This is a genomic window from Reyranella sp. CPCC 100927 (genome assembly GCF_007859315.1).
Lineage (GTDB): Bacteria > Pseudomonadota > Alphaproteobacteria > Reyranellales > Reyranellaceae > Vineibacter.
Map to the genome: position 1 here is coordinate 1 of NZ_VOHA01000032.1, position 57,671 is coordinate 57,671.

At 66.8% G+C, this 57,671-nt stretch carries 50 protein-coding genes and 1 pseudogene (1 of these 51 running past the window's edge); 24 read left to right on the top strand and 27 right to left on the bottom strand.

What is annotated here, in order from left to right; all coding sequences use genetic code 11:
* Positions 1-197 precede the first annotated feature (197 nt).
* Complete coding sequence (locus FQU96_RS38680) at positions 198-995, top strand: aldolase (protein WP_146546771.1); 798 nt, start codon at positions 198-200, stop codon at positions 993-995.
* A 16-nt stretch (positions 996-1,011) separates the two neighbouring features.
* Complete coding sequence (locus tag FQU96_RS38685; RefSeq protein WP_218575049.1) at positions 1,012-2,106, top strand: TRAP transporter substrate-binding protein; 1,095 nt, start codon at positions 1,012-1,014, stop codon at positions 2,104-2,106.
* 1 nt (position 2,107) lies between these two features.
* On the opposite strand, the gene FQU96_RS38690 is transcribed toward FQU96_RS38685, so the two are convergent.
* Positions 2,108-3,202 carry a nucleotidyltransferase family protein gene (locus FQU96_RS38690; protein WP_146546772.1) on the bottom strand — a complete coding sequence of 365 codons (1,095 nt, stop codon included), beginning with the start codon at positions 3,200-3,202 and terminating at the stop codon, positions 2,108-2,110.
* Between the two features lie 169 nt (positions 3,203-3,371).
* On the opposite strand from FQU96_RS38690, the gene FQU96_RS38695 reads away from it, so the two are divergent.
* Positions 3,372-5,246: an O-antigen ligase gene (locus tag FQU96_RS38695; protein ID WP_146546773.1), complete on the top strand. Its 1,875-nt coding sequence runs from the start codon at positions 3,372-3,374 to the stop codon at positions 5,244-5,246.
* 72 nt (positions 5,247-5,318) lie between these two features.
* Positions 5,319-6,407 (top strand): mandelate racemase/muconate lactonizing enzyme family protein, encoded by a 1,089-nt coding sequence (locus FQU96_RS38700; RefSeq protein WP_146546774.1) that lies wholly within the window; start codon positions 5,319-5,321, stop codon positions 6,405-6,407.
* Positions 6,408-6,499: 92 nt separating this feature from the next.
* Here FQU96_RS38700 and pcaB read toward each other — a convergent pair whose 3' ends face one another.
* The 4 genes from pcaB to fabA form a co-directional block, all read right to left on the bottom strand.
* A complete protein-coding gene (pcaB, locus tag FQU96_RS38705; protein ID WP_146546775.1) occupies positions 6,500-7,843 on the bottom strand; it encodes a 3-carboxy-cis,cis-muconate cycloisomerase in 1,344 nt (447 codons plus the stop codon).
* 77 nt (positions 7,844-7,920) lie between these two features.
* The gene (locus FQU96_RS38710; protein WP_146546843.1) at positions 7,921-8,712 is read right to left on the bottom strand and encodes an enoyl-ACP reductase; all 792 of its coding nucleotides are present in this window, start codon (positions 8,710-8,712) and stop codon (positions 7,921-7,923) included.
* A 104-nt stretch (positions 8,713-8,816) separates the two neighbouring features.
* Positions 8,817-10,049 (bottom strand): beta-ketoacyl-ACP synthase I, encoded by a 1,233-nt coding sequence (gene fabB, locus FQU96_RS38715; RefSeq protein WP_146546776.1) that lies wholly within the window; start codon positions 10,047-10,049, stop codon positions 8,817-8,819.
* Between the two features lies 1 nt (position 10,050).
* The gene (gene fabA, locus FQU96_RS38720; RefSeq protein WP_146546777.1) at positions 10,051-10,563 is read right to left on the bottom strand and encodes a 3-hydroxyacyl-[acyl-carrier-protein] dehydratase FabA; all 513 of its coding nucleotides are present in this window, start codon (positions 10,561-10,563) and stop codon (positions 10,051-10,053) included.
* 188 nt (positions 10,564-10,751) lie between these two features.
* Here fabA and irrA point away from each other — a divergent pair, with 188 nt between their 5' ends.
* The 4 genes from irrA (at position 10,752) to FQU96_RS38740 (ending at position 13,869) form a co-directional block, all read left to right on the top strand.
* Positions 10,752-11,159, top strand: coding sequence for an iron response transcriptional regulator IrrA (irrA, locus tag FQU96_RS38725; protein ID WP_146546778.1), 408 nt, complete (start codon positions 10,752-10,754; stop codon positions 11,157-11,159).
* Between the two features lie 205 nt (positions 11,160-11,364).
* On the top strand, positions 11,365-11,784 hold the full coding sequence (locus FQU96_RS38730) for a rubrerythrin family protein (RefSeq protein ID WP_146546779.1): 420 nt from the start codon (positions 11,365-11,367) through the stop codon (positions 11,782-11,784).
* Between the two features lie 133 nt (positions 11,785-11,917).
* Entirely contained in the window at positions 11,918-13,270 is a 1,353-nt protein-coding gene (locus FQU96_RS38735) for a heterodisulfide reductase-related iron-sulfur binding cluster (protein ID WP_146546780.1), read from the top strand.
* A 5-nt stretch (positions 13,271-13,275) separates the two neighbouring features.
* Complete coding sequence (locus FQU96_RS38740; protein WP_146546781.1) at positions 13,276-13,869, top strand: DUF3501 family protein; 594 nt, start codon at positions 13,276-13,278, stop codon at positions 13,867-13,869.
* Positions 13,870-13,878: 9 nt separating this feature from the next.
* Here FQU96_RS38740 and FQU96_RS38745 read toward each other — a convergent pair whose 3' ends face one another.
* Positions 13,879-15,093, bottom strand: coding sequence for a Gfo/Idh/MocA family protein (locus tag FQU96_RS38745; protein ID WP_218575051.1), 1,215 nt, complete (start codon positions 15,091-15,093; stop codon positions 13,879-13,881).
* Between the two features lie 84 nt (positions 15,094-15,177).
* Between FQU96_RS38745 and FQU96_RS38750 the strand changes: the two genes are divergently transcribed.
* The 6 genes from FQU96_RS38750 (at position 15,178) to FQU96_RS38775 (ending at position 22,577) form a co-directional block, all read left to right on the top strand.
* Positions 15,178-16,506, top strand: coding sequence for a Rieske 2Fe-2S domain-containing protein (locus FQU96_RS38750; RefSeq protein ID WP_146546782.1), 1,329 nt, complete (start codon positions 15,178-15,180; stop codon positions 16,504-16,506).
* A gap of 101 nt (positions 16,507-16,607) precedes the next feature.
* Positions 16,608-17,555 (top strand): ABC transporter substrate-binding protein, encoded by a 948-nt coding sequence (locus FQU96_RS38755; RefSeq protein ID WP_255468835.1) that lies wholly within the window; start codon positions 16,608-16,610, stop codon positions 17,553-17,555.
* A gap of 39 nt (positions 17,556-17,594) precedes the next feature.
* Positions 17,595-18,569 carry a tripartite tricarboxylate transporter substrate binding protein gene (locus tag FQU96_RS38760; protein WP_146546784.1) on the top strand — a complete coding sequence of 325 codons (975 nt, stop codon included), beginning with the start codon at positions 17,595-17,597 and terminating at the stop codon, positions 18,567-18,569.
* A 54-nt stretch (positions 18,570-18,623) separates the two neighbouring features.
* Positions 18,624-20,015 (top strand): ActS/PrrB/RegB family redox-sensitive histidine kinase, encoded by a 1,392-nt coding sequence (locus FQU96_RS38765; protein WP_146546785.1) that lies wholly within the window; start codon positions 18,624-18,626, stop codon positions 20,013-20,015.
* Positions 20,016-20,062: 47 nt separating this feature from the next.
* Positions 20,063-20,620 (top strand): ActR/PrrA/RegA family redox response regulator transcription factor, encoded by a 558-nt coding sequence (locus FQU96_RS38770; RefSeq protein WP_146546786.1) that lies wholly within the window; start codon positions 20,063-20,065, stop codon positions 20,618-20,620.
* 256 nt (positions 20,621-20,876) lie between these two features.
* The gene (locus tag FQU96_RS38775; protein WP_146546787.1) at positions 20,877-22,577 is read left to right on the top strand and encodes a hypothetical protein; all 1,701 of its coding nucleotides are present in this window, start codon (positions 20,877-20,879) and stop codon (positions 22,575-22,577) included.
* Here the strand turns inward: FQU96_RS38775 and FQU96_RS38780 are convergent.
* Complete coding sequence (locus FQU96_RS38780) at positions 22,564-23,433, bottom strand: TIGR00730 family Rossman fold protein (RefSeq protein ID WP_146546788.1); 870 nt, start codon at positions 23,431-23,433, stop codon at positions 22,564-22,566. The two genes, FQU96_RS38775 and FQU96_RS38780, sit on opposite strands and share 14 nt — an antisense overlap.
* Before the next feature lie 122 nt (positions 23,434-23,555).
* On the opposite strand from FQU96_RS38780, the gene FQU96_RS38785 reads away from it, so the two are divergent.
* Both FQU96_RS38785 and FQU96_RS38790 read left to right on the top strand, forming a co-directional pair.
* Positions 23,556-24,518: a neutral zinc metallopeptidase gene (locus FQU96_RS38785; protein ID WP_146546789.1), complete on the top strand. Its 963-nt coding sequence runs from the start codon at positions 23,556-23,558 to the stop codon at positions 24,516-24,518.
* The gene (locus FQU96_RS38790) at positions 24,518-25,003 is read left to right on the top strand and encodes a nucleoside deaminase (protein ID WP_146546790.1); all 486 of its coding nucleotides are present in this window, start codon (positions 24,518-24,520) and stop codon (positions 25,001-25,003) included. The genes FQU96_RS38785 and FQU96_RS38790 overlap by 1 nt, the downstream gene beginning before the upstream one ends.
* A 233-nt stretch (positions 25,004-25,236) precedes the next feature.
* Here FQU96_RS38790 and FQU96_RS38795 read toward each other — a convergent pair whose 3' ends face one another.
* Together FQU96_RS38795 and FQU96_RS38800 are read right to left on the bottom strand one after the other, a co-directional pair.
* A complete protein-coding gene (locus tag FQU96_RS38795; RefSeq protein WP_146546791.1) occupies positions 25,237-26,481 on the bottom strand; it encodes an LLM class flavin-dependent oxidoreductase in 1,245 nt (414 codons plus the stop codon).
* A gap of 67 nt (positions 26,482-26,548) precedes the next feature.
* Positions 26,549-27,838, bottom strand: a complete 1,290-nt coding sequence (locus tag FQU96_RS38800; protein ID WP_146546792.1) for an acyl-CoA dehydrogenase family protein — start codon at positions 27,836-27,838, stop codon at positions 26,549-26,551.
* Between the two features lie 128 nt (positions 27,839-27,966).
* Here FQU96_RS38800 and FQU96_RS38805 point away from each other — a divergent pair, with 128 nt between their 5' ends.
* Entirely contained in the window at positions 27,967-28,899 is a 933-nt protein-coding gene (locus FQU96_RS38805; RefSeq protein ID WP_146546793.1) for a LysR family transcriptional regulator, read from the top strand.
* Here FQU96_RS38805 and FQU96_RS38810 read toward each other — a convergent pair whose 3' ends face one another.
* Positions 28,900-29,601, bottom strand: coding sequence for a fumarylacetoacetate hydrolase family protein (locus FQU96_RS38810; protein WP_146546794.1), 702 nt, complete (start codon positions 29,599-29,601; stop codon positions 28,900-28,902).
* Between the two features lie 185 nt (positions 29,602-29,786).
* Here FQU96_RS38810 and FQU96_RS38815 point away from each other — a divergent pair, with 185 nt between their 5' ends.
* Positions 29,787-31,031, top strand: coding sequence for an LLM class flavin-dependent oxidoreductase (locus FQU96_RS38815; RefSeq protein WP_146546795.1), 1,245 nt, complete (start codon positions 29,787-29,789; stop codon positions 31,029-31,031).
* A 195-nt stretch (positions 31,032-31,226) separates the two neighbouring features.
* On the opposite strand, the gene FQU96_RS38820 is transcribed toward FQU96_RS38815, so the two are convergent.
* The 3 genes and pseudogenes from FQU96_RS38820 to FQU96_RS38830 all read right to left on the bottom strand — a co-directional run bounded on the left by FQU96_RS38820 (position 31,227) and on the right by FQU96_RS38830 (position 36,534).
* Positions 31,227-33,626 carry an aldehyde dehydrogenase family protein gene (locus FQU96_RS38820; RefSeq protein WP_146546796.1) on the bottom strand — a complete coding sequence of 800 codons (2,400 nt, stop codon included), beginning with the start codon at positions 33,624-33,626 and terminating at the stop codon, positions 31,227-31,229.
* A 151-nt stretch (positions 33,627-33,777) separates the two neighbouring features.
* Positions 33,778-34,758: pseudogene (gene deoC, locus FQU96_RS38825) on the bottom strand (deoxyribose-phosphate aldolase); the annotation flags it as partial.
* Between the two features lie 111 nt (positions 34,759-34,869).
* Positions 34,870-36,534 (bottom strand): thiamine pyrophosphate-binding protein, encoded by a 1,665-nt coding sequence (locus FQU96_RS38830; RefSeq protein ID WP_146546798.1) that lies wholly within the window; start codon positions 36,532-36,534, stop codon positions 34,870-34,872.
* Between the two features lie 73 nt (positions 36,535-36,607).
* On the opposite strand from FQU96_RS38830, the gene FQU96_RS38835 reads away from it, so the two are divergent.
* A complete protein-coding gene (locus FQU96_RS38835) occupies positions 36,608-37,804 on the top strand; it encodes an FAD-dependent monooxygenase (protein WP_146546799.1) in 1,197 nt (398 codons plus the stop codon).
* A gap of 11 nt (positions 37,805-37,815) precedes the next feature.
* Positions 37,816-38,577, top strand: coding sequence for an SDR family NAD(P)-dependent oxidoreductase (locus FQU96_RS38840; protein WP_146546800.1), 762 nt, complete (start codon positions 37,816-37,818; stop codon positions 38,575-38,577).
* Here FQU96_RS38840 and FQU96_RS38845 read toward each other — a convergent pair.
* From FQU96_RS38845 to FQU96_RS38890, 10 genes are all read right to left on the bottom strand, one after another.
* The gene (locus FQU96_RS38845) at positions 38,550-39,140 is read right to left on the bottom strand and encodes a nucleotidyltransferase family protein (protein ID WP_146546801.1); all 591 of its coding nucleotides are present in this window, start codon (positions 39,138-39,140) and stop codon (positions 38,550-38,552) included. The genes FQU96_RS38840 and FQU96_RS38845 overlap by 28 nt on opposite strands.
* A complete protein-coding gene (locus FQU96_RS38850; protein WP_146546802.1) occupies positions 39,137-40,204 on the bottom strand; it encodes a TauD/TfdA family dioxygenase in 1,068 nt (355 codons plus the stop codon). Before FQU96_RS38850 ends, FQU96_RS38845 begins: the two co-directional genes overlap by 4 nt.
* A 218-nt stretch (positions 40,205-40,422) precedes the next feature.
* Positions 40,423-40,878 carry a helix-turn-helix domain-containing protein gene (locus FQU96_RS38855; protein ID WP_146546803.1) on the bottom strand — a complete coding sequence of 152 codons (456 nt, stop codon included), beginning with the start codon at positions 40,876-40,878 and terminating at the stop codon, positions 40,423-40,425.
* Positions 40,879-41,185: 307 nt separating this feature from the next.
* Positions 41,186-42,811, bottom strand: coding sequence for an apolipoprotein N-acyltransferase (gene lnt, locus FQU96_RS38860; protein WP_178131074.1), 1,626 nt, complete (start codon positions 42,809-42,811; stop codon positions 41,186-41,188).
* A gap of 46 nt (positions 42,812-42,857) precedes the next feature.
* A complete protein-coding gene (locus FQU96_RS38865; RefSeq protein WP_146546805.1) occupies positions 42,858-45,287 on the bottom strand; it encodes a bifunctional acetate--CoA ligase family protein/GNAT family N-acetyltransferase in 2,430 nt (809 codons plus the stop codon).
* Between the two features lie 105 nt (positions 45,288-45,392).
* Positions 45,393-46,826, bottom strand: a complete 1,434-nt coding sequence (locus FQU96_RS38870) for an MFS transporter (protein ID WP_218575052.1) — start codon at positions 46,824-46,826, stop codon at positions 45,393-45,395.
* Positions 46,827-46,960: 134 nt separating this feature from the next.
* The gene (locus tag FQU96_RS38875) at positions 46,961-47,935 is read right to left on the bottom strand and encodes an adenosine kinase (protein ID WP_146546806.1); all 975 of its coding nucleotides are present in this window, start codon (positions 47,933-47,935) and stop codon (positions 46,961-46,963) included.
* Positions 47,936-48,052: 117 nt separating this feature from the next.
* A complete protein-coding gene (locus FQU96_RS38880; RefSeq protein WP_255468836.1) occupies positions 48,053-48,577 on the bottom strand; it encodes a L,D-transpeptidase in 525 nt (174 codons plus the stop codon).
* The gene (locus tag FQU96_RS38885) at positions 48,574-50,070 is read right to left on the bottom strand and encodes a M48 family metalloprotease (RefSeq protein ID WP_178131077.1); all 1,497 of its coding nucleotides are present in this window, start codon (positions 50,068-50,070) and stop codon (positions 48,574-48,576) included. Before FQU96_RS38885 ends, FQU96_RS38880 begins: the two co-directional genes overlap by 4 nt.
* Positions 50,067-50,870 carry a thermonuclease family protein gene (locus FQU96_RS38890; RefSeq protein ID WP_178131079.1) on the bottom strand — a complete coding sequence of 268 codons (804 nt, stop codon included), beginning with the start codon at positions 50,868-50,870 and terminating at the stop codon, positions 50,067-50,069. The genes FQU96_RS38885 and FQU96_RS38890 overlap by 4 nt, the downstream gene beginning before the upstream one ends.
* A 123-nt stretch (positions 50,871-50,993) precedes the next feature.
* Between FQU96_RS38890 and pip the strand changes: the two genes are divergently transcribed.
* A complete protein-coding gene (gene pip / locus FQU96_RS38895; protein WP_146546809.1) occupies positions 50,994-52,004 on the top strand; it encodes a prolyl aminopeptidase in 1,011 nt (336 codons plus the stop codon).
* A 397-nt stretch (positions 52,005-52,401) separates the two neighbouring features.
* On the opposite strand, the gene FQU96_RS38900 is transcribed toward pip, so the two are convergent.
* The 4 genes from FQU96_RS38900 to FQU96_RS38915 form a co-directional block, all read right to left on the bottom strand.
* Positions 52,402-52,896, bottom strand: coding sequence for a hypothetical protein (locus tag FQU96_RS38900; RefSeq protein WP_146546810.1), 495 nt, complete (start codon positions 52,894-52,896; stop codon positions 52,402-52,404).
* 188 nt (positions 52,897-53,084) lie between these two features.
* A complete protein-coding gene (locus FQU96_RS38905; protein WP_146546811.1) occupies positions 53,085-53,900 on the bottom strand; it encodes an alpha/beta fold hydrolase in 816 nt (271 codons plus the stop codon).
* A 92-nt stretch (positions 53,901-53,992) separates the two neighbouring features.
* A complete protein-coding gene (locus FQU96_RS38910; protein WP_178131081.1) occupies positions 53,993-54,721 on the bottom strand; it encodes an aminoacyl--tRNA ligase-related protein in 729 nt (242 codons plus the stop codon).
* Positions 54,722-54,898: 177 nt separating this feature from the next.
* Positions 54,899-55,432 carry a hypothetical protein gene (locus tag FQU96_RS38915; protein WP_146546813.1) on the bottom strand — a complete coding sequence of 178 codons (534 nt, stop codon included), beginning with the start codon at positions 55,430-55,432 and terminating at the stop codon, positions 54,899-54,901.
* Positions 55,433-55,664: 232 nt separating this feature from the next.
* Here FQU96_RS38915 and FQU96_RS38920 point away from each other — a divergent pair, with 232 nt between their 5' ends.
* The 3 genes in view from FQU96_RS38920 to tssK are tightly spaced (each overlapping or abutting the next) and all read left to right on the top strand, a layout consistent with a single transcriptional unit that may run on beyond the window.
* Positions 55,665-56,786, top strand: coding sequence for an SUMF1/EgtB/PvdO family nonheme iron enzyme (locus FQU96_RS38920; protein WP_146546814.1), 1,122 nt, complete (start codon positions 55,665-55,667; stop codon positions 56,784-56,786).
* A complete protein-coding gene (locus tag FQU96_RS38925) occupies positions 56,779-56,997 on the top strand; it encodes a hypothetical protein (RefSeq protein ID WP_146546815.1) in 219 nt (72 codons plus the stop codon). Before FQU96_RS38920 ends, FQU96_RS38925 begins: the two co-directional genes overlap by 8 nt.
* Positions 56,972-57,671, top strand: the 5' portion of a protein-coding gene (gene tssK / locus FQU96_RS38930) for a type VI secretion system baseplate subunit TssK (RefSeq protein WP_146546816.1). Its footprint extends 272 nt past the window's final position; the window shows 700 of its 972 coding nt (coding positions 1-700); it begins with the start codon at positions 56,972-56,974; its stop codon lies beyond the right edge, outside the window. Before FQU96_RS38925 ends, tssK begins: the two co-directional genes overlap by 26 nt.

A 57,671-nucleotide genomic window follows, 5' to 3' on the forward strand; every position in this document is an offset into this window, starting at 1 on the left:
CTTCGTCGCCGATACTCGCTGCTCGATTCCCCTTGCGAAACGGGGGCCGTCCACACATGACAGTCCCGAGTCACGAGCGCCGGCAAGGTTTCGCGTTTCGCGATATCTTTTAGCGCGCAACGGTGTTTGATGCCGCAGCGGTTGCCTTTCAGAATGGTGCTGTCGTCTTCGCGGCGAAGACCAGGCTGGAGGAAGCCATGCTAGCGGCAGCGAAAGCGGAACAACATGACGAGATCGATCGCGAGATGGACGACCGCCTCGCCATCACGCGATGGAGCCCCGAAGAAACGCTGGCGCTGGGCAGCCGCATCCTCGCGGACGAGGGCCACTGGCGCGGCGGTCTTGCCGGCCAGATCACGGCCCGCGCCGGGGCCAACCGGTTCCTGACGCTGGGATTTGGCGTCGGCTTCGACGAGGCGAAACCCGACAGCCTGGTCCTGGTTGATGATCACCTGAAGCCCGTCGGCAATCGCGGCGACATGCCCAACCCGGGCGTGCGCTTCCATATCCGGGTCTACCGCGACCGCCCGGGGGTAGGCTGTATCGTGCACACGCATCCGCCGGCTGTCGCCGCCCTGTCCATGGTGGGCGAGGCGCTGGCCGTGGCGCATATGGACGCGACACCGTTCTTCGACGATTGCGCCTACCTCGCCGACTGGCCGGGATTGCCGATTGCCGATCGCGAGGGCGAGATCATCTCGGATGCCCTGGGCCCCAAGCATGCGATCGTGCTGGCCCATCATGGCCTGCTGACCATCGGCGCCACCATCGAGGACGCCGTCATGCGCGCGGTCTGGCTGGAGCATGCGGCCGACATGCAGCTGCGGGCACGCGCCATCGGCCCCATCAAACCGATCCGACCGGAGCTCGCCGCCGAATCCCGCGACTTCCTCACCAAACGCAAGGTGATCGACCTCACCTTCGCCTATTTCGCACGCCGCGCGTTGCGCCGGGATCCCGATTGCCTGGCACCGACGCACCGGCCGCGCCCCTAACGACGGACGACAGACCATGGGTTCTCCTATCAAGCGGCGGCGCCTCATCGGCGCCAGCGCAGGTGCCGTTGCCGGTTCGCTGGCCGCCGCGCCGGCAATCGCGGATTCCACGCCGGCGATCCGCTGGCGGATGGCCTCCAGCTACCCGAAGTCGCTGGATACCGTCTTCGGCGAGGCCACGTTGATCGCCGACCGCGTGCGGGCACTGACCGACGGCAAGTTCGATATCCGCGTCTTCGCCGCCGGCGAAATCGTGCCGCCGCTGCAGGTGCTCGACGCCGTGCAGAACGGCACCATCGAATGCGGCCACAGCGCGGGCTTCTTCTATATCGGCAAGCAGCCAGCCCTGGTCTTCGATACCGGCGTTCCTTTCGGCCTGACGCCGCGCCAGCACAATGCCTGGATGCAGCACGGCGGCGGCCTGGAGCTGATGCGCGAGGTGTACGCCGCGTTCAACGTCATCCAGTTCCCGACCGGCAATACCGGCGCCCAGATGGGCGGCTGGTTCCGCAAGGAGATCCAGACCCCGGACGACCTCAAGGGTCTGCGCATCCGCGCCCCCGGATTTGTCGGCAGGGTATACGCCAAGCTGGGCGCGGTGCCGCAGACGATCGCCGGCGGCGACATCTTCCCGGCACTGGAAAAGGGCACGCTCGATGCCGTCGAATGGGTCGGGCCCTACGACGACGAACGGCTGGGCCTGCACAAGGCAGCCAAGTTCTACTACGCGCCCGGGGTTCTCGAGCTTGGCGCGTCATTGTGCTGGATCGCCGGCTCGAATGCGTGGAATGCGCTGCCGCCGCTCTACCAACAGGCGCTGCGCTCGGCCTGTGCCGAGGCCGCCACCGCCACCATCGCGAAATACGACGCCAACAATCCGCCCGCGCTGCGGCGTCTGATCGCGGCCGGCGCCAAGCTCTCCTATTGGCCCGCCGGTGTCATGAAGGCCATGCAGAAGGTGACCTACGAACTGCTCGACGAATCGGCTGGCGCCGATCCGCTGTTTCGCAAGATCTATGAGTCATGGAAGGCGTTTCGCGACGAGCAGCACCTGTGGTTTGCCGTCAACGACGGTGCGGCCGAACGCTTCGTCTACGCCAACCGGGCCTGACTCAGGGCGTTACCCGCCCTCGGGCTTCCGGCGGGATGCCGTCGGAAGGCCAGACCAGCCCCTTGACCCGCCACCAGTTGAAGCGGGCGAAGGTCGCCGGTGCCTGCGCCAAGGTAAGATCGCGCCACAGCAGCGCCCGGCCCGACAGATCGGTCGCGAACACGGCGTGCCAGTCATCGATGATGCGGCGCCAGGTGTGGGCAGCGAGTCCGCGCGGCGGCCGGACCGCGCCGGGAATGGCGGCCGGCGGAAAACCCAGCGCCACGAGCAGCGCCAACAGCGCGTCCAGCGGCCGCGACAGCCGGGCCCGCGCGGCGCGCTGCTCGATCTCCCGCCAGTCCAGCGACGCGCCGTGGCGCGACAGGAGACGCGATACGTCGATCACCTTGGACACGGCCTGCCAGTTGAACCGGTCCTTGGTGATGTTCGCCAGGCAGATCAGCAACACATGCTCGTCGCGCGGCATCCGCACGATGCCGTCGGGCAGTGTCAGCGTCCGCGCGCCGGCCCGCACGTCGTCGGCCGCCAGCCCCAGCGGCAGGGGCCAGGCATCGGCCTCGACATGGAAGTCGATGTTGGTGATGCCGTCGGCCGAATAGAACGGCACGAAGCTGGCGTCGGAGATGAAGCCCCAGCGCGTGCGCCGGGTGCCGCCGAACCGGAAACCCAGCGGCACGAAAAGATCGATCGCGGGACCGATCTCGGATCGCGGCAGCAGTACGTCGAGATCACCCAGCACGCGCGGCGCTGCCGGATCGTGCAGGCGATGGGCATTGGCCAATCCCTTGAGGACGATCGGATGCAGGCCGGCCTCTTCCAAGCGGCGCAGCGCCACGAGGTGCGCTGCGCGCGTGAGCTTCGAGAGCAATGTCGATGACGTTGCCGCTGACGGATCCACGACAGGCGCGTCCAGCAGCGGCGCCAGTGGCGCCAGCAGCGTTGCCGTCCAACCGGCGGAGCAGCGCGCCGCCAGCCGTGCGGCCAGCACCCGGACCCCGTCCGCCGTCGCAGGATCGAGGGACGCAACGCCGGGTGCACCGGTCAGCACGGTGCGCCACAGCACCGCGGCGGCCTCCGATCGCGTCTCCACTGCCACGGCATCGCTCCCGGCCGACATTCCATTCCACCCGACGACGGCAGCTGGCGGCGACGGTTGCCGCCGACATTCACTCTATGCTCAATTCGATCGTGTTATCATAGCCTTATGCTACAGTAGAGAATCAGTAACCCGGCGCGGCGATACCGCGTGATACGCTTCGTTCCCGATGTCCTCGATCATCTTCTGGGCCCTGCTGGGCATTGTCTGCCTCGCGCCCTTGCCGCTGGCGTCCAATCGCCCCTTGCCGTGGAGCCTGCTGTCGCTTGCCGTCGGCGTCCTGCTGCTGCTCTGGGGCGCCAGCCGGTTGGTCGACGCGATGCGTTCGGGGCTCGCGCGCGACATGTCCGGCGATCCCGATGCCGCCAGCCGTCGGGTCCACGTACGACGGATGGACCGCTTCGCCGCCGTGCTGGTCAGCGGCTTTGTCATCCTGATCGCCTGGTACTGGGTTCAGGCCTCGCCGGCGCTCGGTGGTGCATGGGCCAATCCGGCCTGGGCCGAAGCGGCGGCGGCGCTGGGCGCGGCATTGCCGGCGGCGATCAGCCTCGACCCCACCGCCGGCGAAACCCTTCTCATGAAGATCGTGGCCTATGGCGGGGTTTTTCTGCTGGCGTTCGAGATCGGGCGCGACCGGGGCCGCGTACGGCAAGCGTTCTGGGCCGTCTTCCTGGCCGGTTTCGCCTATGCCCTCTATGGCCTGTTCGTGCAGTTCAGCGGCGAGCGCATGGTGTTGTGGTTTGCCAAGGATGCCTATCCCGACAGCGTCACCTCCACCTTCATCAATCGCAATACCTATGCCACCTATGCCGGCATGACCGTCCTTGCCGGCCTGGTGCCGCTGTTGTCGGAGGTCCGCCGGCTGACCCGCGACCGCACGACGGTGCAGCGCCTGCTGATATCCCTCTCCGAGCGCACGACACCCACGCTCTACCTGGCGGTCGCCGGCATCATCACGGGCCTGGTCGCCATCGCGCTGACCGGCTCGCGGGCCGGCGGCGCCTGCTTCGTGCTGGCTCTGGTGGTCTTCACCGTCGGCCTGCTGATCGCGCGCGAGATCAAGGTGCGCACGTTCCTCACCCTCTTCGGGTTGGGCGGTGTCGTGCTCGCCGTCACCCTGCTGATGAGCGGCGATCTGCTGTTCAAGCGGCTGACGTCGGAGACGGCACCGGAAGCCCGTGCCGCCGTGTTCGATGTCGCACGCCTGGCCGTCGTCGAAGAGCCCTGGATCGGCCATGGACTGGGCAGCTTCAGCGCCGCCTTCAACCGCGCCAATGACGGCCGCGCGGTCTTTACGACGTTCGTCGACCTGGCACACAACACCTACCTGGAGCTCGCCGTCGAAGGCGGCCTCCCGGCCCTGCTGCTCAGCCTGGTGCTGATCGGCAGCGCCGTCGGCGTCTGCTGCGCCAATCTGATGTCACGCAACCGCAATGCCGGCACGTCGGTCGCCGCCGTCGCGATCGCCACGCTGGTGGGCGTGCACGCCACGGTCGATTTCGGCATTCAAATGCCCGCCGTCGCCGCCACCTTCATGCTGCTGATCGGCACTGCCACGGCCCAGGCGCTGGCTGTCGAAAAAGCCGAGGTGCGCTTTGCGGGCCGGCGCGCCACGGGTCGACGGCGCTTCGGCCGCGAACGCCCGCACCGCGCCGACGAGGCGGTGACGCCGCCACCGGAGCTGGAAATCGCCTGGCCGGTGCGACCGACGGCGCCCATCCTGCCGACGATACCGGGCCGCAGCGCAGAACCCACGATGCTGCAGCCGCTGTCGCGGATGCGCGACGGCGACATGCGGCCGATCACGATCGCGACCGATGAATCGACAGCGTCATCCGACGCATATGAAACAGCCATGGCACGATGGCGTGCGCTGCGTCGGGGTGGTGTCGACACGACCGCGGTGTCGGTCGAAGCGGCCCCTCCCCCACGCTCGGACATCGAATCGTCCACGAACGACCCATCGCCCGCGGGCCCGTCACCCGACGACAGCACGCCGGAGGCAGCCGAGGTCGTCAGGCTGCCGCGGCCGACGCGCCCCTGACGCAACCGACATCGCAGCGCGCTGCCGGCCGACGCAACGATCGGACACGATCTCCGCCTCAAGAGGAATGCCATGAAGATCACGCGTGTCGAATCGATCCTGCTGGCCGTACCCTTCGAAGATCACGGCGGCATCTGGCGCGCCAGCGGCGATCGCAAGGTGTTCCAGACCCTGATGGTGCGCATCGACACCGACCAGGGCCCGAGCGGCTGGGGCGAGGTGTTCACCAAGAACGGCGAGCTGGCGCTGAAAGCCCTGTTCGACACGCATGTCGCACCGGCATTGATCGGCCGCGATGCGACCCACATCGGTGCCATCAAGCGCGACCTGGAAAAACAGCATCACAATTTCGGCCGCGTCGGCGTGATGGCGTTCTGCGTCTCGGCGGTCGATCTGGCCCTGTGGGACATCCTGGGACAGGCCGCCGGCCTGCCGCTCTATCGCCTGCTGGGCGGCGCCACCCGCACCGAGGTTCCGCTCTATGCCAGCCTGACGCGCTATGGCGAACCGCGCGCCGTCGCCAACACGGTCGAACGCGCCGTCAGGGACGGTTATGGCGCCGTCAAGCTGCACGAGGTGCTGGTCGACGCCGTCATCGCCTCGCGGGCCGCGGCCGGACGCGACACCGCGTTGATGCTCGACACCAACTGCCCATGGTCGCTGGCCGAGGCCAAGCGCAACGCCAAGCGGATGGAACCGTACGACCTGATGTGGCTCGAGGAGCCGACCTGGCCACCCGAGAACGTGCATGCGCTGGCTGCCCTGCGGCGCGCGACGTCGATCCCGATCGCCGCCGGCGAGAACGCCGGCAGCCTGGCCGACTATCGCGTGATGTTCGAGGCCGGCGCCGTCGATTTTGTCCAGCCCGACATCGCCAAGGCGCACGGACTGAGCGAAGCCCTGAAGATCGCGGCGCTGGCCGAAGCGCATGACGTGCAGTTCATGCCGCACTGTTTCATGATCGGCCCCGGCTACGTGCACACCCTGCACCTCGCCGCGGCGCTGGAGGTGCCGCTGCTGGAGCGCTACTACGTCGAGCTCGCCGCCGAGCCGCTGGGCGACAGCGTGAAGCCGAACGGTGGCCGCGTGGCGGTGCCGCAAGGCCCCGGGCTGGGCTGCGCACCAGACCCGGATGCGATCAGACTGTACCGCGTCGAGTAACCCTGGGGGCGCGAGCGTCTCGCGCCCGCATCAGGCGAAAGCCTTGCTGTCGCTTGACATGAGCGGGCCAGAGGCCCGCGCTCCCAGGGATATCACTCGCGCCCTGCCACCACGCGATCGACCATCTGCGGTGCCGCGCCGAGATAGTTGGCGGGATCGCAGAGCCGGGCCAGGGCCTCGCGGTCGAGGTGGCGGGTGACGTCGGCCGATTGCATCAAGGCGTCGAGCAGCGACGTGCCGTGCTCGGCGGCCTGGCGACAGGCGCCGTAGACGACATCATGCGCCACCTGGCGTCCCATGTGCGGTGCCAGTCCCATCATCACGGCCTCGGCGACGATGAGGCCCGACGTGATGTCGAGATTGCGCCGCATGCGCGCGGCATCGACGATCAGGCCGCCCAGCATGAACGTCGCCTGATGCAGGGCGCTGGACGTCGCCAGGAAGGCCTCGGGAATCGCGGCCCACTCGACGTGCCACGGCCCGGTCGCGCGCTCGAAATCGGTGATCAGCGCGTCGAGCACCAGGCCGGCCTGCTGGCGCACGATCTTGGATGCCGCGAGGATCAGCTCGGACGAGATCGGGTTGCGCTTCTGCGGCATGGTGCTGGAGGCGCCGCGGCCGTGCACGAACGGCTCGAAGACCTCGCCGAACTCCGTCGACATCATCACCATGACGTCGAAGGCGATCTTGCCCAAGGTGCCGGTGATGAGGGCCAGTGCGTTGACGGCCTCGGCGAAGCCGTCGCGCGCCACGTGCCAGGTCGACGCCGGCTCGCCAAGCCCGAGCTCCTGCGCCAGCGCGCGCTGGACAGCCAGGCCCTTGTCGCCGATCGACGCCAGGGTGCCGGCCGCACCCGCGAACTGCACGACCTCGACGCGCGGCCGCAACTGGCCCAGGCGCTCGGCATGACGATCCAGCGCCGCCAGCCAGATCGCCACCTTGTAGCCGAACGTCACCGGCAATGCCTGCTGCAGATGGGTCCGCCCCGCCATGGGCGTGTCGCGGTGCTTCTTGGCCAAGGCCGCCAGAATGCCGCGCAGCGCCTCGACGTCGGCCGCCACCAGGTCCAGCGCGGCACGCATCTGCAGCACCGTCGCGGTATCCATGATGTCCTGCGTCGTGGCGCCCCAATGCACATAGCGGCCGGCCTCGCCGCACAACGTCGAGAGCTGGGCCACCACCGGCAGGATGGGATAGCCGACATTGTCGGTCTCGCGCTTCAGGCGCTCGAAATCCAAAGTCACTGTCGCCGCCGCGCGCGCGATCGCCTCGCCGGCCTCAGCCGGAATGACTCCGACGCGCGCCTCGGCCCGGGCCAGCGCCACTTCGACCTCGATGTAGCGTCCGACCAGCGCGCGATCGTCGAAGATCGCACGCATCGCCGCCGTGCCGAACATGTCGCGAAACAGGGCCGAGTCGAAAACCGTGCTGCCCATGCGCATCTCCTTTGGAGCATGCACGATGGCGTGACGACGGGATGATGTCCACGCCGGCGGATCGGCGCGCGGCCGGCTTATTCCCGCTCGCCGTTGCTGGCCGGCGGCGGGGCCATGCCCATGATGTGGTAGCCGGAATCGACGTGGTGCAGTTCGCCGGTCACGCCGGCCGACAGGTCGGACAACAGGTAGAGCGCCGCGCCGCCGACATCGGCCTGGTCGATGTTGCGGCGCAGGGGCGCGGTTTCGCGCGTGACGCGATAGACGTAGCGGCCATCGCCGATGACCGCCGCCGCCAGGGTGCGCATCGGACCGGCCGAGATGGCGTTGACGCGGATGTTCTTGGGCCCGAGGTCGGCGGCGAGATAGCGCACGCTGGCCTCGAGTGCCGCCTTGGCCACGCCCATGACGTTGTAGCTCGGCATGACGTGGCGGGCACCGCTGTAGGTGAGGGTCAGCAGGCTGCCGCCGTTCTGCATCAACGGTTCGGCACGATGCGCGAGGTCGGTGAAGGAGTAGCAGGAGATCGTGAGGCTGCGCTGGAAGTTGGCGCGCGTGGTGTCGACGTAGCGCCCCTTGAGCTCGTCCTTGTCGGAATAGGCGACGGCGTGCACCACGAAGTCGAGCGTGCCCCACGTGCGGGCCAGGGTGTCGAACAGCGCGTCGAGGCTGGCTTCATCCTCGACGTCGGCCGGCATCACGATCTTGGCGCCGATCGACTCCACCAGCGGCTTCACGCGCTGGCCGAACACATCGCCCTGATAGGTGAACGCGAGTTCGGCGCCGGCGGCGTGACAGGCCTTGGCGATGCCCCAGGCAATCGAGCGGTCATTGGCAACGCCCATGATCAGGCCTTTGCGGCCGACCATCAGGCCGGCGGCGCGCGCCGCCGCGACCGCGGCGACCGAGGTACGGCCGTTGCTGCCATTGCCGGAGTCAGGGGCCCGCGGCACCGGGCGATCGGACGGTGAGGTCATCCCTCCACCCGCTGGAAGACGAGCACCGCATTGGTGCCGCCGAAGCCGAAGCTGTTGGACATCACGGTCTCCAGCCCGGCGTTATCGATGCGCTGGCGCGGGATGGGGAATCCCTCGGCGCCAGGATCGAGGTTTTCGATGTTGGCCGATGCCGCGACGAAGTCGTCGCGCAGCATCAGCAGCGAATAGATCACTTCGTGCACACCGGTCGCGCCCTGGCTGTGGCCGGTGAGCGACTTGGTCGAATTGATCGCCGGCAGATCCTCGCCGAAGACCTCGCGAATCGCCTGCAGCTCGGTGATATCGCCGACCGGCGTCGAGGTGCCATGCGCGTTGATGTAGTCGACACGGCGATTGCCGCGGGCGCCGCCGAAGCCGCCCAGGGCCAGCCGCATGGCGCGCACCGCGCCCTCGCCCGACGGGGCCACCATGTCCTCGCCGTCGCCGGTGGCGCCGTAGCCGACGATCTCGCCGTAGATCTTGGCGCCGCGCGCCTTGGCGAGTTCGTAGTCTTCGAGCACCACGATGCCGCCGCCGCCGGAGATCACGAAGCCGTCGCGGTCGCGGTCATAAGCGCGGCTGGCACGCGCCGGCGTGTCGTTGTACTTCGACGACATCGCGCCCATGGCGTCGAACAGCACCGACAGGGTCCAGTCGAGTTCCTCGCCGCCGCCGGCGAACATGCGATCGGCCTTGCCCAGCATGATCGTCTCGGCGGCGTTGCCGACACAGTGCGCCGAGGTGGAGCAGGCCGACGTGATCGAATAGGTCGGGCCCTTGACCTTGAAGGCGGTGCCGAGGTTGGCCGACACCGTGCTCGACATGGCGCGCGGCACCTGGAACGGGCCCACGCGCTTGGGGCCCTTTTCCTTGGTGGTCAGCGCCGCCTGCACGATGGCGCCCGTGGTCGGGCCGCCGGAGCCCGCGATCAGGCCGGTGCGATCGTTGGAGACGTCCTTGTCGGCGAGGCCGGCGTCGGCGATGGCCTCCTTCATGGCGACGTAGGCGTAGGCCGCACCATCACCCATGAAGCGGCGCAGGCGGCGATCAACCGTGGCGTCGAGATCGACCTTGAGCGTGCCGTGCACCTGGCAGCGAAAACCGAGCTCGCGGTATTGCGGCGCGAACTCGATGCCCGAACGCCCTTCCTTCAGCGCCGCGGTCACCTCGCCGGCGTTGTTGCCGATGCTGGAGACGATCCCAAGGCCGGTGACGACGACGCGCCGCACGTCAGGCTGCCTTGGGCTGGAAGAGTCCGACTCGCATGTCGGTCGCCTCATAGACCTGTTGACCGTCGGCCACCATCACGCCATCGGCGATGCCGACCACCAGCTTGCGCAGGATCACGCGCTTGAGATGGATGTGGTAGGTGACCTTGCGAATGGCCGGCGTCACCATGCCGCTGAGCTTGACCTCGCCGACGCCCAGCGCCCGGCCGCGGCCCGGCGCCTTCAGCCAGCCCAGGAAAAACCCAACCAGCTGCCACATGGCGTCGAGCCCCAGGCAGCCCGGCATCACCGGATCGCCCTGGAAGTGGACCGGGAAGAACCAGAGGTCCGGCTTGACGTCCAGTTCGGCGACGATCTCACCCTTGCCGTACTTCCCGCCCTTGCTGTCGATGTGCACGATCCGGTCGAACATCAGCATCGGCGGCAGCGGAAGCTGCGCATTGCCGGGACCGAACAACAGGCCCTTGGCGCATTGAATGAGGTCGTCGTAGCTGTAGCTGCTTTTGCTGGTCACGTGCCGTCCATGGGCAAGCGCCGGATTCCCGACCCGGCAAATGAACAAATCGAGGCCGTTCTAACAGATAGGATGCTGAGCGGAAACAAACAATTCCCCGGCGCTACAACCCACTAGAACCCGTTCACGGGGCCGCCGGCGCGATGGCGCTAGGCAACGCTGTCGCCTTGGCGTAATAGAAGCAGACCATGCTGAGCCCCGCTGCCATCGCCGAACGACTGCGCGCCGCCGGCCTGCGGCCGACCCGCCAGCGGCTGACGCTGGGTGCGCTGCTGTTCGGCAGCGGCACCGATCGCCACGTGACCGCCGAGGAACTGCACAGCGAGGTCGCGGCACAAGGCGCCCGGGTTTCGCTGGCGACGGTCTACAATGCGCTCAACCAGTTCACGGCTGCAGGCCTGCTGCGGGAAGTGATCGTGGGTCCCGGCCGGCTCTACTTCGACACCAATATCGGCGACCATCATCATTTCTACGTCGAGGATGACGGTACCCTGCTCGACATCCCGGCCGACGATGTGTCCATCAACCGCCTCCCCGCGGCGCCCGCCGGCATGAACGTGGAGCGGGTCGACGTCGTGGTGCGCGTGCGCCGCTGAGGCGGCCGCTCATCTTTTAGAATCACTCTAAACTGTTGACCGTCCAGGGCCGCCTTCCTATAAACGGAGATGGCGGTCGCCTGCGGACAATTGCGATCGCTTGAGGGCCGTGTGCCACTCCTGACTGAGGACTCCCCTCCCCAGGGAGCGTTGCGCGCGGCAAGCCGGCGGCTGCCCAGCCCGCCGTAGAGAGGGAGATTAGTCGATGAGCAAGCTCGGTGGTTCCAAGACGGAAGAAAACCTGAAGGCTGCGTTTGCCGGCGAGAGCCAGGCCAACCGCCGCTACCTCTATTTCGCTCAAAAGGCTGACGTCGAAGGCTACAACGACGTCGCCGTCGTGTTCCGCTCGACGGCGGAAGGCGAAACCGGCCATGCGCACGGCCACCTCGAGTTCCTCGAGGCGGTGGGCGATCCGGCCACCGGCCTGAAGATCGGCCCGACGTCGGACAACCTGAAGGCCGCCATCGCCGGCGAGACGCACGAGTACACCGACATGTACCCGGGCATGGCGCGCACTGCGCGCGATGAAGGCTTCGACGAAATCGCCGAGTGGTTCGAGACCCTGGCGAAGGCCGAGAAGAGCCACGCCGGCCGCTTCACCAAAGCCCTCGATGCGCTCGGCTGATCCGCTGACGGGTGGTGGAGATGCCGGTGCATCTCCGCCACCACGATGCGCAGACGATGCCCTTTCATCACGCCATCGCGGCGCGCGTCATCACGTGCGGCACGTGATGGCGGTCTGACTCTGCGGACCCCCCATGCGCGAAGGCAGTCTCGAGGCCCCGACCCGTCATCCGTTGGCATGGACCAGCGACGATTTCTACGACGAGGCCAAGCTCGACGAAGAGATGCGCCGGGTCTTCGACATCTGCCACGGCTGCCGCCGCTGCTTCAATCTGTGTGATTCCTTTCCGCGCCTGTTCGACCTGGTCGACGCCACCGACGTCGGCGAGGTCGAGGGTGTGAGGAGCGACGACTTCGGTGCCGTCGTTGAAGCCTGCACGCTGTGCGACATGTGCTTCATGACCAAATGCCCGTATGTGCCGCCGCATGCCTGGAATCTCGATTTCCCGCACCTGATGCTGCGCTACCGCGCCGTGGAGGCAAAAAAGCACGGCATCCCGTTCATGCAGCGGCAGATGGCGTCGACCGACCGCAACGGCCGGCTGGCCAACGTCGCCTCGGGCGTCGTGAACTGGGCCACCGACGAGCACAACAAGTCGACGCGCGGCCTGATGGAAAGCGTCACCGGCATCCATCACGGCGCCAATCTGCCGCGCTATGCCGACGAGACGCTGATCAATCGCGCCCGCCGCGAGACGCACGAGATCAACAGCGCGGCGCCGGCCTACGGCAAGCGCAAGGCGGTGCTGTACGCCACGTGCTACGGCAACTTCAACAACACCGAGATCGGCGCCGCCACGCGCGCCGTACTGGCGAAGAACGGCATCGAAACCGAAGTCGTGCATCCGGCCTGCTGCGGCATGCCCAAGCTGGAGCTGGGCGACATCGCGTCGGTGGCCGACGCGGCGCGCGATGTGTCGGCGGCCCTGGTGGCGTGGATCGACAAAGGCTACGACGTGATCGCATTGACGTCGTCCTGCGCCCTGATGCTGAAGTTCGAGTGGCCGCTGATCCTGCCCGGCGACGAGACGGTGAAGCGCCTGTCGCGCGCGACCTACGATGTCACGGAGTACATCGTCGACATCGCCAAGACCGAGGGCCTGGCGCCCGGGCTGGGGACGCTGGACGGCGGTGTCTCGGTGCATCTGGCCTGCCACGCGCGGGCCCAGAACATGGGGGCCAAGGCCGCCGACCTGCTGCGGCTGATCCCGGATGCATCGGTGTCCGTGATCGAGCGCTGCTCGGGTCATGGCGGCGTCTGGGGCGCCCGACGCGAGAACTTCGATATTGCCGTCAAGGTCGGCAAGCCGGCGGCCCGCCAGGCGCTGCGTGACGGCCATGCCCACGTCGTCTCCGAATGCCCGCTGGCGGCCGACCACCTGCTACAGGTCATGCAGATGACCGCGCCGGACGGCGAACCACCCAAGCCCGCCCGGGCCCACCATCCCATCGAGCTGTTCGCCAAGGCGTACGGCCTAGCCGTGTGATAGCCATGCGCAAGATCGCCGAATCCGACATCCTGCCGCTTGCCGACTACGCCAAGGTGCGCGCCGAGCGCCGGCGGGCCGTCACCCAGGTGAAGAAGACCCGGCGCCTGGAGGTCGGACCGTTCGCGACGTTCTATTTCGAGAACTTCGACACCATGCTGCACCAGGTGCAGGAGATGCTGTTCATCGAGAAGGGCGGCGCCGAGCAGATCCCCGATGAGCTGGCGGCGTACAATCCACTGATCCCCAATGGACAGGAACTGACGGCCACCATCATGTTCGAGATCGACGAGCCGGTGCGCCGCGCACGCGTGCTGTCGACCTTGGGCGGCATCGAGCACACGATCTACCTGCGCGTCGGCGGCGAGACCATCAAGGGCATCGCCGAGGATGACCAGGATCGCACCAATGCCGAGGGCAAGGCCTCGTCGGTGCATTTCGTGCATTTCCCGTTCACCGCCGCGCAGATTGCTGCCTTCCACCGGCCCGAGACCGACGTGATCGCCGGCTTCGGCCACGCCAACTACAGCCATATGACCGTGATCCCCGCCGCCGTGCGTGACGCCCTGCAGGCCGACTTCGACGGCGCGAGCCGGTAATCGGATCCGTCAGGGCGGTGAGGCGGCGCCGTCGCGCAGCGCGATCTCCCGGCCCTCTTGGGCCGATCTGATCATCGCCAGGCAAACCTCGACCGTCGCCATGCCCCACTCGCCGGAATGGATCGGCGAGCGGCCGTGCACGACGCCGTCGTACAGTTCGTCGACGACCTCCTGCCGCGGCACCGTCGGCGGTTCCAGGGCATCGAACCACCGCGCCTCGTTGCCGTAGACCATGACACCGTCGGGCACCGGGCGCAGCTCGCCACGCTCGCACGATACGACCAGGAAGCCGAAGTGATGATGGAACCGGTGCGGCGGCGCCGGCGACAGGCCCGCCTGGGCACCGTAGCTGCGCGCTTCCTTGAGCGCGGTCTCGTCCTGTGGCGTCGCCGCACCAGCCAGTCGCGCCCGCGCCACGCCGTAGTCGCCGGGCTCCTTGGGCTGACCCGACTCGCCGACCCAGCCGCAGAGTTCGTCCGTGTCGAAACGACCGTAGCCGCTATAGACCAGCGATGCGACCGCACCGCCAGTGAACTGCAGAAAAGCCGTATAGGCACCCTGGGCCGGGCGCCCGGGATCCCAGTCGCCGACCGCGGCGCGAACGCTGGCCACGGGCGTGCCCGCCAGCCGACGGACCACATCGACATGATGCGCAGCCTGATTCAGCACCACGCCGCCGCCGTGTTCGGAATCGAGCTCTTCCGGCCGGCGCGGCCGGTACAGGAAATCGGTGTAGTTGATGGCCGTGATCATGCGCACGGCGCCGAATTGGCCTGACACGATCAGGGCGCGCGCCCGCCGGTACGGCGCATCGAAGCTGTGGCTGTGGCCGACGACCAGTGTGACGCCTGCGGCGCGGGCCTGGTCGATCATCGATCGGCAGGCTCGCGTGTCGAGCGCCATCGGCTTCTCGACCAGGATGTGCTTGCCCGCGGCCGCCGCGATCATGGCGTGTCGCTCGTGCAGGGCATGCGGCGTTGCAATGTAGACGACCTCCACGTCGGGATCGGCGCACAGCGCTTCGACCGTATCGTAGGCCCTGCCACCGAATTCGTGGGCGAAGCGATCGCGCGCCTCGCGCCGCGGATCGGCCGCCGCGACCAGGGAGACGCGCCGATCGCCGGCCAATGTCGGCAGCATCAACATGAAAGCCCGCCCCAGGCCGGCCACTCCTAGTCGTAACACGCGCACAACCAGCTCCCTCGGCGGTTCGTTGGTGACCATATGTCCAGGGCCGACGCTTTTCCCATGGACGGTATCGTATTCCCTTCGTAATCTAATTGTTAGACTTGCAACTCTGGCCTCAACATGCTGAGCGCCGAAGATAACCAGCTCCTCTGTCGCGTCGAGGGCAACGCCCCGATGGGCCAGATGATGCGCGCATACTGGCTGCCGATCTGCCTGTCGGACGAAGTCGCTGAACCGGGCACCCCGCCGCTTCGTCTGCGCATCCTGGGCGAGGATCTCGTCTGCTTTCGCGACAGCGACGGCCGCCTCGGCGTGCTCGACAACCATTGTCCGCACCGCAAGGCACTACTGTCCTTCGGACGTAACGAAGCCGGCGGCCTGCGGTGCCTCTATCACGGCTGGAAACTGGACGTTGACGGCAACATCACCGAGATGCCCGCCGAGCCGGCGCAGGCCTGCGTCACCGCCAAGCTTAAGCATCGGGCCTATCCGGTGCGGGAGGCCGGCGGCTTCGTGTGGGCATACCTGGGGTCGCGCCAACCATTGCCCGTGTTCGAACCGCCGCCGTTTGCGCCCGTCCCGGACAGGCGGGTCGCGATCGCCAAGACACTGGTTGCCTGCAACTGGGCACAAATCGTCGAAGGCCAGATCGACAGCGCCCACTCGTCCTCCCTGCATTCGTCCGACATGGTCCCGGTCCGCGGCACCGACAGCGCCGGCGCTGCGGCCGATCGCTGGACCCGACCATCGACAGACCGCGCCCCGCGCATCCGCGTGCAGCCGACGAGCTACGGCTTCCGCTACGCCGCGGTCCGCCGCCCCATGGTCGACGAGGCGACGCATGACTACGTGCGCGTCACGGCGTTCGTGGCGCCGCTGACCTGCCTGATCCCGCCCAACACCTCCTATGCCGTGTCGCAGATCACAGTGCCGATCGACGATCACAACAGCTGGTTCTATTTCATCGCATCGGGAGACGGGCAGGACGTGCCCACCACCGAGGTCTGGCGGCAGTTCCTCCACCTGCAGCCGGGAATCGATGTCGATGACGGCTGGCACCGGCGACGGCACGCCGGGAACGACTACCTGCAAGACCGTCGTGCCATGGCGCACGGCAGCTTCACCGGCATCGACGGAATCCCGACGCAGGACATCGCGATGTGGGAAGGCATGGGCTCGATTGCCGATCGTACCAGCGAGCGTCTGGGTGCCTCAGACATCGCCGTCGTGCGCTGGCGGCGCCTGATGATCGACGCAGCCCGTGCCCACAGCGCCGGCAGCAGCCCCTTGGGCCTGGCGGAGCCCCGCGTTGCGCAATCCCGGATTGCCGCCTTCGAAGGCATCGTCCCCAAGACGGTGGATTGGCGAACATTGGGCACATCCGCGGAGGAGCGGGCAGCCTATCCGCAGGCGCAGGTAAAGCTTCGCCCCGGCCCAGCCGCCAAGTGAAAGGGCGTGCGTAAAATCGTGCAGATTTTCGCAATCCGTGCGATGCTCAACAAACTATGGGCCGTCTTTCGCTTTCCATAGCGATTGGTGACTATGACCGTATGCGCCCCCTGGTGGATGGTGCGGTACGGATCGATGCGGTTGAACCCCAGTTCCTGCTGCTGGAACCGGAAGAGATCTTCTTTCGTGCTTTCCGCCATGTTGCGTTCGACATCTGCGAGCTTTCGCTGTCGAGCTTCTGCGTCAAGACCGCGGCAAACGACTGTCCCTATGTCGGCGTACCGATCTTCCCGTCGCGCGCTTTCCGCCACACGTCGATCTACGTCCGGACCGATCGCGGCATCCGCTCACCCGCCGACCTGAAGGGCAAGCGCATCGGCGTGCCGGAGTACCAGTTGACGGCCAATGTCTGGGCGCGGGCGATCCTGGCGGACGAATACGATGTTCAACCCAGCACCGTGCGCTGGGTACGCGGCGGCTATGAGCACGCCGGCCGCATCGAAAAGATCGCGGTGGCCCTGCCGGCCGACATCCGCATCGAAGACGCACCCGCCGGCAAGACGATTTCCGGCATGCTTGCCGATGGCGAGCTCGACGCCGTCATCGGACCCCGCGCGCCCTCGTGCTTTGAACGCGGCCATCCGCATGTCGGCTGGCTGTGGCGCGATCCGATGGCGGCCGCCATCGAATGGTACCAGCGGTATCGGGTATTTCCGATCATGCACCTGATCGGTATCCGACGGGCCCTGGTGGAGCAGCATCCCTGGCTGCCGGTTGCCGTCGCCAAGGCGTTCGAGGTGTCGAAGGCCCTGGCGCTGACACGACTGCGCGATACGTCAGCGACGAAGGTCACCCTGCCTTTCGTCGAAGAGCAATTGAGCAACGCCCGGCGATTGATGGGCGACGATTTCTGGTCCTACGGACTGGCAGCCAACCGCCACGTGCTGCAGCTGTTCCTGCGCCACCACCACGCGCAGGGTTTGTCGACGCGGCTCCTGGAGCCGCAGGAACTGTTCCACGCCACGACATGGGAGGGACACAAAATTTAGCGCCGGCGATGACGAACAACATAGGGAGCAAAGCGACCCATGAGGAGCGGCCAGCAGATCACACGTCGTGCATTGCTGTTGGCAGGCGCGGCGACCGGCCTCGTACCAGGGATGGCGTCGGCGCAGAACGCGGCGCAGATCGTGGTTCCCTATCCGCCGGGGGGCACGACCGACGTCACGGCGCGACTCATCGCCGTTCGGGCGTCACAGGAACTCGGACAATCGTGGGTGATCGACAACCGGTCGGGGGCCAACGGCACGATCGGCGCCAAGATCGTCGCCCTGGGCAAACCGGATGGCCATACGCTTCTCTATTCGAACGAGGTCCTGATCGTCCTGCATTTCGTGCAACGGGATCTGCCGCTGGACGCACTGATCGACCTCACCCCCATCATCCGCGCCTGCAGCATCCCCTACGTGCTGGTGGGCGCAACGGAGCACGCGGCCCGATCGAACGTGAACGCGTTGCTGGTCGCTCTGGCCAGTACGCCCGATCGGTTCCGCTTCGCCAGCTCTACGCTGGGTTCTGTCGGGCAATTCGCGGCGGCCGCGCTGGGTCAGAAGCTGGGCACCATGCCGCTCATCGTCAGCTATCGCGGTACGGCGCCGGCGGTCCAGGACCTGCTGGCGGGATCCGTCGAGTTGATGTTTGCCCCGCTGGGCGCCGTAGCGCCGCTGATCCAAGATGGAAAACTGATTGTCTTCGCCACAACGTCCGAGCAGCGGTTGGGCTTGTTGCCCGACGTGCCGACCTTGGTCGAACTGGGGTTCAAGGACATGGTGTTCGAGGGCTGGGCCGGCCTGTGGGGGCCCAAGGACGTGCCGGATGACATCGTTGCCCGGATCCACACCGCCGTCTCCGCGGCCGCCGAAAGCACGGAGGTGCAACGGCGGTTCAAGGAACTGGGCTGCATCACCGTGCGCGAAAGTCCGGCGCAGTTCGCCGAGCTCATCGAACGCGAGCACACACGCGCCGCGGAACTGGTCTTGGCGATGGGACTGACGCCGCAGTAGCCCCTCCTGGTCGTGCGGCTGTCGTCTCCATGCTGGCGTGGCATAATCCCTGCCATGGCGACAACCGAGGACGTCCACCCGACCGGCCCCGACGGGCGATCTGCGCCGATCCCGGAAACACCGGGGCCGCGACGGCCGGCACCCCCGACGCTGGCGGAAATCACCGGCCGCCTGCAGCCGCGCGGCGGCGTGCGGTTGCGATCGCTGGTGCTGATCCGGTGGATCGCGGTGGCAGGCCAAGCCTTTACCGCCGGCGTGGTCACCTGGGGCCTGGATTTCAGCTTCCCCGTCGTGCCGGTGGCTGCGGCCATCGCGCTGTCGGCGGCGCTCAATCTCGGATTCGAGCTTAGCCAGCCCGGCGCGACGCGACTCAACGATCGCGAAACAGCCGTGTTCCTCGGCTTCGATACGCTGCAGCTGACGTTCCTGCTGTTCTTCACGGGCGGCATCTCCAATCCGTTTTCGCTATTGATGCTGGCACCGGTCGCCATCGCCGGCTCGACACTGGGCGTGCGCAGCGTGGTCGTGCTGTCGGCGCTCAGCACGCTGTGCGCCGGGTTCGTGGCCGTCTTCCACTTCCCCCTGCCATGGGACGGCCCACCACCGGAATTGCCGCCGATCTACATGGTGGCGATCTGGGCCAGCTTGACGCTGTCGATCATCCTGATTGCGGTCTACACGTGGCGGGTCGCCGAAGAGGCCCGCCAGATGGGTGATGCGCTGGCCGCGGCGTCGGCGGCGCTGGCGCATGAGCAGCGCATGGCGTCGCTGGGCGCGCTGGCCGCCGCCGCCGCGCATGAGCTGGGCAGTCCCTTGTCAACCATCGCGCTGGTGGCACGCGAGATGCAGCGCGAGGTCGAGCATGACGACCCGCTCAAGCCTGATGTCGAACTGCTGGTCGAGCAATCGGAACGTTGCCGCGAGATCCTCACCCGCCTGACGGTCGACCCGGCGATCGACGTGTCGGAAGCCTACAGCGTGATCTCGGTGCCGACGCTGGTCGAGGCCGCCGCCGCGCCCTGGCATGATGGTGACGTCGAGATTGCCTATGTGCAGGCGCGCGCCGCCAGCGACGCGCCCGTCAGCCCGCCGGTCATGGTCCGCGGGCCGGAGTTCCTGCAAGGCATCGGCAATCTGGTCCATAACGCCACGGGTTTCGCACGCCAGCAGGTGACGGTGGCCACGCGCTGGACCCGCGACTGGGTTGAAGTCGAGGTTTTGGACGACGGGCCGGGTTTCCCAGAAACGCTGCTGGACGACCTGGGGGCGCCGTTCGTGTCGACACGGGCGGGCAGCCGGGGCCACATGGGCCTCGGTACTTTCATCGCCAAAACACTCCTGGAACGCACCGGGGCGACCGTGCAGTTCGGCAATCGGCCGGCGGCCGATGGCAGCGGAGCCCGGGTGACCGTGCGCTGGCGCAACCCCGTGTTCCGGGATACATAATGTTGTCATCCGTGTGGATCGGATGGCCTGGTGCCAGGGAGGGATGATTGACGCAGGATGCCACGACGGACAAAGCTGCCGAGCGCACCATCCTGATCGCCGACGACGACGCACCTCTGCGTACGCGCCTGGCACGGGCGTTGGAGCAGCGCGGCTATACGGTGATTGCCGCCGGCAGCGTCGCCGAGGCCATGGCCTACGTCGACAAACCACCAGGGTTCGCCGTACTGGACATGCGGCTGGGCGACGGCAGCGGCTTGGAACTGGTCAGCGCCTTGCGCAAGGCACGTCCCGACATCCGCATCGTCATGCTGACCGGCTACGGCAACATCGCCACGGCCGTCGCGGCCGTCAAGGAAGGCGCCATCGACTACCTTGCCAAGCCGGCCGACGCGGACCAGATCGAAGCGGCGCTCATGGCGACCGGCACCCGCCTGCCGCCGCCACCTTCCAATCCCATGCCGGCCGATCGCGTGCGCTGGGAGCACATCCAGCGCGTGTTCGAACAATGCGACCGGAATGTCTCGGAGACGGCGCGCCGCCTCAACATGCACCGTCGTACCCTGCAGCGCATCCTGGGCAAGCACGCGCCCAAGGAGCAGTGATCTTTATGCGATCAATCGCTTCATCTGCGGTGCGCGAATCGGCCGTCCTGTCAGGAATGCGCTGAACGATCGGCGCCAACGACTTGAGAACACGGTGGACTTTGCGCCGCGCATAGAGGTGGCACGGCTTTCCTCGTCGCGCTGATGCGAACTTGCCGGGTCTGCCGTTAGGGCGCTCTATGTCGACGGGTACAAGTGGCGAGCACCTCAACGAACGACCATTCAGGACGGACCACCATCAAGAAAGAAGTTGGATATGGATTGGGACTCCGGCCAGGAAGTATGCGGTAAGACGGCCGGAAGGGCACGCGCGCACGCACGCATAGAGGCTGCGCTGGAGAAGCTGTTTCTGGCGAAGACTCCTGTTCTCACACTTGTGCTGCTGGCCGGATTGCCCACGCTGGCAGCGACGTGGCTTCTGCTGTCGCCAGCCCAGCTGCTGTCACGTGAAATGACGTGGGATCTGTTGTTCAACCTGGCCGGCGCATGGGCTGTTCACACCGGGCAAACGCCACATGTGGATTTCCACGACCCGCTGGGCGCGCTCAATTTCGCGCTCACCCACCTGGGCTTCTACGTCACCGGCGTCAACCCACTGGCCTTCCTGGTCGCGCAGTGCATCGTCCTTGTCTTCACCTTCCTGACCGCCCTGGCCGCAACGCACAGTCGCCTGCCACCGATCCCGGCTGCCGTGTTCGTCCTCTATGTCTCGGCGTTGGTTCTCATGCCGACGAATGTCGGCGACATGACCAACGTCTACTCCTTCGCGATGTCGTACAATCGATGGTGCTGGAGCACACTATCGACCTTATGCCTCATCGTGTTCGTGCCACCACGCACAGGCCAACCGGCCTCGGTACTCGACGCAGCGACAGTGGGCCTCCTGCTCGTTGCCATGTTCTATCTCAAGCTCACCTATGCCGCGGTCGGCCTGACCGCCCTGATTCTGGCTCTGGTGATTTCAAGTCATATTCATCGCCGGTGGCGGCTATGGACCGGCGTTGCCGCGCTGGTTCTCGTCAATGTCGTCGCACCCTACAACCACGCGTACCTGGCCGACTTCTGGCATGCCGTCAACTCGGGCTACGTGCGAAGCTTCGTGCTCGGCTACGTTCGGCTCTTCTTCAATGACGAGGCCGAGTTCGCCATCCACCTTGGCGCCATGGCGCTGCTGGTGTGGCTATGGCTGCGCGGATCGACATCACTGCGCCCCATGGTCGCGGCAGGTTTCATGCTGTGCACGGGCGCGTTCTTGCTGTCGCAAAACGCCCAAACGGCCGGCATACCGCTCGGCATTGTCATTGCCTGCCTGCTCTACAGTATCGTGAGTGACATGAAGCCGGCGGCGCGGCCGCTGATCAGAACCACGCTGGTGCTGGCGACGATCCTGCTGTTTCCCATTCTGTCGATTGGATCGAGCGCTGCGACGATCTTCGGATACCATATGGCCGCCCAGCGGGACGCGCGGTTGCTGGTCGTCGACCACACGAACCTGCGTGGTCTTGCCGTGCCGCAAGACGAAGACACATCGCCCGACACCATCACCGTGAGCGAGGTACCGCACGAGATTCTCAGCAGCCCCATCCTCAGCTCGGCGCGCGAAACACGTCCCCGCTACGAGCTTACGCAGGCCGAGTATGTCGAAAGCCTACTCGAAGCCGCGGCGTTCTTCGTTGATGGACAATACGGCCGCCCCAAAATCTACGTCCTCGATCAGGTCAATCCGTTGCCGTTCATCCTCGGGTACCCCGCACCGCGCGGCATCAATCTGTGGTCGGTACCCGACGACCGACCCGCCGAGGTCCTTTTCGGTGATGTCGACTATCTCCTGCTGCCCAAGTACCCCACGCACCGACGAGACCTTGTCGCGGCCTTGACCAAGCACAGCCGATACTTTGCAGCCAACTTTGCCGTTTTTCGCCAGACGCCGAAGTGGACCATTCTCAACCGCCGCTAGGGCGACCGTTCGCAACGGTCGGCTTGGCACGGCGGGGCCAGACAAATCCGTCAGGATCGAGCACACCGCGCGCCACCAGTGAGTCCCACGCTTGTTGGGGCGTGTCGACGACGTCGAACAGGCCGAGGTCCTCCCTGGCGATCACACCCGTCTCGACCAGCCAGTCAAAATTGACGGCCTTGCGCCAGAAATCCCTGCCGACGAGAACCACCGGGGCCCGTCTTCCCTTGCCGGTTTGCTGAAGAGTCAGGATTTCGAACAGCTCATCGAACGTGCCGAAGCCGCCGGGAAAGATCGCCAGCGCCCGCGCGCGCATGGCGAAGTGCATCTTGCGCATCGCGAAATAGTGGAACTGGAAGGTCAGTTCCGGCGTCGAGTACCGATTAGGCTCTTCCTCGTGCGCCAGCACGATATTGAAACCGATCGACGGTGCGCCGGCATCAGCCGCGCCACGGTTGGCCGCCTCCATGATGCCGGGTCCACCGCCGGTGGCAATGACGTTGAAATGCTCACCGTCCTTGGGTGCCAGCGCCCCGCCCTGCTCCGACGCCAGGCGCGCAAAGGTGCGGGCGCTGTCATAGTAAGGAGCCAGGGCCGTGAGACGATCGAGCTTCGCCACCGCCTCCTTGCCCTGTGCCGACGCGCGCAAGGCCGCGAGCCGCTCGGGAGAGGGTACGCGCGCACTGCCGAAAGCGATGATCGTCGAGCGGATCTTCCAGTCGCGCAGGATCAGCTCGGCTTTTTCGTACTCCAGGGCGAAACGCATGCCGCGCAGTTCGTCGCGCCGCAGGAAAGCGCCATCATCGACCGCCAGGGCGAAACTGCGCGAGGATTTCTGGGGGCTCTTGCTCGACATGGCGGGGACTCGGAAAAAAGGATATTGCGCAGTGTAACGCCAAAATCTGACCGTCGGCGAACGTCCTGCAATGACAGGAGGGCGGCGAGTCCGGCTATAATGCCTGCGCGACGGAGGTGGCCATGCGGCTCGACGACACGCCCGAAAGCCAGAACGTAGAGGATTTGCGCGACAGCGACGCCACCGGCGGTGGGCCGATGGGCGGCGGCTTCGGCGGCGGCAGCAGCGGGGGTGGTTTCCCGATCCCGATCGGCGGTGGCGGCATCGGGCTGGTCATCCTGGTCGTGGCGGCGCTGTTCTTCGGCTTCGACCCGATGGCGCTGCTGGGTGGTGGCGGTGGCGGCGGTGGCGGGCAATTCCAGCCGGCGCCGCCCCAGATGCGGCCGCCGCCGCAAGGCCAGCAACAGGGCACCCGCCCCGGCCAACCGGCGGGACGCGACGATGAAATGCGCCGGTTCGTGGCCCGCGTGCTGGGCAGCACCGAGGAAGTCTGGGACCAGCAGCTGCCGCGCCAGGCGAACCGGCAATACGCCAAGCCGACCCTGGTGCTGTTCTCCGGTGCCGTGCGTTCGGCGTGCGGCATGGCCGACGCTGCCGTCGGGCCGTTCTACTGCCCGGGCGATCAGCGCCTCTACATCGATCTTTCCTTCTACGATCAACTGGCGCGGCGTTTCGGCGCGCCCGGCGACTTCGCCCAGGCCTATGTGATCGGCCACGAAATCGGCCACCACATCCAGAACCTGCTCGGCATCCTGCGCAAGGTTCAGGAAGCCCAGGGACGCATGAGCAAGACGCAGGCGAACGCCGTGCAGGTGCGCGTCGAACTGCAGGCCGACTGCTTCGCCGGCGTATGGGCATTCCACGCCAACCAGCGCCGCAAGATCCTCGAGCCGGGCGACGTCGAGGAAGCCCTTACGGCCGCCGCCGCCATCGGCGATGACCGCCTGCAGCGCCAAGCCCGCGGCTACGTGCAACCCGAGAGCTTCACGCACGGCACGTCGGCGCAACGCCAGCGCTGGTTCACGCGCGGCCTGCAGTCGGGTGACCTGCGCGGCTGCGACACGTTCAACACGCAGGAGCTGTGATGCCTGCGGCGGACGCGCAAGACATCGCGTTTCTGCGCGAGGCGATCCGCCTGTCGCGGAAAAAGATGGACGCTGGCCAGGGCGGACCGTTCGGTGCGGTGGTGGTGCGCGATGGCGCGGTCATCGCCCGCGGCTGGAACCAGGTGACATCGGCGCACGATCCGACCGCCCATGCCGAGGTCACGGCCATCCGTGCCGCATGCCAGGCGCTGGGCCATTTCGAGCTGCGGGGCTGCACGCTTTATACCAGCTGCGAGCCCTGCCCGATGTGCCTGGGCGCCATCTACTGGGCCCGACCCGATCGCGTCGTCTACGCCAACACGCGCCAGGAGGCGGCCGCCATCGGCTTCGACGACGATTTCATCTACCGCGAGGTGCCGCTGCCGCCGGATGCCCGCACGCTCGCCTTCGTGCACCTGCCCTCGGACGAGGCGCGCGCCGTCTTCAAGGCGTGGGACGAAAAGCCCGACAAGATCCGGTATTGAACATGCTCCCGGGAGCGCGGACCTCCGGCCCGCTCATACCTGGCAAAAGCGAGGCCTCGGCAATCTTGCCGCCACCCACCTCATCCTGGCTGTCGTTCACACATTGTCACTGCGATTGAACCGCGAGAAACACGATTATTCCTGGGAGCGCGGGCGTCCCGCCCGCTCATGTCGGGCGAAAGCAAAGCTTTCGCCTTGATGCGGGCGGGACGCCCGCGCTCCCAGGTCAGTGACTACTTGGCGCGGGCCTTCTTCTCGTCACCGAGCGCCGTCGGTACCGCGGCCGATGCCGCGGCAAAACGCGGTGCGGCGGTGACCTTGAGCGCTTCTGCGGCCGCCTTGTTCTCCATGATCTTGGCCATGATGGCCTGGCCCGCCCGGTCGAACACGGCGCGATTGTCGATCAGGAATTTCTGCGACTCGCGCAGCTTCGTGACGTAGCCGTTGATCTGCGGAATGACGTAGCGCGCCACCAGATCCCAGCTGCGCATGGTGTTTTCCGGGTTCGCCCAGTCATGCACGAAGCCGATCACGCTGCCGAAACCACCGCTCTTTTCGTAAACCGACTTGATCATCGCCACGAGATCGTCGGGCGTGCCGATCACCGAGGCGGCGCCGTCGACGAACGCGGTCTTGTCAACACCGTCGTCGGGCGTGCTGAACGCTTCGGATCCGGGACGCTGCAGCGTTCCAACGATGTATTCGTTGTGCCAGCGGAACAGGCCGTGCTTGGCCTCTTCGCGCGCCTTCTCGCGTGTTTCGGCGATATGCCAGCTGAGCAGCACGCGCCACTGCTTGCGGTTGACTGTGGTGCCATGCTTCTGGGCCGCAGCTTCGGCGAAACCCCACTGCGTGGGCAGCGACAGCAGTCCCTGCTCCGACATCGAGCCCAGCGAGATGATTCCGATGCCGTACTTGCCGGCCAAGGTCATGCCCGAGGGGCTGATCTGCGAGGCGACGACGAACTCCATGTCCTCCTGCACCGGCAGCAGCTGAAGGGCGGCGTCCTGCAAGGTGTACCAGTCGGTCTTGTGCGTGACGCGCTCGCCCTTGAACAGGCGGCGAATGATGCCGATCGCCTCGTCCTGGCGGTCACGCTGGACCATGGGATCGATGCCCAGCGTATGCGCATCGGACGGCAGGGCACCCGGACCGGACCCGAAGATGGCACGGCCGCCGGTCATATGGTCGAGCTGCACCATGCGCTGCGCGACATTGTACGGGTGGTGATAGGGCAGCGAGATGACGCCGGTGCCGAGCTTGATCCGCTTGGTGCGTTCGCCCGCCACCGCCAGGAACATCTCGGGCGACGCGATCATCTCCCAGCCGGACGAGTGGTGTTCGCCGCACCAGAATTCGTCGAAGCCCAGTTCGTCGATGTGCTCGACGAACTTCAGGTCACGGCGGAACTGCAGGACGGGATTTTCCCCGATGGGATGATGGGGAGCGAGGAACGCACCAAAGCCGAGACGCGTCATGACAACCTCCTGACCTGATGGGAATGAGGCGGCCGCCATGGCTCGGCCGCACCTGTGCCCCATCTCTCTACGCTGCCGCGACCTCGCTCTCAATCAGATCGCCCAATTTCGCGATCGCCGCTTCGCGCAGATGAGGGCCGTACTGGGTCGGGAACAGCTGGTTGGTCCCGTGATAGTCGCGCAGTACCTGCCGCGCCACGGTGATCTTGTGCACTTCCGTCGGTCCGTCGGCGAGGCCCATGTGGAAGCTTTCGATCACCTGTTCGGCGAACGGCATGTCCGGCGTCACGCCCAGCGAGCCATGCAGATGCAGCGCCCGGGCTGCAACATCGTGAAAGACCTTCGGCATCAGTGCCTTCACCGCCGAGATGTCTTTGCGAACCTGGCGATAGTCCTTGTACTTGTCGATCTTCCATGCGGTCTGCAGTACCAGCAGGCGAAACTGCTCGATCTCCATCCAACTGTCGGCGATCTTTTCCTGGACCATCTGCTTGTCAGCCAGCAGAGAGCCCTGGGTTTCGCGTGACAACACCCGTTCGCACATCATGTCGAACGACTTCTTCACCTGGCCGATGGTGCGCATCGCGTGGTGGATGCGGCCGCCGCCGAGGCGGGTCTGGGCCACGACGAAACCGTCACCGCGCTCGCCCAGCATGTGGTCGCGGGGAATCCGCACGTTGTTGTAGCGCAGATAGGCGTGGCCGGGTTGTGCGTGATGGCCGACAGGCATGTTGCGGATCATCTCGATGCCGGGCGTCTCGGCCGGCACGATGAACTGCGACAGGCGGCGATAGGGTGGCGCCTGAGGATCAGTCACCGCCATGACGATCAGGAAGCTCGCGAGATGGGCATGGGACGAGAACCACTTCTCGCCGTTGATCACCCATTGATCGCCGTCCAGCTCCGCGCGGCAGGTGAAGACCTTGGGATCGGCGCCGCCCTGCGGCTCGGTCATCGAGAAGCACGAGACGATCTCGTTATCCAGCAGGGGCTTGAGGTACTTCCGCTTCTGCTCGGCCGTGCCGTAGTGGGCCAGGATCTCGGCATTGCCGCTGTCCGGCGCCTGGCAGCCGAAGACGATCGGCCCGAAGCGCGAGCGTCCGAGGATTTCATTGAGCAGACCAAGCTTCACCTGGCCGTAGCCCTGGCCGCCCAGCTCCGAGCCGAGATGGCAGGCCCACAGTCCCTGGCGCCGCACCTCGGCCTGCAACGGCTTGACCGCCTTGTTCCGCTTCTCGTTCCTGACGTCATAGGTCTGGACACCGAGATGATCGAGCGGCTCGACCTCCTCTTTCACAAAACGCGTCACCCAATCCAGCTTCTCCTGGTAGTCGGGATCGGTTTCGAAACTCCACATGGCGTCTCTCTCGCATGTCGTCCATCGCGGCGGCGGGCACATTGGCGCGCTTCATCGCAGCCGTTCCAATTGATTATTCTTTCGGGATCGATCCAGAATCTTTATGGATCGTATAGGGACTGCCCGCCATGGACCTCGACGCCAAGCCGTACCGTGCCTTCATCACCATTGCCGAGGAACGCTCGTTCGGCCGGGCCGCCGCGCGGCTCAACATGTCGCAGCCGGCACTGTCGACGCAGATCCGGGAATTCGAGCGCCGTCTCGGCTTTCCGCTGTTCAAGCGCACCAGCCGCAGTGTCGAGCTGTCGGCGCAAGGCCGCCTTTTCCTCGGCAACGCACGGCGCATACTGGCCGAGACCGATGCCGTGCGCACCGCCGCACGCGCCATCCAGACCAACGAACTGACCATCGGCGCCACCATCCAGACCGTGCTGGTTGCCGAACGGGTCGCACTGCTGGAACGTTTTCTCCTGCAGCAGCCCGACATCCCGCTGCGCATCACCAACGATACGGATGTGCGACTCCTGGCCGCCGTGGCGCGGCGCGAAATCGATCTGGCGCTGCTGATCGAACCGATGCTGGGCGGCGTTCCGACCTATTCGCCACTCGACGCCGCCAACACGGCTGCGGCCGACCTCGACCGCCTGCTTCTGCGCCATCGCCGGATCGAAATCCTGCTACCGCGTGAACATCCAGCCAGCCGGCGGGCTTCCGTGCCACTGTCGGCCCTGAAGAATGTGCCGGTCGCAACGTTCGATCGCACCCACGGCATTGCGCTGACCGACGCGATCGGGCGGCACCTGCGCGACGCCGGCGCCATCATCCTGCGGCCACCGGAACGCAATGCGCTGGCGGTCGAACGCTACGGCGCCGTCAAGCGCGTGCCGGCGATGAGCCTCGGGTGGTTTGGCCGGGCCCATCTCAAGGGCCTGGCCCCAATGGTCAGTCGTCCCCTCGAAGGCCTGGACGCCGCAAGCTGCCTGACGCTGCTGCGGGCAAAAGGCGACGAGCGCTCAGCCGCGACCGTCTTCTGGAAGATGGCCGCGGCGCGCGCCGCATGATCAGACGTAAGTGATCGCCACCGTGCCGCAGGTCTCGACGGTACCGATCAGCGTGTCGCCGGCCACGACCGGTCCGACCCCTTCAGGTGTGCCGGTGTAGATCAGGTCACCGGGTCCCAGCGTGACCAAACCGGACAGGTAGGCGATCGTCTCCGGCACGTTCCAGATCAGCTCCTTCAGGTCGGCGTGCTGCTTGGTCTTGCCCGAGACGTCGAGCTTAATCTCGCCCGCCGCGGGATGACCGATCTGCGTGGCGCGATAGAGGTGACCGATCGGCGCCGATTGATCGAAGCCCTTGCCCATGTCCCACGGCCGGCCCTTGTCGCGGGCGGCGTTCTGCAGGTCGCGGCGTGTCATGTCGAGCCCGGCGGCATAGCCATAGACATGGTCCAGCGCCTTCTCGACGCTGATATTGGCGCCACCCGTGCCGATCGCCACCACCAGCTCCATCTCGTGGTGCAGGTTCTTGGTCGCCGGCGGATAGGGGATGCGAACCGGGTTCTTGGGATCCGCGGCGACAACGACCGCATCGCTGGGCTTGGCGAAAAAGAACGGCGGCTCGCGGTCCGGATCGCCGCCCATCTCGCGGGCATGGGCCGCATAGTTGCGGCCGACGCAGTAGATGCGCCGCACCGGAAACAAATCCGAGGTTCCGATGACCGGTATGCCGGGAATTGACGGCGGCGGAACGACATAGGCCATGGAAATCTCTCCCGAAGTGTTCGCCGCAGGCTTAGCGCAGGCCCAGGGTGGCGGGCAAGCGATTGAGGCAAAAGCCCTGTCGAACGTTAGGGTCTGCTTTCCGCGGCGGTGCGTTGACACGCTCTCGGGCCCCGGCGTCCAATTCCGACGATGACCTGGCCGCACCGCTGGAAGGACCCCGCTCGATGAAGTTCGGCATCTTCTATGAACACCAACTCCCCAGACCCTGGACCGAACGCGGTGAATACCAGTTGCTGCAGGATTCGCTGACCCAGATCGAGCTGGCCGACCGCTTGGGCTATGATTACGCCTGGGAGGTGGAGCATCACTTCCTCGAGGAATATTCGCACTCCTCGGCACCGGAAGTGTTCCTGGGCGCGGCCAGCCAGCGCACCAAACGCATCCGGCTGGGACATGGTGTCGTGCAGCTCACCACCAACCAGCCCCACCGCGTCGCCGAGCGGGTGGCGACACTCGATCTGCTGTCCGACGGCCGGGTCGATCTCGGCATGGGCGAGGCGGCAGGTCCCGCGGAGTTGCATCCGTTCAACGTCCGGGTACGCGACAAGCGCGAGCGCTGGGAGGAAGCCGTCAAGGCTATCGTCCCGATGTTCACCAAGGAGAGCTGGGAATTCCACGGCCAGTACCATGATTTCCCGGCCCGCAACGTCATTCCCAAGCCCTACCAGAAGCCGCATCCGCCGCTGTGGGTGGCCTGCTCCAACATCCAGACCATCGGCAAAGCCGGGGAATGGGGCATGGGTGCGCTGGGCTTTACCTTCGTGACGCCGGAGGCCGCCCGTGCCTGGGTGCACAAATACTACAACAACCTGCTGAACAACCCCGGCAAGCTGACCGACTACCCGGCCAATCCCAACATCGCCATGGTGGCAGGCTTCATGTGCGCGCCGACCGACGAGGAAGCCCTCGCCAAGGCATCGGGCTGGACCTTTTTCATCTTCGCGCTCTCCTACTACGGCCGCAAAGGAGTCGATGCGCCCGGCACCAGCGACCTGTGGCGCGAATATCAGAGTTGGCGCGGCGGGCCGGAGGAGAAGAAGGCGCTGGACGCCGGCCTGATCGGCTCACCCGAGACCATCCGCAAGAAGCTGCGCCTGTTCCAGCAAAGCCGGGTCGACCAGGTGATCCTGCTGAACCAGGCCGGCAAGACCAGCCACCAGGATATCTGCGATTCGCTGGAGCTGTTCGCGCGCGAGGTGATGCCCGAGTTCCACGCCGCCGAGGCCGAGCACCAGCAATGGAAGCAGAAAGTGCTGGCGCGCGAGATCGTGCTCGAGGAACTCGACACCCAGCGCTACGACATCTTCGCCCACCAGAACGAGCACATCGTGCGACTGACGCCCGAGCAGCTGAAAGCACGGATGGCGGAAAAGGAAGCCGCCGCAAAGAAGGCGGCTTCCGGCGACTAGGCAACCCTCTCCGCCCACGCAGTGGGGGGAGAGGGAGGGGCCCATCGCGTGAGCGATGGGAGGGTGAGGTAGGCGCCGAACAAGGACGTGATCTCGCGAGCGAAACCGCGTGGGTTCAGACCACCCACCTCACCCTCCCACGCTGCGCGTGGGCCCCTCCCTCTCCCCCCGCTGCGCGGGCGGAGAGGGTGCAACCTACTCCCCGTACGGCACCCAGATGTTCTTGACCTGGGTGGCACGGCGCAGGAAGTCGCGACCCTGGGCCTGGATGTCGTCCAGCCAGTCCCGGGCACGGCCATGATCGACCCATGTCGCCTTGAGATTGCCGGCGGCCGCCGCCTCGACAGCGGCGCTGCCGCTCTTGGAGCCGGCATACCAGAGCGCCGACACCTCGTCGTGCTCGGCCAGCACCTTGGCGAGTGCGTCGGGCTCACCGGTGATGATGTTCACGACGCCGGCCGGCACGTCGCTGGTGTCGAGGACCTGGTAGAGATCGGTCGCCGCCAACGGATGGCGCGCCGACGGCACGACGATGACGCGATTGCCCATGGCGATGGCCGGCATCACCAGCGACATCACGGCCAGCAACGGCGCCTCGTCCGGGCAGACGATGCCCATGACGCCCCACGGCTCGTTCATCGCCAGCGTGACGTGACGCGCGCGCGTTGCATGCACGGCGCCGTCGAACTTGTCGGCCCACGCCGCATAGTGGAAGGTACGGCGAATCGCGGCCGCGACCTCCGCCGCAGCGGCTTTGGCGGTGATGCCCGTCATCGACATCAGCCGGGCTTCGAACTCGCCACCGCGCGCCGCGAGGTTCTCGGCGACGTAGTAAAGCACCTGGGCCCGGTTGTGGGCCGTCACGGTGCTCCAGCCGGTCGCCTTCGCCGCCGCCTCGACGGCATTGCGGATGTCCTTGCGATTGCCGAGCCCGGCCTGGCCCAAAGAGCGGCCAGCCCGATCGACCACCGAATAGCTGTGGCCGCCATCCGGGCGCGCCTGCTGGCCGCCGACATAGAGCTTGGCCGTGCGATCGATCGACGGCAGGCCGGCGACCGTGCCGGCGGCAGGAAGCGGCGAGAGTGCCGGGCGCGCGGCGTCCTTGCGTGCCTTGCCTGGCTTCTTCTCCCACACCGGCACGAGATATTCGTAAAGCCCCTCGCGGCCACCTTCGCGACCGAAACCCGACTCGCGGTAGCCGCCGAAACCCGACGCGGCATCAAACAGGTTCGTGGCGTTGATCCAGATGACACCGGCTTTCAGCCTGGCCGCGACGTCGAGGGCGCGGTCGATGTTCTCCGACCAGATCGAACCTGCAAGCCCGTAGCGCGTGTTGTTGGCCAGCGCCACCGCTTCGTCCGGCGTGCGGAAGGTCATGCCGGCGATCACGGGACCGAAGATCTCGACCTCGGCAATGGTCGATGCCGGCTCGACCCCGGTGAAGAGAGTCGGCGGATAGAAACAACCCCGGGCCGGCAGCGCGATGGATGGCTGAAAGAGCTGGGCGCCTTCCTGCGTGCCCTTGTCGACCAGCGCGCGGATGCGATCGAGCTGCACCGGTGCCACGACAGCGCCGATATCGGTCGACTTGTCGAGCGGATCGCCGACCCGCAGGGTTTCCATGCGGGCGCGCAGCTTGCGATAGAGCCGATCGGCAATGCCCTCCTGCACCAGCAACCGTGAGCCGGCACAGCAGACCTCGCCCTGGTTGAACCAGATCGCATCGACCACGCCTTCGACCGCGGCATCGAGATCGGCGTCTTCGAACACGATGAAGGGCGACTTGCCGCCCAGCTCCAGCGACAGCTTCTTGCCGGTACCGGCGGTCACCCGGCGGATCAGGCGACCGATCTCGGTCGAACCGGTGAAGGCGATCTTGTCGACACCGGCATGATCCACCAGCGCAGCGCCGGTCGATCCGTCACCGGTCACGATATTGACGACGCCGCGCGGCAGGCCGACCTCAAGACAGATCTCGGCAAAGGCCAGCGCCGTGAGCGGCGTGAACTCGGCCGGCTTCAGCACCACGGTATTGCCTGCCGCCAGCGCCGGCGCGATCTTCCACGCCAGCATCAGCAGCGGGAAGTTCCACGGGATGATCTGGCCGCAGACTCCCACCGGCACATGATCCGGGAACTCGCCGGCGCACAGCTCGGCCCAGCCGGCATGATGATAGAAATGGCGTGCTGCCAGCGGCACGTCGATATCGCGCGTCTCGCGGATCGGCTTGCCGTTGTCCATGCTCTCCAGCACGGACAGAAAGCGCTCGCGCTTCTGGATATGGCGCGCCAGCGCATAGAGATGCCGTGCCCGGACATGGCCGGGCAGCGCGGACCACGGCTTGAATGCCCGGCGCGCCGCGACGACGGCGCGGTCGATGTCCGCGACAGAGCCCTGGGCCACCCGGGCGATCTGCGTCTCCCGCGCCGGGTCGAAGACGTCGATCATGGCGCCGTCGGCCGGCGCGACGAAGGCGCCATCGATGAAATGCCCGAAGCCGCCGGCGTGCTGCTCCAGCCATGCCGACGCATGGTCATTCGCCTCCGGCGACGGGCCATAATCCATGCTGTCGAGGATGTCCTTCACGAGCACCATCACCCGCTCCTCTTCAGCCCACGGCGTGGTGATGGCCGGCGGCATAGCGGCCGGTCACGAAATGCTCGATCTGACGTTCGATGTCGGCCAGCAGGCTGCTGGCGCCGATGCGGAACAGGTCCGGCTCGAGCCATGGACGCCCGAGTTCCTCCTTCATCAGGATCAACCAGTTGAGCGCATCCTTGGCGGTGCGCAGCCCGCCGGCCGGCTTGAAGCCGACACGCACGCCCGTCTGGTGCTGGTAGTCGCGAATCGCCCGCAGCATGACGAGGCTGACCGGCAGGGTGGCGTTGACATCCTCCTTGCCCGTCGACGTCTTGATGAAATCCGCTCCCGCCATCATGGCCACCATGCCGGCCTTGTAGACGTTGCGCAGCGTTTTCAGATCGCCGGTCGCCAGAATCGCCTTGAGGTGCGCCGCGCCACAGGCCTCGCGCATCGCCTTCACCTCGTCGTAGAGCCCCTGCCAGTCACCGGTCAGGGCTTGCGCGCGGCTGATCACGATGTCGATCTCGGCGGCGCCTTCGCCGACGGCATAGCGGATCTCGCCCAGCCGCTGCGCCAGTGGCGTCTGGCCGGCGGGAAAGCCGGTGGCGACCGACGCCACGGGAATGCCGGAGCCGTCCAGCGCCTTGACGGCGGGTCCGACCATGGCGGGATAGACACAGATCGCACCGACCCGGGGCGGATCGTCGGCCAGGCCCAGCGCCGCGACCAGATCGTCGCGCAGGGGACGCCGTCCCTTGGCGCACAGGCGACGGACGCGGCCGGGCGTGTCGTCGCCGGCCAACGTGGTGAGATCGATGCAGGTGACGGCCTTCACCAGCCAGGCGGCCTGGTATTCCTTCTTCACCGATCGGCGCGCCGGCAACGTTGCCGTCCGTCGCTCCGCCGCCGAGAGATTGACCTGCATGGCATCGAACCACGCCATCTGCAGGGCCGTGCCCTCGTTGCGCTGACGATGGTTGGCCAGCGCCAGCTTGCGCGGCGCGTGGCCCAATCCGACATCAGAACGCATCACCCGCCTCCCTCGACCAGGCGGCCGCAAAACGTCGAATGATACGCCCGCGCAGCGCCGTTGCGAAAGCCGCCTAGTACCCGCTATCGCTCGAGTATGACTGGGGACTGTCATCCCGAGCGCAGCGAGGGATCTTTTGATGCAGGCGCATTCGTGCGTCTCTTGCAGAAGATCCCTCGCTGCGCTCGGGATGACAGCTGTATCAGTGACGCGTGATCCCAGATACTAGCGCTTGCCCTCGATCGCCACTTCGACCAGATGCGGTTCGCCCGACGCGACGGCTCGCGCGATGGCAGCCCGCAGGTCGTCAGGATTCGTGACGGCCGTGCCGGCCACGCCCATGCCGCGCGCCATGTCGACAAAGCCCAGCCCGGGCTGCGTCAGGTCCATGTGCGGATAGGGATGGTTCATGAGCTCGCCGAAGCGCTGGCGGTAGACGTCGAGATTGTGCTTCAGAACGCGATACTCGCGATTGGCCAGGATCACGAAGACGATGGCGAGCTTGTGGTGCGCGGCGGTCCACAGCGCCTGGATGCTGTACATCGCCGAGCCATCGCCGGAGACCGCCACGACGACGCGGTCCGGATGGGCCACCTTGGCGCCGATGGCACCGGCCAGGCCCTGGCCGATCCCGCCGCCGCGTCCGCTGTAGTAGTCACCCGCTTTCGAGAACTCGAATGCCCGCGCCAGATCGATGTTGGCCGTGATGGATTCGTCGACAACGACGGTATTGGCCGGCACGGCCGCCCGGATCTCCGACATCGCGCGCGCCATCGACATCGGCAGGCGGTTCCATGCCTTCTGGACACGGGCCTGATAGGACGCGGTCTCGTCGTCCTTGGCGGCCTTGAGTGCCGCGTTACGTCGCGCCGCTGCCGTGCGATAGCTGTCGTCGGCCGACGCCCCGACGCTGTCGTGCACGGCGCGCAACGTGTGCTGCAGCTGCCCCACCAATCCAGCCTGCGGTGCATAATTATACGCCAGGCGCTGCGGCGACTCCTCGAGCTGCACCACCACGGCGCCATCCGGAAACGGATCACCGGCGGCGTACCAGACGTCCTCGAAGAACGGTCCGCCGGCCAGCAGCACCAGATCGGCGCCGCCGAGCGCCTTGCGGATGGCCGCCGCATCGAACGGCACGGCGCCGCGGGCGCTGGGGTGCGTCGAGGGGAACGACAACTGGTGGCGCAGGCCCTCGACCCAGACCGGCGCGCCGATGCGTTCGGCCAGCGCCACCAGTGCGTCGTTGGCCCCGGCCCGCGCCACGTCGTCGCCGGCGACGATCACCGGTGCCCGGCTGGCCAGCAGCAGGCGCGCAACATCGGTCACACCATCAGGATCCGGCCGCCCCGCGCGGTAGAGCGTCCCGGGACCGATCGCATCGATGTCGGTTTCCTGCTCCATCACGTCGATGGGCAGCGCGACGAACACCGGGCCGGCCGGCGGATCGTTGGCGATCTTGAAGGCGCGGCGCAACAACGGCCCCAACTCGTCGGCGCGCTCGGCCTGCACGCTCCACTTGGTGACAGGCGCCGCCATCGCCACGAGATCATGTCCCAGCAACGGATCGCGCAAACGCATGCGGGTATCCTGCTGGCCGGCCGTCACCACCATCGGCGAGGATGCCTTGAGTGCGCTGTAGAGCATGCCGAGCGCATTACCCAGACCCGGTGCGACGTGCACGTTCACGACCCCGGTGCGACCGGTGGCCTGCGCGTAGAAGCTGGCGGCGCCCAGCGCGACGCCTTCGTGCAGCGCGACGACATAATCGATCTGCGGATACTCGGGCAGGCTGTCGATCAGCGGGCTTTCGGTCGTACCGGGATTGCCGAAGATGTGTCGCACGCCGTGCTTGACCAGACTTTGCATGAACACATGTCGCCCGCGCATACACGCCTCCCGTACGGCCTCGATTCCGGACGCGATCATAGGCGCTCGCAGCGATCCTTGGTAAAAAGCACGCATGACACAGGCGGGACTCACCGTTGCGGTGATCGGTGGTGGCATCGGCGGCCTGGCCGCGGCCGCGTTGCTGTTGGATGCCGGTTTCGATGTGCAGGTCTATGAGCAGGCCGGCGCGCTGAGCGAAATCGGCGCCGGCATCCAGATCAGCCCCAACGGGTCACGCATCCTGCATCGGCTCGGCCTCGCGGGCGTGCTGGCCCAACGTGGCGTGCGGCCGGTGGGCGTTCACCAGCGCCGCTGGGATGACGGCCGCACCTTGCAACGCGCGCCGCTGGGCGAAACGGTCGAGCGGACCTTCGGCGCGCCCTACTACCATTTCCACCGCGCCGACCTGCTGGCCGCGATCGCCGCGGTGCTGCCCGGTGAGCGCGTGCATGTCGGTCATCGGCTTGTCGATGCCATCGACCACGGCAGTCACGTCGAGGCGCGCTTCGAGAACGGCGCGCGGATCACCGCTGACATGTTGATCGGCGCCGACGGTATTCACTCCCGCGTGCGCCAGATCCTGTTCGGCGACGACAAGCCGCGTTTCACCGGCTGTGTTGCCTATCGCGGGCTGGTGCCGGCCGAGCGACTGGCCCCTCTGAACCTGGAGGTGACGTCCAACAGCTGGTGGGGACCGGGTGGCCACTTCGTGCACTACTATGTCGCCGGCGGCCGACTGATGAACTTCGTGGCTGTGCAGGAGGAAGAATCCTGGACCCGCGAGTCGTGGAACGAGCGCGGCGCGGTGGCCGACGCGCTGCGTCTGTTCGAGGGCTGGCACCCGCAGGTGCGGACCATCATCGGTGCCGTCGACGAGACCTTCAAATGGGCGCTGTTCGATCGCGAGCCGCTGCCGCGGTGGTCGGCCGGCCGCATCACGCTGCTGGGCGATTCCTGTCATGCCATGCTGCCGTTCATGGCCCAGGGCGCCGTCCAGTCGATCGAGGACGGCGCGACGCTGACCGCCTGTCTTGTGCAGGCCGATGGCAACGTGCCCGGTGCGCTCGCGCGCTATGAGTTGCTGCGCAAGCCGCGCACCACGCGGCTGCAGGAGATGTCGCGCCACAACAAGACGCGCTTCCACCTGCCTGACGGCATCGATCAACAGAAACGCGACGCCCAGACGGCCGCCACGGGCGACCGGTCCATCGCGGCGGTCGGCTGGCTTTACGCCCACGATGCCGGTGTCCTTCCCGGCGCAGCAGCTTGACGGAGCAAACCATGGCTGGAGCCATCTATCCCGATCTCGCCGGCCGCACCGTGCTGGTGACCGGCGGTGCCACCGGCATCGGTGAGGCCATCGTGCGCGCCTTCGCGCGCCAGAAAAGCCGCGTGGCGTTCATCGACATCCAGCAGGCGCCGGCCGAGGCGCTGGTGCGCGACCTGCACGAGCAGGGTGCCGACGTGCATTTTGAGCGCGCCGATCTGACCGACATCGCCGCGCTGCGGACTGCTGTCGATACCGTGCGTGGCCGCTTCGGGCCCATCACGGCGCTGGTCAACAACGCCGCGTTCGACGAGCGGCATGCCACGCAAGACGTCACGCCCGAGCAGTGGGACGCCCTGATGGCCGTCAACCTGCGCCATCAGTTCTTCGCCGCCCAGGCGGTGCTGCCGGACATGACGGCGGCCAGGGGTGGCGCGATCGTGAACTTCGCCTCGATCTCGTGGATGACCGGCATGGGCGGCATGGCGGTCTACACCGCCGCCAAATCGGCCGTGCTGGGCCTGACCCGCTCGCTGGCGCGCGACTATGGGCCCTTCAACGTGCGGGTGAACGCCGTCGCGCCGGGCTGGATCCGCACCGAACGCCAGCAGCGCAAGTGGATCACGCCGGAGGGCGAGAAGCGCATGCTGGACGCGCAGTGCCTCAAGCGCTGGCTGGTTCCCGACGATGTCGCCCGCTTCGTGGTGTTCCTGATCTCAGACGAGGCCGCGGCCTGCACCAGCCAGCACTACGTCGTCGACGGCGGCTGGGTCTGATCCCACGGCAGGTAGGTCAGCTCCGGCCAAAGCGTGCGCCACCGCGCGACCTTCTTGTCGTAGACGGCACGGGTGATCTGGCGCTTGTTGGGCCGCACGATGCCACCCATCAGATCATCGACGCCGAACGGCGCGCAGACGTTCAGCGCACCGGCCTCCAGCCGCACGCCGATGCTAGTCGCCGTGGTCGGGAAGGTGCCGATGGCATCCTCGGTCGAGCGATAGGCATCGATGCCATGGCCGAAGACGTCCCTGTACCAGAGATGCACACGGGCTTCGTTCTTCACGTCGAGCTTGACCGGCACATCGGCCAGCAGCACGCGCAGGCGCGCTTCGTGCGCCGCTTCGGTTTCGGCCGACAGGTCGGCGGCGTCGAAATAGACGATGTCGATATCCCGGATGCCGTGCAAGGGATCCCGGCCGGTGGCGGCATTCCACACGCTCTGCGTCACCGCACCGGCCACCAGCCAGGCGTCGGGCAGCGCCCAGGCCGCGCAATGGTCGAGCACCACGGCCAGCACAGGGTGGCCACGCACGACGGTTTCGAGGGATGGCGGGCTCACACGGCTTCCAGCGGCGCGTTGAGAACGATGGTGCCGGGCACGATGATGCCGCCGCGGTCGCCGATATCGACCTTGCCGTAGCGCTGGGCGAACACCGGCGGCAGCGGCCGCGCGCCAGGGCAGGCCAGCCACAGGCGCAGCAAGTGGCGGCGCCGATCGGGCTCGTCCCAATCCTCGAAGCCGGTGCGATCGTGCAGCAGGGTATGGTTGTGCACGAACTGCATGTCGCCCGGCCTGAATTCCATGTGCAGGTTCAGCGCCGGATCGTTGGCCAGTTCATCGAACAGGTCGAGCGCCTCGACCTGCTGGGCGCTCAGGACCGGCACGTCGGCCAGGCGCTGGGCACTGTCGATGTACTGGCGCTGGTACAGCGCCGTCAGGTGGCCTTCGTGCCAGCTGAAGACCGGGATCTCGAAGTACGGCTTCATGCCGGCGGGGACCTCGCCGCGGCGGTCCGTGGCGATGGGCTCGAACAGCAGGGCCAACAGATCGGGCCGGCGGCGCCGCATCTCGTTGAAGATCGTGGTCGAGCTGACCAGGGTCGACAGGCCGCCCCGCCGCGCCGTCTTCAGGCACAGCAAACCCACCACGTCGCAGGAATCGGTGTGATAGGTCTGCCGCTCGTTGGTCTGGTAGATGCGGACACTGGGATCCTTGCTCGACAGGCCCATGTCCTTGACATGGCCCAGCACATGGCCCTTCGCGTTCTGCGACCGGGCATTGCCGAGATGGGCACCGATGCCGAAGAATGCCGTCGCCGCCTGGCGCAGGCTGTAGCGTTCGACCGGCAGGCCGCGCAGCAGCACGAAGCCGCGGCCGTGCAGCAACGCCTCGAGCGCCTGCGCCAGCTTCGGTCCCAGTGTCGGCAGCGGAAAGTCCGCCGGCGTGACCTGCGCGATGTCGGCCGCACGCGCCGCCAAGCGCTGCGTCGCGGCGTCGATCTCGGCGAGGTCGGCCGCCGACAACGCCACGATCCAATCGGTGCGCTGCGCCATGTCAGGTCCATACCAGGCAGCCGGCCCAGCCTGATGGGACGGCAACGCGACAAGCGAACGGGCGGACATGGGCCTCCCCCGAAGTGGTGGAATACCCAGGTCTAACCGCACCGCACCGCGAAGGGAAGCCGCAGCCTCGAAGGGACGCAATGCACGATCACGCGCCGGCCAACACGACAAGCGGCGCCGCCGGTGTCCGCTCCGCCCCGGTCACGAACGGCGGAACACCTGCAGGCTGCGATCTGCCGACATCTGCCGCCCTGGCACCGGTTGGCGACAGACATCCCTCACTTGCGCTTGGCGGGACCCGACAGCTTATGCGCCCGCGAGGCGGCCCCGACCGCCTTGACCATCTCGAAGATACGCTTACGTACCTTCGCCTCGTCGATCTTGTAGTAGGCGCGCACCAGTTCGAGCGTCTCGCGCTTGGCGAGCGGATCCTTCTCGTCCTCGAAGGGCGTGCCCTCCTCGGCAAAACCGCTCTTGCGGCCCCGACCGCGCCGCGGGCCGACCAGAACGTTGACCGGCATGTCTTCGAAGAAATAGGACACCGGGACGTCCAGCACCTTGCTGAACTCGTACAGCCGGCTGGAGCCGATGCGGTTGGCGCCCCGTTCGTATTTTTGGATCTGCTGGAACGTCAGACCGACGGCCTCGCCCAGTTTCTCTTGACTCATGCCGAGCAATGTTCGGCGTTGCCGCACCCGTGTCCCCACGTGAACGTCGACCGGATGACCTGCCATTTTTGAAACTCCTTCACTTGCGACTACCGGGCCACCCGGTGCGATGGCTCGGCGCCGCCGGGATCGCCGTCCCGGGCTCGCCTCCTGCGTGCGGGGTAGGTGCGGTTTGTCCCGCGTCCTTCCACAGTACAACGCAGATGCGCGTTTCTAGCGTTAAGCTAACCTGCGCACGGTCGTTATTCTGACGTGAAATTGTCCTATTGTTAATACCTTTTTTGATATGTCCGGTTGCTTTCTTGTGACCGCTTTCGCGCCGTTTTAAGCCTGGGAAACAGGTGAGGCGCCGTGAACCGGACTGCAGGACAATCTAATTTCGATTAGCGAGATAAACACCGGGCAGAGCCAGGAGCAACAATAAGGCGAGAAATGACCAATCACCAAACCGCGCAAACGGCGTTGCCGGCCCAGGCGGCGGCAGGTTGTGGTCGATGATGCCGGTTTTCTCCATGCCCAGTTGTGCCTCGACCCGCCCGAACCGATCGATAATGGCAGAGATGCCGGTATTGGCGACACGCACCAGCGGTAGTCCTTCTTCCACGGCACGCAGACGGGCGCTCACCATGTGCTGGTAGGGCCCGCTGGACGCGCCGAACCAGGAGTCGTTGGTGACATTGAGGATCCAGTCCGGGCGGTCGAGCGGGTCGACCACCGCGGCCGGGAAAATGGCTTCGTAGCAGATGATGACGCCCACCGGCGGCAGCCCCGGCAGGCGCATGGTCCGCCGCTCCAGGCCGGCCTCGAAGGAGCCGCGGCCAATGGTATCGGCCAGAAACGCATAGTAATGGCGCAGCGGCAGATACTCGCCCAGCGGCACCAGGTGGATCTTGTCGTAGGTGGCGCGGATGAAGCCCTTGCCGTCGACCGCGTGCAGGCTGTTCCACTGCGGCCGCGCGCTGCCGGGCGATATGACGCGCGCCTCGTCCACCGTCATGGCACCGCGCGGCGCCCCGACGAGCAGGTAGCCGTCCGCGGGCGCCACTGTGGCGACGGTGCGCAGATAGTCGGGCGATTGCGCCAGCAGGAACGGCACGGCGGTCTCCGGCCAGATCACGTGGCGTAGGTCGGCCGGTCGGTCCGCCGTGCTCATGTCCAGCATCTTGGCCAGGTGCCGGTCACGCATTTCCCACAGCCATTTTTCGCTTTGCGGAATATTAGGCTGCACCAGCCGCAGCATCGGGCCGGTATTGGGGGACGGCGCGGCCAGCAGGACACGCGGCGCGGCGGCAACAAAGGGCAGCAGCAGCAGGACGCCGACGATCAGGACGGCGCGCCCGCGGCCATCGCTGAGCGCGGCGGGCAGGGTCAGAAGCGCAACCGTGAGTGCGCTCAGTCCATAGACACCGAACCACGCCGCCGGCTGCAGGGTGACGGCGGCAAACGCCCAGACATGACCGAACGGATTCCACGGATAACCGGTGAAGACATGCCCGCGCAGCCATTCGAACGCCGCGAGCAGGACGGCAAACAGCAGCACCCGCAGCCAGCCCTGGCCCAGGCGCGGCCGGCGGCGCACGAGCCAGGTCCAGGACAGACACGACAGGCCGACGAAGATGGCCAGCACGACGGCCAGCCCGCCGACGATCGGCGGCCCGAGCGCCACGAAATCGGCCGGCGGCACCGAAAACGCCTCGATGATCCACAGACTGCCGACCGCGAAGTAACCCAGCCCCCACAACAGCCCGTCGCCAAAACTGCGTCGGTACGGTCGCTGCCGCGGCGGCGCGGCATCAGCCTCCTCGACCTCGGGCACGCGGGTGCCATCGATCAGCCAGAGCAGGCCGACCAGGCCCACCACCATCAGGGGGAACACATACCACGGTGGCATGGCGAAGCCGGCACCGGCGCCCAGCAGGGCAGCCAGCAGCCAGCGCCGCCAGCCGCGCATCGCCGCGACCGCGCAGGCGATGCGCCGGAGGGGCGATTCGAGCGACATCGGTCCCTTGTAGCCTGCGCGCCTGACGGCTGCATCCCACACGTGATTACAGGCGCAACGAGACTTTTTGCACGGTGGGATCGTCCGGCACCCGCAGGGGCACGAAGCCCAGCCGGCGGCTGAGCGACAGCATCGGCTCATTCTCGGACAGCACGTAGCCCATCACCGTCTTGAGACCGCGCGTGCGCGCATAGGCAATGATGTGGTTCATCAGGAAGGATCCCATGCCGTGGCCTTTCATATCACTGCGCACGGCAACGGCGAACTCGGCCGAGTCGTTGTCAGGATCGGCGGCGATGCGCACGACGCCCCAGGCGTGCCGACGGCCGTCGGCGTCGCCACCCAGCGCGATCAGGGCCATCTGGCGATCGTAGTCGAGCTGGGTGAGGCGCGCGGCCATCTCGTGCGACAGCCGCGGCAGCGGCGCGAAGAAGCGCATGCGCACGTCCTCGCGATCCATGCGGTCGGTCATTTCGATGATGAGCGGCTCGTCCTCCGGCCGCATCGGACGCAGCAGGAAGGTGCGACCGTCCGGCAATGCGTGCGTGCTCTCCAGTTCCTTGGGATAGGGTCGGATCGCCAGGCGCGATGCCGCTTGCTCCGACGGCGCCAGCCAGATGCGCGCCGCCATCGCCACCGCGGCCCGCGCATCGACCCGCAGCGGATCGATGCGCAGCGACTCGATCTCGGGCAGGTCGACGGCGATCTGCGCCACCTTGATCAGGGTGAGCGCCAGCGCATCGAGCGCCGCCGCCGGCTGGCCGTCGCCGCCTTGCAGCAGCCGCCAGACCCGCGTGCGGGTCATGACGTCGCGCGCCAGGGCCATGTTCAGCGGCGGCAGCGCCAGCGCGCGGTCATCAAGGCGACGGCCGACCAGCCCGCCGCGGCCGAACACCAACAGCGGGCCGAACACCGGATCCTCGCGCAGCGCCGCCACCAGGTCATAGGCCGTGCCCTCGACCGGCCGGAAGGTCGGTGCCGTCGCGATCGCCGCCGCCTGCAGCACGGCCAGCGACTCCTCCGGTGTCAGCTCGACACGCCCGGCGCGGCGCGCCAACTGCAGCACGGTGCGCGCGCGCTTGACGTCGATGGTGAACGTCTCGGGTTGCGAGGCCGGCGTCTGCATCAGGATTTCGCGGTTGCGGCGGAAGTTCACCAGATGCATGAACCCGCGCACCGCCTGACGCGGCGTGTCGTAGTTCGGCATGCCGGCCTCGACGAACAGGTGCCGCGCCGCCTCCTGGGTGGCGCCGCCGACCCAGCTCGCCAGCACCGGCTTGCGGCTGGCGGCGGCGGCATCGATCAGCGCCTGCGCCGGTGCCGTGGCCGGCACGAACGGCGAGGGCGCATGCACGGCCAGCAACGCGTCCACCGTCGGCGCCGCCAGCAGCGCCTGGGCCGCCTCGGCATAGCGTTCGGCCGGCGCATCGCTGGTCACGTCGAGCGGGTTGCCGCGGGTCCAGGTCTGGCGTCCTTGCGTACCGGGCTCGATCGCCGCGAGCCGGCCGCCGAGATCCAGCAGGGTATCGGCGGCCAGCACGCCGAGCCCGCCGCCGTTGGCCAGGATGGCGAGCCGATCGCCCACCGGCTGACGCCGGCCGGCCAGCGTTGCCGTGGCCTCGAACAGCTCGTCCAGGTCGCCGACCCGCAGCATGCCGGCGCGGCGGAAGGCAGCATCGTAGGCTTCCTCGGTCACGGCACCGGAATACGCGTGCGCCGTACGCGCCGTCGCCGAGCGGCGGCCGGTCTTCAGCACGATGACCGGCTTGGCGCGCGCCGCCGCCCGCGCGGCCGACATGAAGAGGCGCGCGTCCTTCACCCGTTCGATGTGCAGCAGGATGGCGCGCGTTCCTTCATCGAGCGCCAGCCAGTCGAGCATCAGGCCGAAATCGATATCGGTCATCTCGCCCAGGGTGACGGCGTAGCTGAACCCGATGCGCCGCGACGCAGCCCAGTCGACGGCGGCACTGGCCACCGCGGCCGACTGGGTGACAAAGGCGAGATCGCCGGCGACGGCCGCGGTCGGCGACAGGCTGGCGTCCAGCCCCAGCCCTGGCGATTGCAGGCCGACCGACGCCGGACCGAGGATGCGCAGCCCATAGCGCCGCGCGATGCGCGCCACCAGGCGCCTGGCCTTGAGATGACGCTCGGCATCGCCGCCGCCCAGATCATCGGCAAAAATCACGGCAGCCTTGCCGCCGCGCCGGCCAAGATCGCGCAGGATGCCGGGGACATGCCGGCCGGGTGCCGCGATCAACGCCAGGTCCGGGGCCGCGGGCAGCGCGCGGATGTCGCGGAATACGGCGCGATCGGCGTCGAGTGCGCCCCTGGGATTGACCAGCCACACCTCGCCCGCAAACCGGCCGTCGGTCAGCTTGCCCAGCAGCAGCGCGCCGACCGAGCCGGCCCGCACGCTGGCACCGACCAGAGCGACCGAACGGGGTTTCAGCAGAGCGTCGAGGTGGCGCAGGCTCATGATGATCGCATGCTGACCCCGAAAAGCGTCACCGCCAAGACTCCGTCAGCGGTCCCGGTGTCGCGCTCGCCATCTTAGCGCAGTGGAATGGCAAAAGCCCTGGCTTCAGCTCTGAGTCACAGCCCGTCCCGCCCCTGTCGGGGCGGCGAGGTCTCGGCGGGTGAGCCAGACCGCCAGGGCCACGGTCGGCAGGCCGATGACGGTCGTGTACAGGAAGAACAGCACGTAGCCCTGCTGCGCCGGCGCCTGGGCCAGCACGGTCAGCAGATCGCCCAGCACCGGCAGCGCTGGGCCATGCGCCTGGGCCCAGTCGACGATGGCACCCGACCAACCGCCGAGGAACTTGCCGGGCAGCAGCATCAGGGAGCTGAAGAGTGCGTATTGCGTCGCGGTGTAGGCCGTGTTGGTCAGGCTCGACAGGTAGGCGATGAACACCGAGCCCGAGATGCCGGTAACGAAATTGTCGGCCGAGATGGTGGCGGCCAGCAGCCAGACGTCGGGCTGGCCGTGTGCCGCCAGCGCCGCGAACAGCAGGTTGGTCAGCGGCAGCAGCAGCGCCATCCAGATCAGCGGCGCGCGGATCCCGTAGCGCGTGACGATGGCGCCGCCAGCCAGTGCGCCGCCGATCGACATCCAGAAGCCGTAGACCTTGCTGACGTTGGCGATGTCGGTCTTGGAGAAACCCATATCGATATAGAACGGGTTGGCCATCACCCCCAAGGTGATATCGCTGATGCGGAACAGGCCGATGAAGGCCAGGATCGCCACCCCCAGCCATCCCATGCGCTGGAAGAAATCGAGGAACGGTCCGACCACGGCAGTCGTGAACCACGCCGCGAGGCGCGATGAGACCGACTCTGCCGGCCCGTCATGCAGTGTCGCCACAACGCCTGCCGCTGTCGGTGCCGGCTCGCGGATCAGCAGGGTGGCGAGCACGCCGACGCCGCCCAGCGCCGCCATCGCGAAGTAGGCCATCCGCCAGTTGTAGATTTCCGCGACGTAGAGTGCGCCGGCGCCGGCGGCGAGCACGGCGATACGGTAGCCCAGCTGATAGGCGCCCGCCGTAGGCCCCTGCAGCTCTGGACCTGTCGCCTCGATGCGCCAGGCGTCGACGGCGATATCCTGGGTCGCCGAGGCGAAGGCGACCAGCACGGCGGCGATCACCAGCGGCTGCAGGTCGCTGCGTGGATCGAAGCCCGCCATCAGCAGCAGGCCGAGCACGATCACCGACTGCGCCACCAGCATCCAGCTGCGCCGCCGCCCCAGCCACCGAGTCAACAGCGGCACCGGAAGGCGGTCCACCAGCGGCGCCCAGGCGAACTTCCAGGCGTAGGTCATCGCCACCCAGCTGATGAAGCCGATCGTGGTGCGATCGATGCCGGTCTCGCGCAGCCGCGCCGACAGCGTGCTGAACACCAGCAGCAGCGGCAGCCCGCAGGAGAACCCCAGGAACAATGCCGAGCGCACGCTGCCATGGCGGTACGCGAGGATGGCCTCGGTCCAGCCGGGTCTGGTCTCGGATGCAGTGGAGTGAGGCACTGCGGGTCCTTATGTCTTCCTTCGGACCGCGCGCGTCCACGCGCGCATCGGCGTGGCAGCGTGGACAGAACTCGCTCTACGCTTCGCTACGAGCGAATGCGCGCGTGGACGCGCGCGATCCAAAGCAACATGTTTCAAATCAACGTCTTCAGCGGCTTCTCGGGACGTGCGCCGACGTGGCTGATGATCTCGGCGGCGGCAATACCGCCGATGCGGGCGCACTCGGCCAGCGGCAGGCCGCGCGTGAAGCCGTAGAGAAAACCGGCGGCATAGAGATCGCCGGCACCGGTGGTGTCGACGACCTTTTTCACGGGTGCGGCATCGACGACATGCACTTCCTCGCCGCGCACCACCACCGAGCCCTTGGCGCTGCGCGTCAGCGCCAGGACCTGGCCGTCACGCCGGGCCGCCTGCAGCGCATCGTCGAAGCTCTTGGCCTGATAGAGCGACAGCAGTTCGCCTTCGTTGGCGAACAGGATGTCAACCTTGTTGCGCACCAGATCGAGGAACTCATCGCGCCAGCGATCGACACAGAAGGAGTCGCTCAAGGTCAGTGACACCTGCCGGCCGGCAGCGTGCGCCGCGTCCATCGCCTTGACCACGGCGGCCTTGGCGTCGGGCGCATCCCACAGATAGCCCTCGACGTAGGTGACCGCGGCCGATGCGACAAGCGCGGGATCGACATCGGCCGGGCTCAACGTCACGCAGGCGCCGAGATAGGTATTCATCGTGCGCTGCGCATCGGGCGTCACGAAGATCAGGCTGCGCGCCGTCGGCGGTCCCGACGTCGCGGCCGGCGTGTCGAACGCCACGCCGGCCGCCCGGATGTCGTGGCGGAACGTCCACCCCAGGCCGTCGTCGCGCACCTTGCCGATATAGGCGGCCTTGCCGCCCAGCGAGGCGATGCCGGCCATGGTGTTGCCGCAGGAGCCGCCCGAGCATTCCACGGCCCCGCGCATCGCCTGGTACAACGCCTCGGCGCGCTCGGCATCGATCAGCGACATGGCGCCCTTGGCCAGCTTGTTCAGGCGCAGGAATTCGTCATCCGTGCTCGCCAGCACATCGACGATGGCGTTGCCCATGCCGAGCACGTCGTAAGATACGGTCATGAGGGGGAGCCCGATCCTTCTCGTTGTTGCGCCCGCAGTATATCGGCGCCCATCGGCACAGGGCTATCGCATATGGGCGCAGCCATGAAATTGCCTTGCCTTCGCAGGGTGAAAGACTCAACCCGTCACGCACAGTGCATCGCCAGGACCGCACTCTCGCAAGAGAGACAGCAGATCCTCGCGGGCCAGGGCCACGCAGCCTTCAGTCGGTGCAAAATCGGTGTGCGCCACGTGCAGAAAAATGGCGCTGCCGTCGCCGGCCACGGGAGGATCGTCGTTGTAGCCCAGTTCGACGATGACATCGTAGAGCGCGTCATCGCGCCACAGGCGTTCGTGCCGGGCCGCATGCGGCAGGACGACGGCGCGATTGTAGTCCGGTGACGCCGGATCATCGCACCAGCCGTCGCTCGGCGCGATCGCGCGCAGCGCCAGCGCGGTCTGCGGCGGACCGGGCAGGCGATCGGCGCGATACCAGACACGCCGCAGCCGCCACGTGCCGGCGGGCGTCACGCCATCACCCTCGCGCTTGGCGGTATGCACGCCGCCGCGGCCCAACGCACAAGGGCGATCGCCGAGGTTGGGAATTTGGAACCGGCCGCGCGACGGAAGGGCCGGATCAGCGATGACCCGGAAATCCGTCACTCGCTCACCACGACCCGGACGCGCTGGCCCGGCACCAGCTTGTCGCCCGCTTGCAGACCATTGAGCACCAGGAACCGTTCCAGGCGATGGCTGTCATCGGCCGGGCTGCGGCCGGCCAGCCGCTCCGGCGTGTCGCCCGCCTTGACGGTGACGATGGCCAACCGCCGAGGCCGTGCCCGCGCTGCCTCGGCGGGGCTGATACGGCGGAATGTTTGGGTCGCGTTGAACATTTCCTGGGCCCGCGACGCCGATCCCAGTGCGCGCGATACCAGCAGGAACGTGCAGATGCCGGGCGGAAAGCTGATCGCCACGACCCGCCCGTCGACGTCGCTGCTGTCGACCGAGCGTTGCGTGACGCCGGTCGCCGCCTCGAAGCCATTGATGATCAGGGGACGCGGATCGGTCAGCGGTATCGAGGGAAACAGCCGACGCATCGCATCGATCATGTTGCCTTCCGGCCGCCGTCGGGTGCAGGCGAACATCATGAAGGCATTGTCCGGGCCACGGGCCTGCACCGACTGCGGGTTGTTGAGCAGCGTATAGCCCGGGGGTGCCTCGAAGGCGAAGCCGAGCTGCGGATGCAGGAACCGCCGGCCGCGCGCAAAACCCTCCTGCGGCGTGTCGCCGTACAGCATGCCGTCGAGGGCATCGAGATAGGCCTCGGGCTCGCGCCGGCCGCCGGCATTGCCGGCGACCTCGGCGCGCGCCGCCTCGACACGATCGATCGTGCGGGGATGCGTGGCGAATCGGGTCTGGCGCTCGAAGACATCCGGCGGCAGGCCCAGCACGCGCGCCAGCAGCGTGTTGTACTCCTGCAATCGCTCCAACGCGCGAACGGCGGCGTTCGAATCGTAGCCGGCCTTGGTCATCAACTGGATGGCGATGCGGTCGGCGTCGAACTCCTGGTCGCGCGAGTAGGCGCGCATCTGCGCCAGTTCCGTCTCGGCGAAGGCCAGGGCCAGTTGCGGATCGCGGGTGCTGCGCGCCACCTCGATGGCCGTCTGGTAGATGCGGGCCTCCTGGGCGCGGCGCTGCGCGGCATGCCGCGCCAGGATGTGCGCCATCTCATGGCCCATCACCGACGCCAGTTCGGCCTCGTCCTGCAGCACCGCCAGCAGGCCGCGCGTCACGAATACATCGCCCCGCTCGGTCGCGAAGGCATTGACGGTCGGCGCGTTCAACACCGTGAACCGCCAGTTGCCGGCGCCCAATGCGTTGGCGGCCACCAATTGCTGACCGACGCGCGTGACGTAGGCAGCGGCCGGACCCTCCGTGTAGGCGCCGCCATAGCGGCGCAACGCCGCCGCCTGCTGGTTGTCGGCGGCGGTGGCCCGAGTCTCGCGGGAAGCCGTCGGCGCAGGTGCCGCCGTCGTTGCCGGTGGCGGGCCGTCGGCTTGCGGCGCGCACGCGCTCGCCAGCGCCAGCCCGAGCAGCGCCAGCAGCGTGGAGATCACCCGGAACATCGGGCGCTGCTCCCGGTTGGGCACACTCATGGCTCGACGACCTCCAATTGCTCCGGCACCACCAGGTCGATGACAGGCATACCGCCGCGCTGGCGCAACCATCCGCGCACCCGCACCTGCCGTCCGACGAGAACGGCAGGCTCGTGGCCCGCCGTCGCCATGAGTTTGCGGACCTTCGCCGCGATCGTCACGCCGAAATCGCGGCGCTGATCCTGGCCGAAGACCAGGGTCGTGCTGCCGCGGGTGGTGGCGACCGCGATCGGTCGATCCTCGACCACGACGTAGGTGTCATACAACGAGCCGACGTCCGACGACCGCAGCGGGCGATACCGGCTGTCGGCCCACAAACCACGCACTGCGGCCCGTGCCGCAGCCTCGGCAGCATAAAGGGACGGCGCCAAGGTCCGTGTCACAACTGTGGGATAAACGCGGGCATGGCCTGCGGCGAGGAGTCGCTCGGCAACCGACCGGCAGTCCGCGTCGCGCACCGCGACGAGGCGACGGCCATAGCGATCCACGGTGTCGCCGACGGGCGTCAGCCACAACGGCTGGCGCGCGACGATCGCCTCCAGCGCCGCCGACGCAGCATCGGCTGGCGAACCGCGTGGCCCGGGATCGCCGCGATGAGCATCATCGCGCAGGCGGGCGGGTGTGCGCGCGCCATCGCCGCGCTTGGGGGCCAACACACCGGCCAGGCGCCATTCCTGACCATCGGCGGTTACGAACGTGTCGCCGTCGATGGCGCGGGCACCGGTGCCGGCGGCGGCACCGGCTTCGTCGCAGCTTTCCGCGGCCGCCGGCCCGGTCGGCAGACCCAGCGCGGCGAACATAAAGAGAGCGACCAGAGTTGGGCATTTGACCCACCGGATCGTTTGCATAAAATCAGCATCCACCATGACCGCGACGGATGCCAGGCTGGGCGCCCGCGCAATTTGCCGGAGAGCACGGGGCGCATGCCGAGGTCGGAGAACCCGCTACGGTCGGAACTGTTCGCGGACATCGTTCCTTACGCCAGCGGCATGCTGGCCGTCGATCGCCGGCATACGCTCTACTGGGAGCAAAGCGGCAATCCCGACGGCGTGCCGGTGGTGTTCCTGCATGGCGGGCCTGGCGCCGGTTCGGCGCCGGTCCACCGGCGCTTCTTCGATCCATCGTTCTACCGCATCATCATTTTCGATCAGCGCGGCGCCGGCCGCTCGCTGCCGCTGGGTGACATCACCGACAACACCACGGCCGCCCTGGTCGATGATCTCGAGCGATTGCGCCAGCACCTGGGCGTCCAGCGGTGGCTGGTATTCGGGGGGTCCTGGGGATCGACACTCGCCTTGGCGTATGGCCAACGCCACCCCGATCGCTGCCTGGGCTTCATCCTGCGCGGCATCTTCCTGGGGCGCGACAGCGAGGTGCAGTGGTTCCTGCACGGCATGAAGGTCGTTTTTCCCGAGGCGTGGCGCGATTTCGTCGGCCACCTGCCGCCGGCTGAGCGCAGCGACATCCTGGCCAACTACTACCGCCGGCTCACCGACCCCGATCCGACGCGGCACCAGCCGGCCGCCCGCGCCTGGAGCCGCTACGAGGCGGCGTGCTCCACGCTGTATCCGGGCGCCAAGGGACCGCTCGATGCCGAGGGCGGCGGCTTCGCGCTGGCGCTGTCGCGCATCGAAGCGCACTACTTCGTCAACCGCATCTTCCTGCCCGAGGGTTGGCCCTGGAAGGATCTCGACCGCATCCGCCACCTGCCCTGCACCATCGTGCAGGGCCGCTACGACGTGGTCTGTCCGCCGGTGACGGCCGACGAGCTGCGGCAGGCTTGGCCCGAGGCCAACTGCGTGATCGTGCCAGACGCCGGCCACTCCGCACTGGAGCCCGGCATCCGTGCCGCCCTGGTGAACGCGACGGAGTCGTTCCGCCTGTCGCACTACAGCGTCGATCTCTTCGCCCCGCGCTTCCCCTGGCAGGAGTGAAACCCCGCACGCGGGTGTTGCGCCGGGATGAGACCGTCTTACGCCTGAGACAGAGGTTCGACCCCTAGAGCCGTTCATCGTGTGATGCTATCGCCATATGTGATTTTTTGAGCCCACGCCTGTCATCCCGAGCGTAGCGAGGGATCTTTTCGGCCGCGAACGGCGCGAAAAACTGCTGAAAGATTCCTCGCTACGCTCGGAATGACAGCGCGCGGCAATAAGATCACAGCCTCTGAGCGCAGCGAAGGACCTTGCGGTGGATCGCTCAAAGAGCGTCGGCGCTGGTGATCAACAGCGCCGACAGCGGCTATACCAGCACCGCAGGATCCTTCGCTGCGCTCAGGATGACAGCGGCGGCTGACCAGGCCTCTCTGCTCCTATCAAAACGTGAAGCGCTCTAGCGATAGTGCCGGCGCAGGCAGCTCATCAGCGCACCCAGAGCGTCCGATGTACCCTTCAAGGTGATGGAGAAATTGTTGGCGCCCTGGGGCTCGAAGTACATCACGTTGCCTTCGCGGATCTCCCCCAGCAGTTCCTGCGAGTCGGCAAGCACCACCATCAACACATCTGCCCGCAGCGCCATGGCCCGTCCGTTGCGCCGTTCCTGACTGTCGATCCAGTACGTCGCCGTGCCCTCCGATTCGGGGCGCCAGTTCCATTTCGGATTCTTGATCAAGATGGACCACTGCAGTTTGCGGGTCAGCATGAAGTGGACTTCGGCGCCGCCGCCGTACTGGCTGGTCACCGTGCAATAGTCGAACGCACCGTCCTTCTTGTGCGCCTCCAGGCTCCAGATGCCAACGGCGTTGCGCTCCACCACGTCGGCGCGGGCCTCTACGTTGCCCAGCAGCAGGCCGGCCAGCATCACCATTGCTGTCCAATACCTCGACATTTTCAACTCCACATCCCAATAAATAAGCGACTACTCACTTTATAAGGCAAAATTGAGGCGCGCCGGCCATCCAAGATACGGAACGCTCATACGATTTCTAATGAATTTCGGATGTTGCGAGGCCATACCGGGCGCGAAACGAGCACCGTTGACCCAACCCGTTTGCAGGCGACGCGCCGTTCTGCCCCTCAGCCAACATCGGCGACAAAGGCTGCCAGCAGCGTGTTGAAGGCGACTGCGTCTTCCCATTGTGGCGCATGACCGGCGTCGGGCAGCACCTGCACGGATTGTCGCCATAGCGTCGGCATGCGCAGCGTCTCGAAGTAGGTGCCGTTGACGAGCTGTTCACGGGCCCCATGCAAAACGGCCAGCGGTCGATCCAGGTTGGCCACGACCTCGATTTCATCGCGATAACCGCCCGGCACGATACCGGCCGCCAATTCTGCCCGGGCGCGGCCGTCGGTACGCATCACATCGTCGACGAACGACGCGGGGATATCGGACCAGCCCGGCCGGAAGAACGACTCGACATACTGCTGGGCCTGGGAGCGCGTGATGTCGGCGGCGAACCCCAGTCCCATCGCCGGGTTGGGCAGGAAGGCCTTGTCCATCGCCGGCGGGAAACCCAGCGGTGGCGTGCCGAAGATCATGAATCCCCGCGCCTGCGGCAGCGCGGGGACCGCTTCCAGGATGATGTGGCCCCCCAGGCTCCAACCCACGAAGATCGCATCCTGAAGGCCGCGGTCCGACGCAAACGCCACCAGAACATCGGCGTATGCCGGCAGGCCGTAGCCGGACGCATCGTGGGCATCGGCCGAGCGGCCATGGCCGGGCAGATCAATCGCGATCAACCGCAATGCCTGTCCCAACGGTGCCGACATCTGCCGTTCGAACGCGCGCATCGACGCGGAGTTGCCGTGGACCAGGACGACCGGTCGCCCGCGGCCACCCGACTCCCGGTAGGCGATGGCACCACGCGGGCCCTCGAACATCATGGGTTCCATCACTCCCTCCCCTCCCGCAGCGCCGACACCACGGCCGCGCCATCCCCAGGCACGGCCACGGTACACCGTCGATCAATCCGTCCGGAAGGATATCAAAGGCCGCCGTTGGCCAGCGCCACCAGGCGATCCATCCCGAACGCGAGTTCCACGACCTTGCAGGGCTTGAAGCCGGGAACGGCCGGGAAGTCGGTGCGTCGGGACGTGCTGGCCACTTCGCGCCATTCGCCATCCGGCTGCAGGCACTCGATATCGATGGTCTCTGTCGCGTAAGGCGGCAGGCGATCGGATGCAATCAGGCGTGTTTCAAGACCCGACATGCGCTGGATCACCGGAACAAGCGCGTCCCGCAGCGGTCCGGCGATATCAGCCTTGGTGTCCTCCGCGTGAATGAGCTGCAACTCCAGCTGCGTGAAGGCATTGAGCCGGAGTTTGGCGGCAGTGGCGCCATCGCGCGTCTCGCGGCGATACGAATAGCCCATCTGCCACACGCACAGCGGCGGCCTCAGGCGGGTCGTGCGCAGGATGCGCGCGGCGATCGCATAGGAACCGTCGGTGGTTTCGGCGCGCAGCGCGTAGGGCCGGTCGCCACCCGGCGGGTCCTGCAGCACGAAGACATCGGCGCGATCGTATGCCGCCGACATGCGCGCCAGCGGCATCATGGGCGGCGTCTCGACCTCTTCGAACGCCCACATCTGGTTGATGTCGGCGAGCGTGTCGCGCACGGTGTCGAGAACGGCATCGCGGATACGGCGACGCAGGTGGAGTTCGGACTGGCGCCAGAAGCGCAGTCCAGCCAGATCATCATACAGCGCAAAAGACATGGTCGGCCCCACGTCAGGGGGTGAGACAAGGCGCCGGCAGGCGCGAGACATCGTGACCGCTCCTCAAAAGGAACGGCCTATCGACCTCGCCCGCACTGCAGCACCATCCATGTCATGACCGATCCCTACCCGATCGGACCGCGCATTTCCAGTCCCCGGCCGATGCAGTCCCCTAGTCTAGGCAACGTAGGGCGGATGGCCGACATAGCCAGGCTTGCCGTCGCGCAGGTCGTTGCGGATGTAGTGGAAGCGTGGATCCGTGCTCTTCAGTCCGTTCTTGAACCAATCCTCGACGATCTGCGCCTGCTCCTCCGTACCGAAGCTGTCCCACGGCTTGTTCAGATTGCCCTCGCCATAGAGATAGGCGTTGCCTTGCCGGCAGGCCTGGGACACCAGGGAACTGGTCCAGACGCCGAGAAAACCGAACCGGCTGCGATACATCTGCCAGACGTGCGTCATCTCGTGCACGAAAGTCGCCTTGTATTCGAGCGTCACGCGACTGGCGGCATCGAACGCGCGTGGACCGATGTAGATCCTGTAGGTGGCAATACCAACGTCGTATGATGCGAAAGGCCTGTCGCTGGCGCCGAGGCCATTGGCCAGCATCACCTTGGTTCTCAGAAGCGGGGTCGGCAAGGTCCCCGCGAAGACCCGCTCGCACATGGTGATCTCATCGCCGTTCAGGCTGCGCGAGATGACTTGGTATGACATCATTGCCCCCGTCGTCGCAGGTACCAGCCGCGCACCCTCGGCGAAGCCTGGCCTCGATGTGCACGACATTTTTCATCAACCCACCCGCCGCACATCGGCCGAACGGATGAGGGCAGAGCGCCGGCACACCGGCCGCCCCACGACCGCCACGGGTGCTCCGCCACCTCATCCGTTCGGATGAAGATCATCATCGGTCGCGAGCGCTACTGTGCGACACCAACGGGTGTCCCTGATGCGATCGACAATCGCGGCCTTGCTCCTGGTCCTGCTCCCTACAGCGGTGGACGCACAGGACACGCGCGACTGTACGCAGTGCCCCGAGATGGTGCCGCTGCCGGCCGGCTCTTTCGTCATGGGTGCCACCCCCGACGAGAACGCCGATGACTACGGCAGCAGCAAGCCGCAGGTGCGCGTCACGCTCAGCAGCGCCTTCGCCATCGGAAAGTACGAGGTAACGCGGCAGGAGTTCGCCGCCTTCGTGGCAGCGACAGGTCATCGACCATTACCGGGGTGCTTCGCCCGCCGAAGCGACGGCGAATGGGAACGACAGCCCAGCCTGTCGTGGCGCAATCCCGGTTTTGCGCAAACCGACCGCGATCCGGTCGTATGCGTGAGTTCAGCCGATGCGCGGGCCTATGCTGAATGGCTGCGGCGCATCACCGGCAGGAACTACCGGCTGCCGACCGAAGCGGAATGGGAGTATGCCGCGCGCGGCGGTTCGCCGGCGGCCCGGTACTGGGGCGCTGATCCCAGCGCGGCATGCCGCCATGCCAATGGCCCGGACCTGACACAGGCCGACGCGTTCAACCACAAGAGCGACCCGGACTATTTTTTCCAGTGCGCCGACGGCCATGTCTACACCGCGCCGGTGGGACTGTTTGCGCCCAATGCCTTCGGCCTCCACGACATGCTGGGCAACGTCTGGGAGTGGACCGACGATTGCTGGACCACCAGCCACGCCGGCGCACCGGCAACCGGCGATCGGCGCCGCGACGGCGATTGCCACATGCGTGTCGTGCGCGGCGGCGGCTGGAACTACGGCCATGTCGCGGTTCACGCTGCATTCCGGGAGGGTGAAGACCTCCAGCAACGCGGTGGTCATCTCGGCTTCCGCGTGGTCAGGGATCAGCGGGTCGTGTCATCAGGTCCCCTGCCGATGGCCGAGTTTCTGCCGTTGCTGATCTTCCATGTCCTGGCAATTCCACCTTTCTGGATGTTGTTTCGTCGCGTGGGCCTGGGTCGTTGGTGGGTGTTGATCGTGTTGGTACCGGTCGTCGGCTTCTGGCTGGGCCTCGTCGTACTGGCCTGGCGACGCTGGCCGACCTTTGACCGAAAGATGACGCCTCATGAGTAGCTGGCACTGGTTGATCCTGCTGATCCTGTACGGACTGCCCGCGGTCTGTGGCTGGCGGATCGCCAGGCGCGCCGGCTTTCCACCGGCACTGGGCCTCGTCATGGCGGTGCCGCTTGCCGGTCACATCCCGCTATGGATATGGGCATTCATCCGATGGCCGATCGAGACCAAAGGCAGGGCGCCGCATGAAACGCGGCCCGTCGTGCGGTAGGACGATGCGCGAACGTCACGTGTTCGAAGCCGAGATGATCGCCGCCCAGCAGCGCGAGCGACGGATCGGTGAAGACGTCGACTGGCGGGGGCTCGGTCCAAAGATCGTATCGATTGGCGAATATCCGTCCTTCGCCCGCAGCTTCGTCTGGGACGTCCGACGCGACGACGGTGAACTCAAGCTGTTCGTCAGCGCCAGTCGCACGGCAGGGTCCGGTTTCCTTGCACCGGGATACCGGCAGCACATCGTTGCGTCAGTCGACCTGGAGGAAATCCTGACGTCGATCGCGGCCGTACGGCTTGAGCACTGGCATCCCGACCCGTTGCCCGGTGGTACCGACGGCACGAACCGCGAGGTCAGCGTGTATCGCTATCCCAGTTTTATCTCCTTGCGCTGGCGACAGAGCCAGGAACCGCCACAATGGCGGGAGCTGACCGACCTGGCATCACGCCTGATCGAGCGGTTCAAGCAGACCGACCTGGTGCCGAACGCCTATGCGTTTGACTCCCATTGTGACGCGCGAACCTTCTTCGAGGAAAGTGCGCGCGACGTACCCTTCGCGAGCCAAGTGCCTTTCAGTGAACGGCGGTCGGGAGTCCACGTGGCGGCACGCCTGAGCCAGCTCGCGGCAAGGCAAAAGCCCAGGTTCGTGCTGGTGGTCTATTCGGCGGCGA

Bases quoted from the DNA above. Each gene is read 5' to 3' on its own strand.
- FQU96_RS38680 (WP_146546771.1), top strand. From the start codon at position 198: ATGCTAGCGGCAGCGAAAGCGGAACAACATGACGAGATCGATCGCGAG.
- FQU96_RS38685 (WP_218575049.1), top strand. From the start codon at position 1,012: ATGGGTTCTCCTATCAAGCGGCGGCGCCTCATCGGCGCCAGCGCAGGT.
- FQU96_RS38695 (WP_146546773.1), top strand. From the start codon at position 3,372: ATGTCCTCGATCATCTTCTGGGCCCTGCTGGGCATTGTCTGCCTCGCG.
- FQU96_RS38700 (WP_146546774.1), top strand. From the start codon at position 5,319: ATGAAGATCACGCGTGTCGAATCGATCCTGCTGGCCGTACCCTTCGAA.
- pcaB (WP_146546775.1), bottom strand. From the start codon at position 7,843: ATGGGCAGCACGGTTTTCGACTCGGCCCTGTTTCGCGACATGTTCGGC.
- FQU96_RS38710 (WP_146546843.1), bottom strand. From the start codon at position 8,712: ATGGTCGGCCGCAAAGGCCTGATCATGGGCGTTGCCAATGACCGCTCG.
- irrA (WP_146546778.1), top strand. From the start codon at position 10,752: ATGCTGAGCCCCGCTGCCATCGCCGAACGACTGCGCGCCGCCGGCCTG.
- FQU96_RS38730 (WP_146546779.1), top strand. From the start codon at position 11,365: ATGAGCAAGCTCGGTGGTTCCAAGACGGAAGAAAACCTGAAGGCTGCG.
- FQU96_RS38735 (WP_146546780.1), top strand. From the start codon at position 11,918: ATGCGCGAAGGCAGTCTCGAGGCCCCGACCCGTCATCCGTTGGCATGG.
- FQU96_RS38740 (WP_146546781.1), top strand. From the start codon at position 13,276: ATGCGCAAGATCGCCGAATCCGACATCCTGCCGCTTGCCGACTACGCC.
- FQU96_RS38745 (WP_218575051.1), bottom strand. From the start codon at position 15,093: ATGGTCACCAACGAACCGCCGAGGGAGCTGGTTGTGCGCGTGTTACGA.
- FQU96_RS38750 (WP_146546782.1), top strand. From the start codon at position 15,178: ATGCTGAGCGCCGAAGATAACCAGCTCCTCTGTCGCGTCGAGGGCAAC.
- FQU96_RS38755 (WP_255468835.1), top strand. From the start codon at position 16,608: ATGCGCCCCCTGGTGGATGGTGCGGTACGGATCGATGCGGTTGAACCC.
- FQU96_RS38760 (WP_146546784.1), top strand. From the start codon at position 17,595: ATGAGGAGCGGCCAGCAGATCACACGTCGTGCATTGCTGTTGGCAGGC.
- FQU96_RS38765 (WP_146546785.1), top strand. From the start codon at position 18,624: ATGGCGACAACCGAGGACGTCCACCCGACCGGCCCCGACGGGCGATCT.
- FQU96_RS38775 (WP_146546787.1), top strand. From the start codon at position 20,877: ATGGATTGGGACTCCGGCCAGGAAGTATGCGGTAAGACGGCCGGAAGG.
- FQU96_RS38780 (WP_146546788.1), bottom strand. From the start codon at position 23,433: ATGTCGAGCAAGAGCCCCCAGAAATCCTCGCGCAGTTTCGCCCTGGCG.
- FQU96_RS38785 (WP_146546789.1), top strand. From the start codon at position 23,556: ATGCGGCTCGACGACACGCCCGAAAGCCAGAACGTAGAGGATTTGCGC.
- FQU96_RS38790 (WP_146546790.1), top strand. From the start codon at position 24,518: ATGCCTGCGGCGGACGCGCAAGACATCGCGTTTCTGCGCGAGGCGATC.
- FQU96_RS38795 (WP_146546791.1), bottom strand. From the start codon at position 26,481: ATGACGCGTCTCGGCTTTGGTGCGTTCCTCGCTCCCCATCATCCCATC.
- FQU96_RS38800 (WP_146546792.1), bottom strand. From the start codon at position 27,838: ATGTGGAGTTTCGAAACCGATCCCGACTACCAGGAGAAGCTGGATTGG.
- FQU96_RS38805 (WP_146546793.1), top strand. From the start codon at position 27,967: ATGGACCTCGACGCCAAGCCGTACCGTGCCTTCATCACCATTGCCGAG.
- FQU96_RS38810 (WP_146546794.1), bottom strand. From the start codon at position 29,601: ATGGCCTATGTCGTTCCGCCGCCGTCAATTCCCGGCATACCGGTCATC.
- FQU96_RS38815 (WP_146546795.1), top strand. From the start codon at position 29,787: ATGAAGTTCGGCATCTTCTATGAACACCAACTCCCCAGACCCTGGACC.
- FQU96_RS38820 (WP_146546796.1), bottom strand. From the start codon at position 33,626: ATGGTGCTCGTGAAGGACATCCTCGACAGCATGGATTATGGCCCGTCG.
- FQU96_RS38830 (WP_146546798.1), bottom strand. From the start codon at position 36,534: ATGCGCGGGCGACATGTGTTCATGCAAAGTCTGGTCAAGCACGGCGTG.
- FQU96_RS38835 (WP_146546799.1), top strand. From the start codon at position 36,608: ATGACACAGGCGGGACTCACCGTTGCGGTGATCGGTGGTGGCATCGGC.
- FQU96_RS38840 (WP_146546800.1), top strand. From the start codon at position 37,816: ATGGCTGGAGCCATCTATCCCGATCTCGCCGGCCGCACCGTGCTGGTG.
- FQU96_RS38850 (WP_146546802.1), bottom strand. From the start codon at position 40,204: ATGTCCGCCCGTTCGCTTGTCGCGTTGCCGTCCCATCAGGCTGGGCCG.
- FQU96_RS38855 (WP_146546803.1), bottom strand. From the start codon at position 40,878: ATGGCAGGTCATCCGGTCGACGTTCACGTGGGGACACGGGTGCGGCAA.
- lnt (WP_178131074.1), bottom strand. From the start codon at position 42,811: ATGTCGCTCGAATCGCCCCTCCGGCGCATCGCCTGCGCGGTCGCGGCG.
- FQU96_RS38865 (WP_146546805.1), bottom strand. From the start codon at position 45,287: ATGAGCCTGCGCCACCTCGACGCTCTGCTGAAACCCCGTTCGGTCGCT.
- FQU96_RS38875 (WP_146546806.1), bottom strand. From the start codon at position 47,935: ATGACCGTATCTTACGACGTGCTCGGCATGGGCAACGCCATCGTCGAT.
- FQU96_RS38885 (WP_178131077.1), bottom strand. From the start codon at position 50,070: ATGAGTGTGCCCAACCGGGAGCAGCGCCCGATGTTCCGGGTGATCTCC.
- FQU96_RS38890 (WP_178131079.1), bottom strand. From the start codon at position 50,870: ATGTTCGCCGCGCTGGGTCTGCCGACCGGGCCGGCGGCCGCGGAAAGC.
- pip (WP_146546809.1), top strand. From the start codon at position 50,994: ATGCCGAGGTCGGAGAACCCGCTACGGTCGGAACTGTTCGCGGACATC.
- FQU96_RS38900 (WP_146546810.1), bottom strand. From the start codon at position 52,896: ATGTCGAGGTATTGGACAGCAATGGTGATGCTGGCCGGCCTGCTGCTG.
- FQU96_RS38905 (WP_146546811.1), bottom strand. From the start codon at position 53,900: ATGGAACCCATGATGTTCGAGGGCCCGCGTGGTGCCATCGCCTACCGG.
- FQU96_RS38910 (WP_178131081.1), bottom strand. From the start codon at position 54,721: ATGTCTTTTGCGCTGTATGATGATCTGGCTGGACTGCGCTTCTGGCGC.
- FQU96_RS38915 (WP_146546813.1), bottom strand. From the start codon at position 55,432: ATGTCATACCAAGTCATCTCGCGCAGCCTGAACGGCGATGAGATCACC.
- FQU96_RS38920 (WP_146546814.1), top strand. From the start codon at position 55,665: ATGCGATCGACAATCGCGGCCTTGCTCCTGGTCCTGCTCCCTACAGCG.
- FQU96_RS38925 (WP_146546815.1), top strand. From the start codon at position 56,779: ATGAGTAGCTGGCACTGGTTGATCCTGCTGATCCTGTACGGACTGCCC.